Consider the following 46,084-nt stretch of genomic DNA (forward strand, 5'->3'; position numbering starts at 1 on the left):
CCCGCCAGGAACGGCGGGGGCCCTCGGAGCGACCGGAACCGGTCGGGGTGTGTGCGCGGGTCAGCGCTTGCTGACGCCCACCAGGTCGCAGACGAAGATCAGCGTCTCGCCCGGGGCGATCTTGCCGCCGGCGCCGCGGTCGCCGTAGGCGAGGTGCGCGGGGATGACCAGCTGGCGGCGACCGCCGACCTTCATGCCCTGGACGCCCTGGTCCCAGCCCTGGATGACCTGACCGGCACCGAGGTGGAAGTCGAGCGGGGCGCCGCGGTTCCAGGAGGCGTCGAACTCCTCGCCGGAGTCGAAGGACACACCGACGTAGTGGACCTTCACGAAGTCACCGGCTTCGGCGAGGTCGCCATCGCCCTCCCAGATGTCCTTGATCTCCAGGTCCTTCGGCGGCTCGCCACCCGGGAAGTCGATCTCGGGCTTCTCGATGCTCACTGAACTGCTCCTCATGCTGATGAACTGCGTGATCGGGACAGTCTTACATCTTCGCCAGGATGTCCACGGCGAACACCAGCGTGGAGTTCTTCGGGATGCCCTGCTGCTCCTTGTCGCCGAACGCCTCGGACGGCGGGGCGACGATGAGGACGCGGCTGCCGACCGTCTTGCCGACGAGACCGTCCTTGAGGCCCTTCAGCGTGAGCTGCGACAGCGGGAAGTTCGCGGGCTTGCCCGAGGTGTACGTCGAGTCGAAGACCTTGCCGTCCTTCCACAGGGCGGCGACGTAGTTCACGACGACCGTGTCGGTGGCCGTCACGGCGTCGCCCTTGGCCTCGAGCACGTAGTTCGAGACGAGCTTCGTCGGCGGGTCGACCTTGGGGACCGTCAGCGTGGGGGCCTTGCCGTCGGTGTTCGTGCCGACCTTCGGCAGGTCCTTGTTGTCCTGGGCGACCGGGGTGCCGGTGGCGGACTTGGGGATCGTGATGGCCTTCAGGATGTCCACGACGAAGACGAGGGTGGCGTTCGGCTTGATGCTCGGCGGCGAACCCTTCTCGCCGTAGCCGAGCTCCGGCGGGATGCCGACCTCGATGCGACTGCCGACCTTCTGGCCTTCGAGGGCCTGCTCCCAGCCCTTGATGACCTGACCCTCGCCGAGCGTCACGCTGAAGGGCTCCCCGCGGTCGAAGCTGTTGTCGAAGGGGGTGGTGGAGTCCCAGGCCTGACCCAGGTAGTTCACCGAGAGGGCGTCGCCCTTCTTCGTCACCGCGCCCTTGCCCTCGCTGATGACGTTGACCTTGAGTTCCTTGGGCGGGTCGCCCTCGCCCTTGGCGAGGGTCGGCTTCTCGCCGAACTTGGCCCCCGCGGTGATGGCGGGCAGCCCGTTCGTCATCGAAGCGGAATCGGAGCCCTTGTCGTCGCTACCGCACGCCGCTGTGGAGAGCAGCAGCAGCGGGACGACGAGAAGGCCGGCAAGTCGGCGCACGTGTTCCTCAGATCTCAGACGGCACAGTAGTTGTCCCGACACTCTAGGGGACCCTCCTGTCACGTCGAGGGCCCCGCACGCCAAACGTGCGGGGCCCACATCACCGGTGCGACCGGCCTACATTCCGGCGATCAGCTTTTCGACGCGGTCGTCGACGGAGCGGAACGGGTCCTTGCACAACACCGTGCGCTGCGCCTGGTCGTTCAGCTTGAGGTGGACCCAGTCGACGGTGAAGTCCCGTCGCTGCTCCTGGGCGCGGCGGATGAAGTCGCCGCGGAGCCGGGCCCTGGTGGTCTGCGGGGGCACCGACTTGCCCTCGAAGATCTTCATGTCGTTGCAGATCCGGGCCGCCTGACCGTTCTTCTGCAGGAGGTAGTACAGCCCACGACGGCGGTGGATGTCGTGGTAGGCGAGGTCTATCTGCGCGACCCTCGGGTTCGACATGGTCATGTTGTGCTTGGCCCGGTAGCGCTCGATGAGCCGGTGCTTCATGACCCAGTCGATCTCGGTCTCGATCCTGTCGAGCCGCTCGCTCTCGATCGCGTCGAGCGTGCGGCCCCACAGCTCCAGGACCTGGGCGACGGTGCCGTTCCTGATCCCGCGGCGGTCGACGAAGTCGACGGCCTTCTCGTAGTACTCGCGCTGGACCTCCAGGGCGGAGGCCTCGCGGCCGCTGGCGAGCCGGACCTTGCGCTGCCCGGTGATGTCGTGGCTGACCTCGCGGATGGCCCGGATCGGGTTCTCCAGGGTCAGGTCGCGCATCACGGTGCCGGCCTCGATCATGCGGAGCACCAGGTCGGTGGCGCCGACCTTGAGCAGCATGGTCGTCTCGGACATGTTCGAGTCGCCGACGATGACGTGCAGCCGGCGGTAGCGCTCGGCGTCCGCGTGCGGCTCGTCACGCGTGTTGATGATGGGGCGGGAGCGGGTGGTCGCGGAGCTGACGCCCTCCCAGATGTGCTCGGCGCGCTGGGAGACGCAGAACACGGCTCCGCGGGGGGTCTGGAGGACCTTTCCCGCGCCGCAGATGAGCTGCCGGGTGACCAGGAACGGAATGAGGATGTCCGCGAGCCGGGAGAACTCTCCGTGGCGGGCGACGAGATAGTTCTCGTGGCAGCCGTAGGAGTTTCCGGCCGAGTCGGTGTTGTTCTTGAAGAGGTAGACGTCGCCCGCGATTCCCTCCTCGTGCAGGCGGCGTTCGGCGTCGACGAGCAGGCCCTCGAGAATGCGCTCACCGGCCTTGTCGTGGGTGACCAGTTCGGTCACGTTGTCGCATTCCGGTGTGGCGTATTCCGGATGCGATCCCACGTCGAGGTACAGGCGGGCGCCGTTCCGCAGGAAGACATTGCTGCTGCGGCCCCATGACACGACACGGCGGAAGAGGTAGCGCGCCACTTCGTCAGGAGACAGTCGGCGCTGTCCCCTGAACGTGCACGTGACGCCGTACTCGTTCTCCAGCCCGAAAATGCGGCGGTCCATGTCTGAACATTACGCCTGACGGCCTGTGCTGAAACCGGGTTGGACGTTCCCGTTTCGATCATTTTCCGATCAGTGCGTGTTCTTTTCCGTGTGTACGGAGGTGGGGGCGCCCGCACCGACGGCGTGTCGCGGCTCGGCCCCGGGGGTTTCGGGGGCCACGGGCACGTGGAGGACACGGCCGGTGGCGAGCAGGACCAGGAGGGCGGCCAGGCCGCCGGCCCCCGCGACGGCGAATCCGGCGACCGTCCCGGCGAGTTCGACGGCGGGGCCCGCCGCGGCCGAGCCGAGGGCCGAACCGACGCCGAAGGTGGTGACGAGCCAGGAGAAGGCCTCGGTGACCGTGCCGCGCGGCGCGTGCCGGTCCACGACGATGAACGCGCAGGCGAGGACGGGCGCCAGGAAGACGCCGGCGAGGGCCGCGAGGGCGGCCATGGCGACGGGACCGGGGGTGAGCACCAGCGGCAGGTAGCAGACGGCGAGGAGCAGCACGAGGACGCGGAGTCGCCGTTCGGGGGCTCCGGACCACTGCCGGGCGCCGTAGGTGACGCCGCCGACGAGCGCGCCGAGGCCGAGGGCGGCCATCAGCCAGCCGTAGACGGACGGGGTTCCCCGGTCGTCGGCGTACGCGACGGCGGCGACGGTGATGGAGCCGAGCGCGAGGCCGACGAAGAAGAACGACCCGAGGAGGGCGAGGAGGCCCGGGGAGCGCAGGGCGCCCAGCCAGTGGGCCTCCCGGGGCGCGGAGCGCCAGGTGCGGGAGGGCTCGGAGAGGACGACGGCGAGGGCGCCGAGGACGCCGAGGAGGTTGATGACCAGGAGGGCGGCGGCGGGCGACCAGAGGGAGACCAGGAGGGTCAGCAGCAGCGGGCCGACGGTGAACATGACCTCCTGCGCGACCGCGTCCATGGCGTAGGCGCGGTGGACCCGGTCCTCGCGGCCGAGGACGCTCGGCCACAGGGCCCGCAGTCCGCCCTCCAGCGGCGGCGTGAAGAGTCCGGCGACGACGACGGCCACGTAGGCGAGGCCGAGGTGGCCGATGCCGGTGAGGGCGAGCAGGGCCATGCCGAGGGCGGAGAGGACCGCGGCGGGGAGTTGGACCCGGGGCTGGCCCTTGAGGTCGACGGCGCGGCCGAGGAGGGGCTGGCCGACGGCGGTGGCGACGCCGTAGGCGGCGATGAGGCCGCCGGCCAGCGTGTAGCTGCCGCCCTGGTCGCGGACGAAGAGGGTGAGGGCGATGGGGCCGACGCCGTTGGGCAGGCGCCCCACGAGGGTGCCGGCGAGGAGCCGGGCCGCGTGCGGCGCCCGGAGTATGTCGAGATAGCCGCCTCGTGCCGGGGCCTCGGTGGCCATGTGGTCTCCCCTCGCCTCGGACCCCGCCGAGGTTTTACGTATAACTTCCGTGGTCATACGTACCATGTCGCCAGTGCGCGGGTCCACCCCGCGCCCAGTGACCGGTCCGTCGACCGCCCGACGCGGAGGCTTGTGTGCAGACCCCGGAGCCGCTCGGCGGCACCCGCCCCACCAGCCGGGACGTCGCGCGGATCGCGGGCGTCTCCCAGGCCACCGTCTCCCTCGTGCTCGGCGACAAGTGGCGCGGCCGTGTGTCGGAACGCACCGCCGAGGCGGTGCGCGGGGCCGCCCGGGAACTCGGCTACCGGCCCAACCTGGCCGCCCGCAACCTGCGTCTCGGCCGCACCCGCACCGCCATGCTCGTCGTCCCGGCCCTCACCAACGAGTTCTTCGCGCACGTCTACACGGGGGCGGCCGCCGCGGCGGCCCGGCACGGCTTCGGCGTGGTCCTCTACCCCTCCCCCGACGGCCTGGGTCCCGCGCGCGACCCCTTCGCCTCGGCGCAGGCCGCCCTCGACGGGGTGATCGCCTCCTCGATGGCGACCGGCGCCCTGGAGGCCTTCCGGGGCACCGACCTGCCGCTCGTCATGCTCGACAGCGACCCTGCCGACCCCGGGGCCGCCGCCCATGTGAACCTCGACGTCGCCGACGGCATGCGCCGGGTGACCGGCCATCTGCTCGCTCTCGGCCACCGCCGCTTCCTGCACCTGGCCTCCGCGGCCCCGTCCTGGACCTTCGACGTGCGGGCCGCCACCCTCGCCCACGCCCTGCGCGGCACGGAGGTGCGTACCGTGCGGTCACCGCTGAACGTCGCGGACGCGTGGGAGGTCGCGGGCCGGGCACTCGCCGCCCCCGGGCCCCGGCCCACGGCGGTGATCTGCGACGACGACATCCTCGCGGTCGGCGTCTGCAAGGCCGCGCGCCGGCTCGGGCTGCGGGTCCCCGAGGACCTGTCGGTGACCGGCTTCGACGACATGGCCCTGGCGACGGTGGTCGATCCTGAGCTCACCACCGTGCGGCTGCCCGCCGAGGAGTTCGGCCGGCGGGGCATGGAGGCCCTCCTGGCCGTCCTCGCGGGCGAACGGCCCCGGCCGGACACCCTTCCCGTCTCCCTGGTCCCCCGTGGCTCCTCGGGGCCCGCACCGGCCGTCTGAGGGCGGACGCGCCGGAGGGGCCCCGACCGCGCACCCGCGGACCGGGGCCCCTCCGGGCCGTGCCGACTACTCTTCGGGAGCCTCGTCCGAGGGCTCGTCCGTCTTCGCCACCGCCGCGTTGTCCGCCTCCAGGAGACGGGACAGCTGACGGCCGACGATCCGCTTGAACTTGCGCTGCTGCGGCCGCGTACGGTCCAGGACCGCCACCTCGAGGCGCTCCGCGGGGATCTCCCGCTCGCTGCCGTTGGTGTCCCGCGAGAGCGCCTGTACGGCCAGCCTCAGGGCCTCGGCCAGGGACATGCCGTCCCGGTGCCGCTGGTCCAGGAAGGAGCCGATCTGCTCGGCGTTCCCGCCGACCGCGACCGAGCCGTGCTCGTCCACGATCGAGCCGTCGTGCGGCAGCCGGTAGATCTGGTCGCCGGACGGCTCGGTGCCGACCTCGGCGACGACCAGCTCCACCTCGTACGGCTTCTCCCCCGCGCTGGAGAAGATCGTGCCGAGGGTCTGGGCGTAGACGTTGGCCAGGCCGCGCGCGGTGACGTCGTCCCGGTCGTAGGTGTAGCCCCGCAGGTCGGCGTAGCGGACGCCGCCGATGCGGAGGTTCTCGTACTCGTTGTACTTGCCGGCGGCCGCGAAGCCGATCCGGTCGTAGATCTCGCTGAACTTGTGCAGCGCGCGGGACGGGTTCTCACCGACGAAGACGATCCCGTCGGTGTACTGGAGGACGACAAGGCTGCGGCCTCGGGCGATGCCCTTGCGGGCGTACTCCGCCCGGTCGGCCATGGCCTGCTGGGGTGAGACGTAGAACGGAGTGGACACCGGCGGTCCGTCCCTTTCTTCTGGGCTTCAGTCGGGCGACGAGTGGTCAGAGCAGGGCGGCGCGGGGCCCGTCGGGCTCCTCGAGACGCCGCTCGGTGACCGACCGGGCCAGTGCGGAGGACTCGTCCTCCGTGAGCCTGCGGTAGCCCTCGTCCGTGATGACCGTGACGATCGGGAAGATCCGGCGTGCCATGTCCGGGCCCCCGGTCGCCGAGTCGTCGTCCGCCGCGTCGTAGAGCGCCTGCACGACCAGCGTGGTGGCCTGCTGCTCGGTCAGGTCGGCGCGGTAGAGCTTCTTCATCGAGCCGCGCGCGAAGATCGAGCCGGAGCCGGTGGCGGCGTACCCGTGCTCCTCGGAGCGGCCGCCGGTCACGTCGTAGGAGAAGATCCGGCCCTTCTCCTTGCCCTCGTCCCAGCCCGCGAAGAGCGGCACGACGGCGAGCCCCTGCATGGCCATGCCCAGGTTGCCCCGGATCATGGTGGAGAGGCGGTTCGCCTTGCCCTCCAGGGAGAGCGTGACGCCCTCCACCTTCTCGAAGTGCTCCAGCTCCAGCTGGAACAGCTTGACCATCTCCACGGCGAGGCCGGCGGTGCCGGCGATGCCCACGGCGGAGTACTCGTCGGCAGGGAAGACCTTCTCGATGTCCCGCTGCGCGATCATGTTGCCCATGGTGGCCCGCCGGTCACCGGCGAGCACGACCCCGCCGGGGAACGTGGCCGCCACGATGGTCGTCCCGTGCGGGGCCTCGACGACCCCCTCGGGGAGCCTCCGCCCGCCCGGCAGCATCTCCGGCGAGTGGTCCGCCAGGAAGTCGAGGAACGAGGACGAGCCCGGCGTCAGGAAGGCCGCCGGCAGACGCCCGGTGCTACGAGGGTTGGCTTCCACGCGATTCCTTCCGGGTGGGAGAGTCGGCCCGCCGTGGGAAGCGCCGGCCGATCTTGCTTGCTGTGCACGGACCTTACCCGTGCCACCGCTTGTCATCCGTCCCCGGGCCCGCGGCTTTCGCCGGGGCTCCGGGGACGGGGACGACAGACGCGCCGAGCGGCTACTCGCCGCCCTTCTGCACAAAGGACCGAACGAAGTCCTCGGCATTCTCCTCGAGGACGTCGTCGATCTCGTCCAGGACGGAGTCCACGTCGTCGCTCAGCTTCTCCTGGCGCTCCTGGAGGTCGGAGCTCGCCTCCGTGGTGGTCTCCTCGACCTCCTCCGTGGAACGCGTCGCCTTCTGCTGTCCGCCGCCGGTGTCCTTGGTCGCCATATCCCTCACCCCGCTCGAATCGGCCCGCTCGGTTGGGTCCGTACAAGATCAGACCCTATAGGGCGGGTCCGACTTCGGCCCCGCAGTTTCGACAACGCCCGGGCACTGTTTCCATGATTCCCAGTGCCGGGGCATTTCAGGCCCCCGCGGGGCCTCGGATCAGCCGCCGGACAGGACCCGCACCAGTTCCTCGGCGGTCCTGCAGCGGTCGAGGAGGGACTTCACGTGGGCCTTGGTGCCGCGCAGCGGCTCCAGGGTGGGGACGCGCTGGAGGGAGTCGCGGCCGGGCAGGTCGAAGATCACCGAGTCCCAGGAGGCCGCCGCGACGTCGTCGGCGTACTGCTCGAGGCACCGGCCCCGGAAGTAGGCCCGGGTGTCCTCCGGAGGCGCCGTCTCGGCCCGCTCCACCTCGGTCTCGTCCAGGAGCCGCTTCATCCGCCCGCGGGCCGCCAGACGGTTGTAGAGGCCCTTCTCCGGGCGTACGTCCGCGTACTGGAGGTCGACCAGGTGCAGCCGGGCGGCGTCCCAGTCCAGGCCGTCCCGGCGCCGGTAGCCCTCCATGAGCTCCCGCTTGGCGATCCAGTCGAGCTCGCCGGCCAGGCTCATGGGGTCGTTCTCGAGCCGGTTGAGCGTGTCCTCCCAGCGGATCAGGACGTCCTTGGTCTGCTCGTCGGCGTCCGCGCCGTACCGCTCCTCCACGTACTTCCTGGCCAGCTCGAAGTACTCCATCTGGAGCTGCACCGCGGTGAGTGTCCGGCCGCTGCGCAGCGTGACCAGGTACTGGAGGGTCGGGTCGTGCGAGACCTGGTGGAGGGTCCGTACCGGCTGGTCGACGGCGAGGTCCACGGTGATGAACCCGTCCTCGATCATCGAGAGGACCAGGGCGGTGGTGCCCAGCTTGAGGTAGGTCGAGATCTCCGAGAGGTTCGCGTCGCCGATGATCACGTGCAGACGGCGGTACCTCTCGGCGTCGGCGTGCGGCTCGTCCCGGGTGTTGATGATGGGCCGCTTGAGGGTGGTCTCCAGGCCGACCTCGACCTCGAAGTAGTCGGCGCGCTGGCTGATCTGGAAGCCGTTCTTCCGGCCGTCCTGGCCGATGCCGACCCGCCCCGCTCCGGTCACGACCTGGCGGGAGACGAAGAAGGGCGTCAGATGGCGCACGATGTCCGAGAAGGGGGTCTCCCGCTTCATCAGGTAGTTCTCGTGCGTGCCGTAGGAGGCGCCCTTGTTGTCGGTGTTGTTCTTGTAGAGGTGAATCGGCTGGGCCCCGGGAAGCTGCGCGGCCCGCTCGGCGGCCTCCGCCATGATCCGCTCGCCGGCCTTGTCCCAGCGGACGGCGTCGAGCGGGTTGGTGACCTCGGGCGAGCTGTACTCGGGGTGGGCGTGGTCCACGTAGAGGCGGGCCCCGTTGGTGAGGATCACGTTGGCCAGGCCGATGTCCTCGTCGGTGAGCTGGCTGGAGTCGGCGGCCTCGCGGGCGAGGTCGAAGCCGCGGGCGTCCCGCAGCGGGTTCTCCTCCTCGAAGTCCCAGCGGGCGCGGCGCGCCCGGTGCATCGCCGCCGCGTAGGCGTTGACGATCTGGGACGAGGTGAGCATGGCATTGGCGTTCGGGTGTCCCGGGACGGAGATCCCGTACTCCGTCTCGATGCCCATTACTCGCCGTACGGTCATGCGGCCCTCCTTGCCCGGCGGCGCTCACTGTGCGCGACTCGGCGGTACCGATGAGCCTAGAGCGGCTCCGCGCTGGTGGGGAGATGAGTTGCGTATTTCCCTGTGATGCCGGGGGAAATGCTGGATGGAATGCGTCGGCTGCGGATGCCCGGTTTCCGGACATCCGCAGCCGGAGGCGTTTTACAGGTACTGACCGGTATTGGCCACCGTGTCGATGGAGCGCCCGGTGTCCGCGCCCTGCTTTCCGGTGACGAGGGTGCGGATGAACACGATCCGCTCGCCCTTCTTTCCGGAGATCCGGGCCCAGTCGTCGGGGTTGGTGGTGTTGGGCAGGTCCTCGTTCTCCTTGAACTCGTCCACGCACGCCTGGAGGAGGTGGGAGACCCGGATGCCCTTCTGGTTGTGGTCGAGGAAGGCCTTGATGGCCATCTTCTTGGCCCGGTCGACGATGTTCTGGATCATCGCGCCGGAGTTGAAGTCCTTGAAGTAGAGGACTTCCTTGTCTCCGTTGGCGTACGTGACTTCGAGGAAGCGGTTCTCCTCGGATTCGGCGTACATCTGCTCGACGACGGACTGGATCATTCCGTGGGCCGCCGCCGCCTTGGATCCGCTGTGCTCGGAGATGTCGTCCGAGTGGAGCGGCAGGGTGGCGGTGAGGTACTTGGCGAAGATGTCCTTCGCGGCCTCGGCGTCCGGACGCTCGATCTTGATCTTGACGTCGAGCCGGCCGGGTCGCAGGATCGCGGGGTCGATCATGTCCTCGCGGTTGGAGGCGCCGATGACGATGACGTTCTCCAGGCCCTCCACACCGTCGATCTCGGCGAGCAGCTGGGGGACGATGGTGTTCTCCACGTCCGAGCTGACACCGGATCCGCGGGTGCGGAAGAGGGATTCCATCTCGTCGAAGAAGACGATGACGGGGGTGCCCTCGCTCGCCTTCTCCCGGGCACGCTGGAAGACGAGGCGGATGTGCCGCTCGGTCTCACCGACGTACTTGTTGAGGAGCTCGGGGCCCTTGATGTTGAGGAAGTAGGACTTCCCCGCGGGCTGGCCGGTCACCTCGGCCACCTTCTTGGCCAGGGAGTTGGCCACGGCCTTCGCGATCAGCGTCTTGCCGCAGCCGGGCGGGCCGTAGAGCAGGATGCCCTTGGGCGGCCGCAGTTCGTGCTCCTTGAAGAGGTCCGGGTAGAGGTAGGGGAGCTCGACCGCGTCCCTGATCAGCTCGATCTGGTTGCCCAGGCCGCCGATCTTGGTGTAGTCGACGTCCGGGACCTCTTCGAGAACGAGCTCTTCGACCTCGCTCTTGGGGACCACTTCGTACACGTAGCCGGACCTGGAGTCGAGCAGCAGGGCGTCGCCGGGGCGGATGGTGACGTCCAGCAGAGGCTCGGCGAGCCTCACCACCCGTTCCTCGTCGGTGTGCCCGACCACCAGGGCGCGCTCGCCGTCCTCGAGGATCTCCTTGAGGGTGACGATGTCCCCGGCGCGCTCGAACTCCATGGCCTCGACCACGTTGAGCGCTTCGTTGAGCATGACTTCCTGGCCGCGCTTGAGCTCTTCGAGCTCGATGCTCGGGCTGACGTTCACCCGGAGCTTGCGGCCCCCGGTGAAGATGTCGCACGTGCCGTCCTCGTTGGCCTGCAGGAAGACACCGAAGCCGGCCGGCGGCTGCGCGAGCCGGTCGACTTCCTCCTTGAGGGCCACGATCTGGTCGCGGGCCTCACGGAGCGTGCTCGCCAGTCGTTCGTTCTGCGCGGACACGCCGGCCAGGCTGGTCTGCAGCTCGACGATCCGCTCTTCGAGAATCCTCGTGTGTCGCGGAGAGTCGGCGAGCTTGCGGCGCAGGACGGCGATTTCCTGCTCGAGATAGGCAACCTGACCGGCGGGGTCTTCAGACCCCCGCCCCGGCCGGATGCCGCGGTTGATGTCGTCGTCGTGGGCTGCCACGGTCCTCACCTCCTCCAAGGGGAGCTGGACGCTTCCTGACCCTACCTGCGTGGGTGGTGATTGAAACCCCTAGATCAAAAAGACTCCGAGGTGTGTCCGATCTTCACCCTTGCGCTTCCCCTGTCGACAGGGGAATACCCACCCTTCGCAGGTTGAAAGCGGGCGGTTGTATCGTCGTCATGGGTCAACACCCGTCAGAGGCGGCCCGACTTACCCGCGAGAAGCGACACGAGAAGCAGAAACGGCAGGAGATATGACCGTGCAGCACGAGGTTCCGTCCACGGGCGCAGCAGAGGCGCTGGAGGTCTGGATCGACCAGGACCTGTGCACCGGGGACGGGATCTGCGCGCAGTACGCTCCCGAGGTCTTCGAGCTGGACATCGACGGGCTCGCTTATGTGAAGAGCGCCGACGACGAGCTCCTCCAGGACACCGGTGCGACGACGCCGGTTCCGCTGACGCTGCTCCAGGACGTGGTGGACTCGGCGAAGGAGTGCCCGGGCGACTGCATCCATGTGCGCCGGGTCGCGGACAAGGTCGAGGTGTACGGCCCCGACGCGGAGTGACGGGTCAGGCGCTGCGCGCTTCGGCCTGTCCGGTGCGCACGAAGGCGCCGCCCTTCCAGTGCCAGCTGACCTGCTCCTTCTCGTCGGGGCAGCAGCTGGGGACGTCGGGGGACGAGTAGCCGAGCAGGGTGGCGTGCACCGCTCCGTCGCGTACGGAGAAGTCGGTGACGCTCTTGAGGAGCTCGGGTGCGACGAGGGTGGCCACCACGCGCGCGGGTGCGCCGGCCTCCTTGCCGCGGGTGAGGACGTAGACGCCGCTGGGCGGCGTGCCGGAGCCCGCTTCGCAGTGCACGACCGCAACGGTCTCGGGGTTCCCGTCTCCGTCGAGGTCTCCGGAGGCGCGCTTGGCGACCTTGTGGGGTGCTCCCGCGCAGTCGAGGGGGTAGGCGGCGCCGGCGGCCTCGGGGGCCGGTGCGGGGCTCGGTGCCGTGGCGGGGGTCGCGGTGGCTCCGGCGGGGCCGGGCTGGAGCAGGCCCGCGAGGGCGACGACCGCGGCGGTCGCGGTGGCGGTGGCGAGCCAGTGGGCCGGCCGGGCGTGGGTGTGTGCGAGGTCCGCGAGGTCCGGGGCGGCGGAGGGCTGCACGCGAGACGTCTCCTGTGGGGGTGGTGCGGGAGTTTCCGGCATCGTGCCACACGTCACAGGGGTACGGAACCGTCGGGGTCGGTCTCGTGGGAGGCCGGGTGCCGGCCGAACATGAGGACGCCGCCGTCGAGTTCCCCGCGGTCGGCGGGAACTCGGCGGCGGCGCGCCGTGGGTGTCGGGACGTCAGCCCTTGTTGGGGCCTTCGTAGTCCTCGCCGTAGGCGCCCTTGGCGGGGCGGCGGCGGCGCATCGGGGGCTCGACGCCGTCCGCGAGGCGGCGGGCGGTGACGAGGAAGCCGGTGTGGCCGATCATGCGGTGATCGGGGCGGACGGCGAGGCCCTCGACGTGCCAGTTGCGGATCATGGATTCCCAGGGCTGCGGCTCGGCGTAGCAGCCGAACTCGCGGATGGACTCCACGGTGCGGGCGAGCTGGGTGGTGGTCGCCACGTAGCAGCAGAGGATGCCGCCGGGGACGAGTGCCTTGGAGACGGCCTCCAGGCACTCCCAGGGGGCGAGCATGTCCAGGATGACGCGGTCGACGTCGGTGTCGGACAGGTTGTCCTGGAGGTCGCCGACGGTCAGCTGCCACGCGGGGTGGGGGCCGCCGAAGTAGCGTTCGACGTTGCCCTTCGCGATCTCGGCGAAGTCCTCGCGGCGCTCGTAGGAGTGCAGCATGCCGCTGTCTCCGATGGCGCGCAGGAGGAAGCTGCTCAGCGAGCCCGAGCCCACTCCCGCTTCCACGACGCGGGCGCCGGGGAAGATGTCGGCGAAGGCCAGGATCTGCCCCGCGTCCTTGGGGTAGACCACGGCGGCGCCGCGGGGCATGGACAGGACGTAGTCGGGGAGCAGGGGGCGCAGCGCGAGGTAGGCGACGTTTCCGGTGGTGCGGACAACGCTGCCCTCGGGGGCGCCGATCAGTTCGTCGTGCGGGAAAGAACCCTTGTGGGTGTGGAAGTTCTTTCCCTCTTCGAGCGTGAACGTGTAGTGACGGCCCTTGGGGTCGGTCAGCTGAACCTGGTCCCCGACCTTGAAGGGCCCGCGTCGGCGGGCGGCACCGGTCGGTTCGGACATGTGACCAGAGTACAAGGACTACGAGGAGGGTCGTGCCATGGCCTGGACGAAGGCGCGCTCGACGTCGGTGGTGGCGAGGACCCCGTAGATCGCGCCGGTGTCCTCGACGACGAGGTACTCGGTGGCCGGGCTGGCGCGGAGGTGGTCGAGGAGGGGCTGGCCGGTGAGTTCGGCGGGGACGCGCATGCCGTCGGTGAGGTCCTGGGCGAGGGTGCTGACGGCGACCCAGGGGCGGCGGTGTTCGGGGACGGCGGCGATGGCGGCCTCGCGGACGATGCCGGTGGGGTCTCCGTGGCCGTCGACGACGACGAGGGCGCGGGCGCCGGCCTCGTTGGCGCGGCGGAGGGCCTCGGAGAGGGGGGTGACGGGCTCGACGGGGATGGCGCGGCGGGTGAGGCTGCGGGCCCGGAGCTCGGGGAGGTGTTCGCGGAGGCGGGCCATGCGGAGGCTGTTGCCCGCGCCGGTCCAGATGATGGCGGCGAGGATCGCGGCGAGCAGGGCGTCGGTGACGGTGTTGAGGCCGCTGATGTCGTCGGTGGAGTTGCCGAGGACGCCGGTGCGGGTGAGCAGGGGCAGTCCGACGAGGACGAGGACGGCCAGGGCGCGGCCGACCCAGGCGGCGGCGATGGTGCCGCTCATGGGCTTGCCGGTGATCTTCCAGACGACGGCGCGGAGCATCCGGCCGCCGTCGAGGGGGAGCCCGGGGAGCAGGTTGAAGATCGCGACGATGAGGTTGGAGATCATCAGGCCGGCGAGGAGGACGCCGGGGACGGTGCCGGGCTCGACGGCGTACATCGAGAGATAGAACACGCCGGCGAGGACGAGGGAGAGGAGGGGGCCGACGAAGGCGAGGACGAACTCGCGGCCGGGGGTCTCGGTCTCCTTCTCGATCTCGGAGACGCCGCCGAAGAACTGGAGCTGGATGCGGCGCACCGGGAGCTTGAAGCGGAGCGCGGCGATGGTGTGGGCCAGTTCGTGGACGAGGACGGAGGCGTAGAAGGCGACGGCGAAGAAGAGGGAGACGAGGTAGCGGGCGGCGCCGAGTTCGGGCAGGACGCGCTCGATCTGGTCGCCGAAGACCCAGGTGATGAGGGCGGCGACGAGGAACCAGCTGGGGGCGACGTAGACGGGCACGCCGAAGGGGCGGCCCATGAGGATGCCGCCGCCGGGCTCCTCGGTCCGCTGCGGCTTGGGCTCGTCCTGGTTCACGGGTTCCTTTCGTCGCGGAGGGTGACCCACGTCGGTGTGTCACGGTTCGATCATGCAGTGCGACGGGGTCCCAGGTCGATGGTATTCCGCTCGCTGTCGGTGGCGGGTCGTAGGGTCTTCGTCATGAGTACGAGCGAGCAGGTGCCGGCGGAGCCCCGGGCGCCCATGTCGTTGTCGCCGTCGCGGGCGAGCGATTTCATGCAGTGTCCGCTGCTGTACCGGTTCCGGGTGATCGACCGGCTGCCGGAGAAGCCGAGCGAGGCGGCGACGCGGGGGACGCTGGTGCACGCGGTGCTCGAGCGGCTCTTCGACGATCCGGCGGTGGAGCGGACGGCTCCGCGGGCGCGGTCGATGGTTCCGGGGCAGTGGGACCGGCTCCTCGAGTCGAAGCCGGAGCTGGGGCAGCTGTTCGCGGAGGATCCGGAGGGCGAGCGGCTCGCGGGCTGGCTGGGTGAGGCGGAGCGGCTGGTCGAGCGGTGGTTCACGCTGGAGGATCCGACGCGTCTTGAGCCCGCCGAGCGGGAGCTGTTCGTGGAGACGGAGCTGGACTCGGGGCTGCGGTTGCGCGGGGTGATCGACCGGATCGATGTGGCGCCGTCGGGTGACGTGCGGATCGTCGACTACAAGACGGGCAAGGCGCCGCGGCCGGAGTACCGGGACGGCGCGCTGTTCCAGATGACGTTCTACGCGCTGGTGGTGTGGCGGCTGAGGCAGGTGATCCCGCGGCGGCTGCAGCTGGTGTATCTGGGCAGCGGGGAGGTGCTGACGTACGACCCGGTGGAGGCGGATCTGCTGCGGGTGGAGCGGAAGCTGCTGGCGCTGTGGGAGGCGATCCGGCTGGCGACGGAGACGGGCGACTGGCGGCCGCGGCCGACGAAGCTGTGCGGCTGGTGCGATCACCAGGCGGTGTGTCCGGAGTTCGGGGGGACTCCCCCGGTCTATCCGCTGAAGATCGTTCCCGCGCGCCCGCCGGAGTCGGGCGATTCGGGGCAGGGCAGAATGGACCTGGCCCCGCCGGCGCCGTAGTGCCGGTGTACCTCGTGAGCTCAGCCCCGTGAAGGAGCCCTTGTGACGATCCGCGTCCTCTTGGTCGACGATCAGCCGCTGCTGCGCACCGGCTTCCGGATGATTCTGGAGGCGGAGCAGGACATCGCGGTGGTGGGTGAGGCCGGGGACGGTCTCCAGGCGCAGGACCAGGTGCGGGCGCTGCAGCCGGACGTGGTGCTGATGGACATCCGGATGCCGCGGATGGACGGGGTGGAGGCGACCCGGCAGATCACGGGTCCGGGCCGGGACGGTCCGGCGAAGGTGCTGGTGCTGACGACCTTCGACCTCGACGAGTACGTGGTGGAGGCGCTGCGGGCGGGGGCGAGCGGTTTCCTCCTGAAGGACGCCCCGGCGAACGAGCTGGTGCAGGCGATCCGGGTGGTGGCGGCCGGTGAGGCGATGCTGGCGCCGTCGATCACGCGCCGGCTGCTCGACAAGTACTCGGCGCATCTGCCGACGGGCGAGGAGCAGGTGCCGGACACGCTGAACACCTTGACGGACCGTGAGGTCGAGGTGCTGAAGCTGGTGGCCCGTGGCCTGTCGAACGCGGAGATCGCGGCGGACCTGTTCGTCAGCGAGACGACGGTGAAGACGCATGTGGGCCATGTGCTGACGAAGCTGGGCCTGCGGGACCGGGTGCAGGCCGCGGTGTACGCGTACGAGAGCGGTCTGGTGCGGCCGGGGGCCAACGGGCAGTAGCCCCGGCGGGTACGTCGGGAGCGGATACGGCGGGAGGGGCCCGGTGCGCGTGCTGCGTGCACCGGGCCCCTCCTGTCGTGTCGGGACGGACCTCGTCCCCGGGGCTTCGTCTCCGAGGACGGGCCTCGTGTCCGGGCCTCGTGTCCGGGGACGGGCCTCGTGTCCGGGGACGGGCCTCGTGTCCGGGGACGGGCCTCGTGTCCGGGGGCGGGTCAGCCCTTGCGGATCTCCCAGAAGCGGAAGACCGTCGAGGCGTCGAGGGTCCATTCGAGGCCCGTGACGTCCTGGCGGGCGACGGCGTACTGCTTGCCCTGCCAGAGCGGCAGGAGGGGCAGCTGCTCGGCGACGAGGTCCTGGAGCTTCCCGTACTCGTCGGCGGTGGCGGCGCGGTCCGGGGCGGCGGCGGTCTTGGGGAGGAGGCTGCCGGTGATGGTGGCGTTCTCGTAGTGGTTGCCGAGGACGTTGCCCTCGCCGAAGAACGGGGTGGTGAAGTTGTCGGCGTCGGGGTAGTCGGGGACCCAGCCCTTGACGTAGACGCCGTACTTGCCGGCCGCGATGTCCTTCTCGTACTGGTCGTAGGCGACGGACTTGACGTCGGCGTCGAAGAGACCGCTGGCGTTGAGCTGCTCGGCGATGGCCTTGAGCTCCTGGTCGGTGGACGGGCCGTAGCGGCTGGGCGTGGACCAGAGGGTGAGCTTCACCTTGGCGGTGATGCCGGCGGCGCGCAGGGCCTTCTTCGCCTTGGCCTTGTCGGGGGCGCCGTAGGTGTCGTAGAAGGCGGTGTTGTGTCCGGCGATGCCGGCCGGGACGATCGAGTACAGCGGCGTGGCCGTGGACTTGTAGACGCCTTCGACGAGGGCCTCGCGGTCGACGAGGTGGGCGATGGCCTGGCGGACGCCGAGCTTGCCGGCGACCGGGTCCTTCATGTTGAAGACGAGGTGCTGGACCTCGGCGCTGCTGCCCTGGACGACCTCGATGCCCTTGTCGTCCGTGGTGTCGGAGGTCTCGAGGGTCGCGATGTCCTCGGCGGAGAGGCCTCGGTAGGCGACGTCGACGTCTCCGTCGGTGAGTCCCTTGGCGAGGGCGGAGCGGTCGCCGCCGTAGAGCTTGAGGGTGACGGCGTCGTTCTTGCGCTGGGCGGTGCCCTTGTAGCCGGGGTTGGCGGAGAAGGTGGCCTCGGTGGCGCTGAAGGAGTCCAGCTTGTAGGGGCCGGAACCGGTGGCCTTGCCGTCGGTGCGCAGGGCGTCGGCGGGGTACTCGCGGTGGTCGACGATGGAGCCGGCACCGGAGGCGATCTTGCTGGGGAAGGTGGCGTCGGGGACCTTGAGGTGGAAGACGACGGTCTTCTCGTCCGGGGTCTCGATGCTCTTGATGGTGGCAAGCAGCGGCGCGGGGCCCGAGGGGTCGGCGATCTTGAGGGCGCGCTCGAAGGAGAACTTGACGTCCTCCGAGGTGAGCTTGTTGCCGTTGGAGAAGGTGAGGCCGTCGCGCAGGGTGCAGCTGTACACGGTGCTGCCGGTGGTGAAGCCGCACTTGTCGGCGGCCTCGGGCTCGGGCTCGGAGCCGCCCTTGGGGAAGGCCAGCAGGGACTGGAAGACGTTGTTGAACAGCAGCCACGAGCCGGGGTCGTAGCCGGCCGCCGGGTCGGTGGCGACGATCTCGTCGGACATGCCGACGCGTATGCCGTTGCCGGAGCCGCCCGAGCCGCCCTGCTCGGTGCCACAGCCGCTGAGGAGGGCGGCGGACAGACCGGCGGCGAGGGGGGCCGTCAGCCACTTGTTGTGCGTCTTCACAGAACGTGCCTCGTGATCTCTTGTCAGGCCGGCCGCGCGCGGGTGCGCGGCCGGTGTAACCGATCCAGTCGACGGGGTTATGCGGTACCGCGGCCCAGTTCCCAGAGCAGGAGGTCGGAGGACGTGTTGAGTGCGTACTCGACTCCGTTGAGGTCGTCGCGCGCGGCGACGTACTGCTTGCCCTGCCACAGCGGCAGGACGGGTACGTCCTCGGCGACGATCTTCTGGATCTGGTTGAAGACGGGGCTCGCGGCGGTGCGGTCGGCCTGGCGGCGCGAGCGCGGGATGAGCTGGTCGCGGACGACCTTGTTCACGTACGGGGTGTTGAGGAAGTTGTCGCTGTCCAGGAACGGCGCGATGTAGTTGTCCGGGTCCGGGTAGTCGGGGAACCAGCCGAGTCCGTAGACGGCGTAGTCGCCGCGCTTCTGGGCGGTGCGGAACGTCGACCACTCGGCGCCCTGGACGGTGACGTCGAAGAGCTCGCTGGAGACGAGCTGCTTCTTGAGCGCCTCGAACTCCTCGGCGGTCTCGGCGCCGTAGTGGTCGGTGGTGTAGTTCAGCGTCAGCTTGACCGGGGTCTTGACGCCGGCGTCCTTGAGGAGCTTGGCGGCACGGGCCTGGTCGGGCTCGCCGTACGTGTCGAAGAAGGGGGTGGCGTGGCCGGTGATGCTGGAGGGGATCAGCGAGTACAGCGGCTCGGCGGTGGTGCCGTAGACCCGGTTGACGAGGGCGCCGCGGTCGACGACGGCGGCCATGGCCTGGCGGACGGCCTTCTCCTGGACGGCGGGGGCCTTGGTGTTGAAGCCGAGGTAGCGGATCTCGAGGCCGGGGACCTCGATGACCTCGATGCCGTCCTTGGGGGTCTCGGTGAGGTCCTTGACCTGCTTCCGGGACAGGGAGCGGGCCATCATGTCGATGTCGTCGCTCTCCAGGGCCCGGCCCATGGTGTTCGCGTCGGCGTAGGGGCGCAGCTCGACCTTCTCGTTGCGCAGGGTGATGTCGCCCTTGTAGGCCGGGTTCTTGGTGAAGACGAAGCGGGTGGCCTTGTCGCCCTCGCGCTCGACCTTCATGGTGTACGGGCCCGAGCCGTCGACGTCGAAGCCCTCGCGGAGCTTTCCGGCCTCGTACTTGTCCTTGCTGAGGATGCCGGCGACCGGGGTGGAGAGCTTGTACGGGAAGGTGGCGTCGGGGGTCTTGAGGTGGAAGACGACCTCGTCGGTGCCCTTGGTCTCGATGGTGTCGATGTTCGAGAGGAGGGCGGCGGTGCCGTTGTCCGACTTGATCTTCAGCACGCGCTCGATGGAGAACTTGACGTCCTCGGCGGTGATCGGGCTGCCGTCGGCGAAGGTGAGTCCGGAGCGCAGCTTGCAGCGGTAGCTCTCGCTGGCCTTGTCGGAGAATCCGCAGCTCTGGGCGGCCTCGGGGACGGGCTCGCCGCTGTCGCGGGGCACGTGCATCAGGGTCTGCACGGTCTGCCGCAGGATGTTCCAGGCGCCGGTGTCGTAGGCGAAGGCCGGGTCGAGCGGCGCGGGGGCGTCCGCGGTGGCGATGAACTGGTCCGTGGTGCCGACGACGATCGCTCCGCCTTCCTCCGCACCGCCGCAGGCGGCGAGCAGGGGGGCGAGCAGTCCGGCCACGGCCGGCAGCACCAGGGTCTTGCGGTTCATCAGGGACGATCTCCTCATCCGGCACTGGGATACAGCGGTCAGTGGAACTCCGCCGCCGGCCGCCCGGTCTGGGCGGGAGCGATCGGGCCGGGTGTTGCGATCGGTCCTGTGTTCACGGCGACTTGGGTGTGCGCCGGTGCACGCGGGTTATGCGGCGAAGTACTCGCGAAAGATTAGTGGGCGGCGTCGCTATTGCCTGACCACGGGCGGCCGTGGGGGTAATCGCACAGTGATCATGAATACGGGGGTCTCGATAGTCATGCGCCGGATGATGCGGACGGTGCCGATCTAATCGGGACACAGGGGGCGCCGAAACACGCCCCAATCGGACAGGGGACGCACGAAGGCCACCCGCCGTTCGGCACTCTGCGTGACCAAGGTCACGCAGGGGCCTTTTCGGCGAATGGCCTGATCGTTTTCCCCGGGCGTTCCCCGGGGGCACCGCGGGTGCCCCCCGGTGCCCCCCGGGGTATCTCCGCGGTTTCTCCGGGCCGAAATCGCATTCCGCCCGGGGGAAGCTCAGATAAAGCTCAGATTCCGGTGATCAATGTACGGAGGAAGGGCACGTCGACCTCTTCGAGGGAGCGCACGACGACCCGGCCCGGGGAGGGCGCGATCGGGGCGACCGAGGGCACCGCGACGACCCGGCAGCCGGCCGCCTCGGCGGCCGCCACACCGGTGGCGGTGTCCTCGATGACGGCACAGAGCACGGGGTCGGCCCCGACCCCCTGGGCGGCCGCCAGGTAGGGCTCCGGGTGCGGCTTGGTCCGGACGACCTCGTCGCCCGCGACGGTGAGCGAGAAGCGGTCGCGTCCGAGCGAGTGGAGGACCTTGTCGATGATCCGCCGGTGCGAGGCGGAGACCAGTGCGGTCGGGATGGAGTGCCGGGCCAGCTCGGCGAGGAGCCGCTCGGCGCCGGGCATGAGGGGCACACCGCGCTCGATGCGCCGCTCGAACTTCTCGTTGAGCAGGACGGTCAGCTCGGCGAGGGTGATGTCGGCGCCGGTGGACTCGATGAGGTAGCCGGCGCTGCGCGTCATCGGGCCGCCGACGACGATGTCCCGCCAGGCCTCGTCCAGCCGGTGTCCGAGGTCGGCGAAGACCTCGACCTCCGCGTCCCACCAGAAGCCCTCCGTGTCGACGAGGGTCCCGTCCATGTCGAGGAAGACCGCCTGCAGGGCGGAGCTTCCGTTGGTACGGATCAGGGACGCGGGGACCGTACTGGTCATCCGGCACACCTCCATGGAGGGACGAGAAGGCCGGCCCCCCTCCCCGGTACGGGGAGGAAGACCGGCCTGCACTGGACCGACAAGTGTACGTCCGGATCACCGAAAGGGCGTGGATTTACCCCGTGGGGTCCCCCGGACACCGTCCGGGGGGTGTACCGCCGGACGGATCCCCGGGGTGTACCGCCGGGCGGATCCCGGGGGGCCGCCGGACGGAGCCCGGGGCCCGCCCGGTCACCGAGCGTTGAAGTACTTCGCCTCGGGGTGATGGATCACGATGGCGTCCGTGGACTGCTCGGGGTGGAGCTGGAACTCCTCGGAGAGGTGGACGCCGATCCGCTCCGGACGCAGCAGTTCGGCGATCTTCGCGCGGTCCTCCAGGTCGGGGCAGGCCCCGTAGCCGAGCGAGAAGCGCGCGCCGCGGTACTTGAGGTCGAACATGTCCTCGACCGCGTCCGGGTCCTCGCCGCCGAAGCCGAGCTCGGCGCGGACGCGGGCGTGCCAGTACTCGGCCATGGCCTCGGCGAGCTGGACGGAGAGGCCGTGCAGCTCCAGGTACTCGCGGTAGGAGTCGGACTCGAACAGCTTGGCGGTGGCCTCGCCGATCTTCGAGCCGACGGTGACGACCTGGAGGCCGACCACGTCGGTCTCGCCGGACTCCTCCGGGCGGAAGAAGTCCGCGAGGCAGAGGCGGCGGCCGCGGCGCTGGCGCGGGAAGGTGAAGCGGGTCCGCTCGTTGCCGGCCTCGTCGAGGATGATCAGGTCCTCGCCCTTGGAGACGCAGGGGAAGTAGCCGTAGACGACGGCCGCCTCGAGGAGGTTCTCGGTGTGCAGCTTGTCGAGCAGGCCGCGCAGCCGCGGCCGGCCCTCGCTCTCGACGAGCTCCTCGTACGTGGCGCCGCCGACGCGGGCCTGCTTGAGGCCCCACTGGCCCTTGAAGAGGGCGCCCTCGTCGAGCCAGGAGGCGTAGTCCTTGAGCGGGATGCCCTTGACGACCCGGGTGCCCCAGAACGGCGGGGTGGGGACGGGGTTGTCGACGGCGACGTCGGAACGGCCGCCCGGCTCGTCCGGCTCCTCCACCTGGAGGGCCGGCCCCCCCGGTGTCGCGGTCCGCTTGGGGACGCGGCGCTGCTTGAGCTCGGGGAGCTTGGCGCCGGGGACGCCGCGCTTGACGGCGACGAGGGCGTCCATGAGGCGGAGGCCCTCGAAGGCGTCGCGGGCGTAGCGGACCTCGCCCTGGTAGATCTCGTGGAGGTCCTGTTCGACGTAGGCCCTGGTGAGGGCGGCGCCGCCGAGGATCACGGGGTACTTGGCGGCCAGCTCGCGCTGGTTCAGCTCCTCCAGGTTCTCCTTCATGATCACGGTGGACTTCACGAGGAGGCCGGACATGCCGATCACGTCGGCGCTGTGCTCCTCCGCGGCCTCCAGGATCGCGGAGACGGGCTGCTTGATGCCGATGTTGACGACGTTGTAGCCGTTGTTGGAGAGGATGATGTCGACGAGGTTCTTGCCGATGTCGTGGACGTCGCCGCGGACGGTGGCGAGGACGATGGTGCCCTTGCCGTCGGCGTCCGTCTTCTCCATGTGCGGTTCCAGGTAGGCCACCGCGGTCTTCATGACCTCGGCGGACTGGAGCACGAACGGCAGCTGCATCTGGCCGGAGCCGAACAGCTCGCCGACCGTCTTCATGCCGTCGAGCAGGATCTCGTTGACGATCTCCAGGGCGGGGCGGATCGTCAGGGCCTCGTCGAGGTCGGCCTCAAGGCCGTTCTTCTCGCCGTCGATGATCCGCCGCTTCAGCCGCTCGTCCAGCGGCAGGGCGAGGAGCTCCTCCGTCTTGCCGGCCTTCATCGACTTGGTGTTGACGCCCTCGAAGAGGGCCATCAGCTTCTGCAGCGGGTCGTAGGCCGGTTCGTCCCCCTGCTGGGGGCGTCGCCGGTCGTAGATCAGGTCGAGCGCGGTGGTGACCTGCTCGTCGTCGAAGCGGGCGATCGGCAGGATCTTCGAGGCGTGGACGATCGCCGAGTCGAGGCCGGCCTTGACGCACTCGTCGAGGAAGACCGAGTTGAGCAGGATGCGCGCGGCCGGGTTCAGGCCGAAGGAGATGTTGGAGAGGCCCAGGGTGGTCTGGACGTCCGGGTGGCGGCGCTTCAGCTCGCGGATCGCCTCGATGGTGGCGATGCCGTCCTTGCGGGACTCCTCCTGACCGGTACAGATGGTGAAGGTCAGGGTGTCGATGAGGATGTCGGACTCGTGGATGCCCCAGTTGCCGGTGAGGTCGTCGATGAGCCGTTCGGCGATGGCGACCTTGTGCTCGGGGGTACGGGCCTGGCCCTCCTCGTCGATGGTGAGGGCGATGAGCGCGGCGCCGTGCTCCTGGGCCAGCCGGGTGACCTTGGCGAAGCGGGACTCGGGGCCGTCGCCGTCCTCGTAGTTGACGGAGTTGATGACGGCCCGGCCGCCGAGCTTCTCCAGACCTGCCTGCAGGACGTCCACCTCGGTGGAGTCGAGGACGATCGGCAGCGTGGAGGCGGTGGCGAAGCGGCCGGCGAGCTCCTGCATGTCGGCGACGCCGTCGCGGCCCACGTAGTCGACGCAGAGGTCGAGCATGTGCGCGCCCTCGCGGATCTGGTCGCGGGCCATCTCGACGCAGTCGTCCCAGCGGGCCTCCAGCATGGCCTCGCGGAACTTCTTCGAGCCGTTGGCGTTGGTGCGCTCGCCGATCGCCATGTACGCGGTGTCCTGGCGGAACGGCACGGTCTGGTAGAGCGAGGCGGCGCCGGGCTCGGGGTGCGGCTGGCGCACGCCGGGGGTGAGGTCCCGGACGCGCTCGACGACCTGGCGCAGGTGCTCGGGGGTCGTACCGCAGCAGCCGCCGATCAGGGAGAGGCCGTACTCGCGGACGAAGGTCTCCTGGGCGTCGGCGAGCTCGGCGGGGCTGAGCGGGTAGTGCGCGCCGTCGGAGGTGAGGACGGGCAGGCCGGCGTTGGGCATGCAGGAGAGCGGGATGCGCGAGTGGCGGGCGAGGTAGCGGAGGTGCTCGCTCATCTCGGCGGGGCCGGTGGCGCAGTTCAGGCCGATCATGTCGATGCCGAGCGGCTCCAGGGCCGTCAGGGCGGCGCCGATCTCGGAGCCGAGGAGCATGGTGCCGGTGGTCTCGACGGTGACGGAGACGATGAGCGGCACGTCGGCGCCGAGGGCGTCGAGGGCGCGGCGGGCGCCGATGACGGAGGCCTTGGTCTGGAGCAGGTCCTGGGTGGTCTCGACGAGCAGGGCGTCGGCGCCGCCGGCGAGGAGGCCCTCGGCGTTCTGCTGGTAGGCGTCGCGCAGCAGGGTGTACGGGGCGTGGCCGAGGGTCGGCAGCTTGGTGCCGGGGCCGATGGAGCCGAGGACCCAGCGCTGGTGTCCGGTGGAGGCGGTGAACTCGTCGGCGACCTCGCGGGCGATGCGGGCACCGGCCTCGGAGAGTTCGTGGACGCGCTCGGGGATGTCGTACTCGCCCAGGGCGGCGTGGTTGGCGCCGAAGGTGTTGGTCTCGACGCAGTCGACGCCGGCGGCGAAGTACTCCTCGTGGACCGAACGGACGATGTCGGGCCTGGTGATGTTCAGGATCTCGTTGCAGCCTTCGAGGTTCTGGAAGTCCTCGAGGGTGGGGTCCTGTGCCTGGAGCATGGTGCCCATGGCGCCGTCGGCGACGACGACTCGGCTGGCGAGTGCCTCGCGGAGGGCAGCGGCGCGGTTCCGGCTGTCTGCGGAAGGGGTCGGCAACGAGGCCATGGATGAGCTCCCTGGGATGCGACGGCTGTCGGCTTTGCACCTTCGGAGGAGGGTGCACGGGGCCAGCGTAACCGCGCTCCGGCGAGGGTGGACACGGCGTCTCGCGGGGCGGACGGCATCCTGTGTGCGGGGACTCCCGGTTCTGCCCGTTCTTGGCTGACACTGTCATGTGTAACGCAAGGTCGGCATCGACCGATAGTGTTCAGCATTGTCGAACAGCGTGAGAGGGAGAAGGGGTCGGGCGATGGCGAAGAACATCCAGTCGCTTGAACGGGCGGCGGCCATGCTGCGACTGCTCGCGGGCGGCGAGCGCCGGCTGGGCCTGTCCGACATCGCGTCCTCGCTGGGACTCGCCAAGGGCACCGCCCACGGCATCCTGCGCACGCTCCAGGCGGAGGGCTTCGTGGAGCAGGAGGCGGCCTCGGGCCGCTATCAGCTCGGTGCGGAGCTGCTGCGGCTCGGCAACAGCTATCTCGACGTGCACGAGCTGCGCGCGCGGGCGCTGGTCTGGACGGACGACCTGGCGCGGTCCAGCGGCGAGAGCGTGCACCTGGGGGTGCTGCACCAGCAGGGGGTCCTGATCGTGCACCACGTCTTCCGGCCGGACGACAGCCGCCAGGTCCTGGAGGTCGGGGCCATGCAGCCGCTGCACTCCACGGCGCTCGGCAAGGTCCTCTCGGCGTACGACCCGGTGGCGCACAGCGAGGTCCTGGAGGTCGAGCGGGAGCCGTTCACGCCCCGTACGACCACGGAGCTCGGGGAGTTCGAGTCGCTGCTCGACATGACGCGGGCCAAGGGCTGGGCGGCGGACGTGGAGGAGACCTGGGAGGGGGTCGCCTCGGTGGCGGCGCCGATCCACGACCGGCGGCGGATGCCGGTGGGCGCGGTGGCGGTGACGGGCGCCGTGGAGCGGCTGTGCCCGGCCGGGGAGCTGCGTCCCGAACTCGTCGCGGCGGTGCGGGACTGCGCCCGGGCGGTCTCCCGGGATCTGGGAGCCGGTCGGTTCTGACCCTGCGCCACCGCGCCCCCCGAGCTGAGTGAACCCGCCGGTAACGATCGCGTTATCGGCGGGTCTTTCGCTTCCCGGGGCCTTGACGTGCTGTTAACCCGGGGGCAAAACTTCCGTTCATCGGTCGGCAATGCCGAACACCTAACGGCAATACACGCTAAGGTGTGGCAGTGCCAAGGGCCGGAAACAGCCCTCACACGAGGGTGCGGACCTCCGGAGGGACCCGGAGTCCGCCGTTCCCCTGGACGAAGGACAAAGGAGTCGCGGGTGTCCAGCTCCGACATCTTCCTCGGCGAGACCATCGGTACCGCCGTTCTGATTCTGCTCGGCGGCGGCGTGTGCGCCGCTGTCACGCTCAAGGGCTCCAAGGCCCGCAACGCGGGCTGGCTCGCGATCACCTTCGGGTGGGGCTTCGCCGTCATGACGGCCGTCTACATGACGGCTTCCCTCTCGGGCGCCCATCTGAACCCCGCCGTCACGGTCGGAATCGCGATCAAGGACGGCGAGTGGGGCAACGTTCCCGTCTACATCGCCGGCCAGATGCTCGGCGCCATGATCGGCGCGGCGCTGGTCTGGGTGGCCTACTACGGCCAGTTCCAGGCGCACCTCGACGACCCCGAGGCCTCGGGCCAGAAGCCGATCGAGGGCCCCGGCCCGGTGCTCGGCATCTTCTCCACCGGCCCCGAGATCCGGAACACCTGGCAGAACCTGGCCACCGAGATCATCGGCACCGTCGTGCTCGTCCTGGCCGTGCTCACGCAGGGCCTCAACGACAGCGGCAAGGGCCTCGGCGTCATAGGCGCCCTGATCACCGCGTTCGTCGTGGTCTCCATCGGCCTCTCGCTCGGCGGCCCGACCGGCTACGCGATCAACCCGGCCCGTGACCTCGGCCCGCGCATCGTGCACGCCCTGCTCCCGCTGAAGCACAAGGGCGGCTCCGACTGGAGCTACGCCTGGATCCCGGTCGCCGGTCCGCTGATCGGTGGAGCCATCGCCGCGGGTATCTACAACATCGCGTTCGCCTGAGCCGTCCTTCTTCCAGACCTCCCTTGGAGCCAACCGTGACCGACGCACACACCTCCGGCCCGTTCATCGCGGCCATCGACCAGGGCACCACCTCCTCGCGCTGCATCGTCTTCGACAAGGACGGCCGGATCGTCTCGGTCGACCAGAAGGAGCACGAGCAGATCTTCCCGAAGCCGGGCTGGGTCGAGCACGACGCCGCCGAGATCTGGACCAACGTCCAGGAGGTCGTCGCCGGCGCCCTGACGAAGGGCGGCATCGCCGCCGCCGACGTCAAGGCCATCGGCATCACCAACCAGCGCGAGACCACGCTGCTCTGGGACAAGAACACCGGTGAGCCCGTCCACAACGCCCTCGTCTGGCAGGACACCCGCACCGACGCCCTCTGCAAGGAGCTCGGCCGCAACGTCGGCCAGGACCGCTTCCGCCGTGAGACCGGCCTGCCGCTGGCGAGCTACTTCGCCGGCCCGAAGATCCGCTGGATGCTCGACAACGTCGAGGGGCTGCGCGAGCGCGCCGAGGCCGGCGACATCCTCTTCGGCACCATGGACTCGTGGGTCATCTGGAACCTCACGGGTGGTACCGACGGCGGCGTGCACGTCACCGACGTCACCAACGCCTCGCGCACCATGCTGATGAACCTGCACACCCTGGCCTGGGACGAGAAGATCGCGGAGTCGATGGGGGTCCCCCTCAACGTCCTCCCCGAGATCCGCTCCTCCGCCGAGGTCTACGGCCACGTCAAGGACGGCGCCCTCGCCGGTGTCCCGGTCGCCTCGGCGCTCGGTGACCAGCAGGCCGCCCTGTTCGGCCAGACCTGTTTCGCCGAGGGCGAGGCCAAGTCCACGTACGGCACCGGCACCTTCATGCTGATGAACACCGGTGACAAGATCATCAACTCCTACAGCGGCCTGCTGACCACGGTCGGCTACCAGATCGGCGACCAGAAGCCGGTCTACGCCCTGGAGGGCTCGATCGCCGTCACCGGTTCGCTGGTGCAGTGGATGCGCGACCAGATGGGCCTCATCAAGTCCGCCGCCGAGATCGAGACCCTCGCGTCCTCGGTCGAGGACAACGGCGGCGCCTACTTCGTGCCGGCCTTCTCCGGCCTGTTCGCCCCGTACTGGCGCTCCGACGCCCGCGGCGTGATCGCCGGCCTCACCCGGTACGTCACCAAGGCCCACATCGCCCGCGCCGTCCTTGAGGCCACCGCCTGGCAGACCCGCGAGATCACCGACGCCATGACGAAGGACTCCGGCGTCGAGCTGACCGCGCTCAAGGTCGACGGCGGCATGACCTCCAACAACCTGCTGATGCAGACCCTCTCGGACTTCCTGGACGCGCCGGTCGTGCGTCCGATGGTCGCCGAGACCACCTGCCTCGGCGCCGCCTACGCCGCCGGCCTGGCCGTCGGCTTCTGGCCGGACACCGACGCGCTGCGCGCCAACTGGCGCCGGGCGGCGGAATGGACCCCTCGCATGGACGCCGACAGGCGTGACAGCGAGTACAAGAGCTGGCTCAAGGCCGTCGAGCGGACCATGGGCTGGATCGAGGACGAGGAGTAATTCGACATGACCACCCTGCAGAGCGTCCCTGCCCTTGGGACGCACCCGGCGTCCGGCTCCCTCCCGAGCCGCGCCGAGACCCGGGACCAGCTTTCCAAGGCGACGTACGACCTCCTGGTGATCGGCGGCGGAATCCTGGGCATCTCCACCGCCTGGCACGCCGCGCAGTCGGGCCTGCGGGTGGCCCTGGTGGACGCCGGCGACTTCGCCGGCGCCACCTCCTCCGCCTCCTCGAAGCTGCTCCACGGCGGTCTGCGCTACCTGCAGACCGGCGCGGTGAAGCTGGTCGCGGAGAACCACTTCGAGCGGCGTGCGGTCTCCCGTCAGGTGGCACCGCACCTCGCCAACCCCCTCACCTTCTACCTGCCCGTCTACAAGGGCGGCCCGCACGGCGCGGCCAAGCTCGGCGCCGGTGTCTTCGCGTACAGCGCCCTCTCGGCGTTCGGCGACGGCGTCGGACACCTGCTCTCCCCCGCCAAGGCCGCGCAGGACGTGCCGGAGCTGCGCACCGACAACCTCAAGGCCGTGGCCGTCTACGGCGACGACCAGATGAACGACGCCCGCATGGCGCTGATGACGGTCCGCGCCGCCGTCGACGCCGGCGCCACCGTCCTCAACCACGCCGAGGTCACCGGGCTGCGCTTCACCAAGGGCCGGGTCACCGGCGCCGAGCTCAAGGACCGCACCAGCGGCGACGAGTTCGGTGTCACCGCCCGCCTCGTGCTCAACGCCACCGGCCCGTGGGTCGACCACCTGCGCAGGATGGAGGACCCCAACGCGGCCCCCTCCATCCGCCTCTCCAAGGGCGCGCACCTGGTCCTCAAGCGGACCTCGCCGTGGAAGGCCGCCCTGGCCACCCCGATCGACAAGTACCGCATCACCTTCGCCCTCCCCTGGGAGGACATGCTGCTCCTCGGCACCACCGACGAGGAGTACGAGGGCGACCCCGGCCAGGTCGAGGTCACCGAGAAGGACACCGCCCAGATCCTGGACGAGGCCGCCTTCTCCATCCGCGACCAGCAGCTGTCGCGCGATCTGATCACCTACGCCTTCGCCGGTCTGCGGGTGCTCCCCGGCGGTCCCGGCGACACCTCGAAGGCCAAGCGCGAGACGGTCGTCACCGAGGGCCGCGGCGGCATGCTGTCGGTGGCCGGCGGCAAGTGGACCACCTTCCGCCACATCGGCCGTACGGTGATGAAGAAGCTGGAGCAGCTCCCCGGGCACCCGCTGGGCGAGGACTACGAGTCGGTGTCGACGCTGCCGAAGCGGCTGCCGCTGCCCGGCATCGCCAACCCGAACGCCGTCGCGCACCGGCTGCTCGTCGACGGTCCGGCGCCCGGCCCGCGGATGGCCGCCGACACCGCCAAGCACCTGGCGACCCACTACGGCTCGCTCTCCTTCGACATCGCCCGCATGGCGAACGAGAACCCGGAGCTGGCGCGCCGCATACACCCGGACGCGCCGGAGATCTGGGCGCAGGTCGCCTACGCCCGCGACCACGAGTGGGCCGAGACGGCGGACGACGTGCTGCGCCGCCGCACGACCCTGACCATCCGCGGTCTCGCGACGGACGAGATCCGCGCGGACGTCGAGAAGATGCTGAACAAGTAGCACCGGGAGTCGACTCCCGTACGCACAGGGGCGGTTCCTCTCCGGAGGGCCGCCCCTGAGGCGTGCCACACGCCGTCCACACCGCCGCAACACTCGGCGCGCAGAGTGGAGCGCATGAAATTCCAGGTGCTCTCGATCGTCCACCACTCCCCGCACCCGCTCACCGGCGAACTCCTGTCCGCCGCCGACCGGTTGGAGCAGGTCGTCACGCTCGGCGAGACGGCCGAGCGGCTCGGCTTCGACGCGTACGCCGTCGGCGAGCGGCACGCCGGCCCCTTCCTCTCCTCCGCCCCCACCGTGCTGCTCGCCGCGCTCGCCGCCCGCACCACCCGGATCAGGCTGCTCACCGGTGTCACCGTCGTCGCGATCCTCGACCCGGTCCGGGTCGCTGAGGACTACGCCACCCTCGACCAGCTCTCCCGCGGCCGGATCGAACTCGTCGTCGGCAAGGGCGCGGAGGCCGGCCACTTCGACCTCTTCGGCCTGGACGAGGAGCGGCAGTGGGACCTCCAGAAGGAGAAGTACGAGCTGCTCCGGCGGCTCTGGACGGAGGAGGGCGTGGACTGGGAGGGCGAGTTCCGGCCCGCGCTGAAGAACGTCACCACGGTCCCGCGTCCGTACGCGGGACCGCCCCGCATCTGGCACGGCTCGGCCACCAGCCTCAACTCCCCCGAGCTCGCGGCGAAGCACGGCGATCCGCTCTTCACCGCCAACGCGATCCAGCCCCGCGAGGCGTACGCGCGCCTCATCGCCCACTACCGGGAGAAGTTCGAGGAGTACGGGCACGACCCGGCGCACGCGCGCGTGGCGGCCGGTTCCGGCGGCCTGCTCATCGCCGACACCACCAAGGAGGCGATCGCCCGCTACAAGGACCTGTACGAGGCGAAGGTGCGGCAGAGCTTCAAGCCGCATCTGGAGGGCAAGGCCGGCTACAACACCCCGTTCCGCACGATCGAGGACGCCGTCGCGGACGGCCCCCAGCTGATCGGCTCCCCGCAGCGGATCATCGACAAGATCCTCGGCTACCACGCCCACTACGGGCACGACCTGCAGTCCGTCACGGTCGACACCTTCGGCCAGTCGACGGCCGAGCAGATCGAGACGCTCCAGCGCTTCGCCGAGGAGATCGCGCCGGTGGTCCGGAGGGAGGCGCCGAGCACCCTCTGGGAGGAGTGAGACCGCCGTGTGCGGAGGCGAGTTCCTGGGTAGTCGATCAAGGCCGCACGGGTTTTCGGGGATGTCCGGGGGCTGCGGACGGACCTGGAGAAAGCCGTAAGGTTGGTCCGTACGACAGGAACTTCGAAAAGGAGGCGCTGGGTGATCGAGCTCGAGGGGGTACCCGAGCTGATCGACCCGGTCATGGTGGCCGCGTTCGAAGGCTGGAACGACGCCGGCGACGCCGCCTCCACCGCGGTCGCCCATCTGGACCGGGAATGGAAGGGCGAGGTCTTCGCGGCACTCGACGCCGAGGACTACTACGACTTCCAGGTCAACCGGCCCACGGTCTTCCTGGACAACGGCGTCCGGAAGATCACCTGGCCGACGACCCGGCTCTCCGTGGTCCGGGTCGGCGGCGAGAAACCCCGTGACCTGGTGCTGGTGCGCGGGATCGAGCCCTCGATGCGCTGGCGCTCCTTCTGCAACGAGATCCTCGCCTTCGCCCACGAGCTGGGCGTGGAGATGGTCGTGATCCTGGGCGCGCTGCTCGGGGACACCCCGCACACCCGGCCGGTCCCGGTCAGCGGTGTGACCTCCGACCCGGACCTGGCGCGCACGATGGACCTGGAGGAGACCCGGTACGAGGGCCCGACGGGCATCGTGGGCATCCTCCAGGAGGCGTGCACCCACGCGGGCGTGCCGGCGGTGAGCCTGTGGGCCGCGGTGCCGCACTACGTGTCGCAGCCGCCGAACCCGAAGGCGACCCTGGCGCTGCTCAACCGGCTCGAGGACCTGATCGGGCTGCGCATCCCGCTGGGCGAGCTGCCCGAGGACGCGCGGGCCTGGCAGGTGGGCGTGGACCAGCTGGCCGCCGAGGACAGCGAGGTCGCCGAGTACGTGCAGACCCTCGAGGAGGCCCGGGACACGGCGGAGCTGCCGGAGGCCTCGGGCGAGGCGATCGCCCGCGAGTTCGAGCGGTATCTGCGGCGGCGCGAGCCGGGCACGGGTCCTGGTGGGCCCGGGGTGGCGATGGAGGGCGGCGACACGCCGTTCCTCCGGGACACCGGCAGCGGCCGTACGCGTCCTCCGAAGCCGGAGCAGCCGGGACCGGAGGCGGTCCCGGGCGCGGAGGCCGCCGGGGAGCCCGAAGGACCCGAGGGCACGGAGGGGTCCACCGGGGGATCCGCCGAGGGATCCGTCGAGAGCCCCGCGGACGGGTCGCCGGACGTCGGCGGGCCTTCGGACGCGGACGGATCGCCTGGCGCCGGCGGTTCGCCCGACGTGGACGGTTCGCCTGAAGCCGACGGTTCGCCTGACCTGGACGGTTCGCCTGACGTGGACGGCGAGTCCGAGAAGTAGCGGTTCCGCGGAGCGGAAGGAACGGGAGGGGTGCCCGAGGGCGCCCCTCCCGTTCGTGTGTCAGGTGCTCACGCGTCAGGCGCAGCCGAACCGGGCCGCCGCCCAGTCCCCGTGGTCGCCGCTCTTGGACCCGTTGGTGTCCGTGATCCGCAGCCGGACGTGCCGCGCCCCGGTCACGTCGACGTTCACGGGCAGGGTCGCGGAGGCGCCGGTGAGCCGGGGCGAGTGCCACAGGACCTTGCCGTCGGCCTCGACGGAGAAGGCCACGTCGCCGTAGCCGTTGATCTCGTCGTCGATGCCGACGTCGGCGGTGAAGGTGGTGCAGCGGCCGCCGAGGTAGACCTCGATGTCGGAGTCGGCGTGGGCGCCGATGCCCTTCTCGTAGGTCGTGCCGGCCAGGGTGAGGGTCCGGCCGTCGGCGGCGCCGGACTCGCCGTTGGAGCGGTCGCGTTCGGGCGGGCCCCAGCCGTTGGTGGAGCGCAGCCAGACGAGGTCGCTCGCCCAGGCGTCGCCGGTGGGCGGCGGGGGCATCACGCCGACCGCGAACCGCTGGGTGGCGGTGCGGTCGGTGCCCGCGGCGCGGTGCCGGGCGGTGGCGGTGAGGGTGGCCTCGCCGGGCTCGGCGTCCGGGGCGGGGGTGACGGTGACCTCGACCCGGCGGGTGGTTCCGGCCGGGACACGGTCGATCGGCGCGGCCGGGGTGACCTGCCAGCCGGCCGGGGCGGCCAGGGAGACCCGTACGTCGGTGGCGTCCCGGACGCCGGCGGTGACGTCCACGGCGACGGTGCCGGGCGCTCCGGCGCCGAGCTCCTGCGCCGTGGGGACGGCGAGGGTGGCGGAGGCGCCCGGTACGGCGCCGCCGACCGCGCTGGTGTCGCTCAGTCGCAGCTCGAAGTCGCGGGCGGTGGAGAGGGCGGCGGTCTTGACGCGGACCACTCCCCCGCGCTCGTCGCGGTCGTACCACCAGCCCTGGGAGGCCGCGTCGAAGGCGGCGCGGGAGGTGAGGGCGGGCAGCCTGCGTCCGTCGAGCCGGACGTCGCCGGGGGCGTCGCCGGTGTGGACCGTGAAGGCGTACGGCCGGGCGGCCGCCTTGCCGGTGTACGTGCCCTTGCTCGCTCCGATGCGGACGGTGACGTCGCCGGCGCCGCGCTGCGGGGCACGGACCTCGACGCGCTGGGTGGCGTACCGGCCGGTGCGGTGTTCGCGGGTGACGCCGTCGTCCTCGTACAGCTCGAAGGAAGAGCTGCCCTTGGGGTAGACGTCCCAGGCGATCGGGTCGCCGGGGGCGCGGTCCGTGTACGAGCGGATGTCGCCGGGCCACATCGGGACGGTCGCCCCGGCCCGTACGAAGAGGGGCAGGGTGTCGAGCGGGGCGCTGTAGTCGTCGACGGTGACGGGGCCTTCGTAGGTGCGGCCGCTCCAGTAGTCGATCCAGGTGCCCTTGGGGAGGTAGATGCCGTCGCGTTCCACGGCGTCCTGGTAGACGGGGGCGACCAGGAAGTCCTCGCCGCTGAGGAACTCGTACTTGGCGGCGTCGGTGGCGGCCTTGGGGTCGTCCGGGTACTCCAGGGCGAGCGGCCGGGCGAGGCCGACACCGGTCTTCGTGGCCTGGTGGGCGTGGCTGTAGATGTACGGGAGCAGGGCCTCGTGGAGCTTCAGGGAGGCGCGGTTGATGCTGGTGTAGGGCTCGCCGTAGCGGAAGGGCTGCTTGTCGCTGGCGGCCCAGCCGTCCATGGTCATGGTGACCGGAAGGAAGGTCTTCCACTGCAGGTCGCGCGTGTAGGTCTTGGCGCTGCCGCCGAAGATGCCGTCGACGTCACCGGTGGTGTAGGCGAGTCCGGACATGGACGCGCCCGCGTAGGTCGGGATCTGCCAGCGGATGTACTCCCAGGTGCCGGACTGGTCGCCGGACCACTGGACGCCGCAGCGCTGGGCGCCGGACCAGCTCTCGGGGGCCCAGGTGAAGCCGCGGGCGTCGCTGTGGGCCTCGATGCCGGCGTGGGCGTCCTTGCAGCCGTCGAGGGCGAACTTGTAGCCCTCGCCGACCCAGGCGACGTCGAGCTTGGCGACCCGCTGGCCGGCCTTGACCTGCTCTTCGAGCTTGTCGATGCCGTCCTCGGTCCACAGGCCGAGCTTCATGCCGCGCTCGCCGAGTCCGGCGGAGGCCTCGGCGAGGTTCTCGTAGCCGCAGCCGTAGCCGTCGTTGACGAGCATCCAGCCGTTGGGCATGTCGTTCTCGACGTAGCCGTCGGCGACCTTCAGGGCGTCGAGGGTGCGGCGCTCGCCCCGGTTGGCGTTGTGGAGGTAGCAGTCGGCGTCGCCGATCTCCAGGCCGTACACGGGCGGCAGGAAGGGCTTGCCGGTGAGCCGGGTGTACTGGCCGATGACGTCCTTGGCGGCGTCGCCGCCGGTGCCGGCGAAGTAGTAGGCGTCGAAGCGCCGTTCCTTGGCGCTGGTGGTGACGGGCTCGGTGAAGGCGTAGGTGTTGCGGTAGACGCCGTATCCGGCGGAGGAGAGGTAGAACGGGACGGAGTTGGGGTGGCCGCCGTCGTTCCAGTTGTAGTCGACGCCGACCTCGACGGTCTTGTCGCGGTGGGAGGTGTTGCCGCGGCCGTTCTGCATGCCGGCGCCGTAGAACTGTTCGGTGGCGCCGCGGGCGAGGGTCTGGGTGGTGCGGTCCGCGGTCCAGCTGAGGCCGCGGGACTCGCTCCAGAGCGGGGTGCCGTCGGCGCGCAGGGCGGCGAAGCGGAGCGGTGACTTGTAGGCGCGCAGGGTCACCTTGGCGCTGCTCAGTTCGTAGCGGTCGCCCAGGTCGCGCCATCGGGTGGCAGGGGGCGGGCCCTGGGGCAGCGTGATGTCGCTGCCGGTGGGGTCGGCGAACGTGCCGTCGGGGGCGAGTTCGATGCGGAAGGTGTCGGCGGTGACGAAGCTGACCCGGGCCCGGGCCTGGCCGGCGGTCAGCCGGTAGACGGATCCGGAGGCGGCGAACCCGGTGAGGTCGCCGACCGTGGTGTCGGGTTCCTGTGCCGTGGTGTCGGCCTTGTCGGCGCGGTCCGTGGGGAGGGCCGACGCGGTGGTGCCGGGTCCCGCGAGGGCCGCGAGGAGCCCGAGGACGGCTCCGGCAAGTGCAACTTTCATGCGTGATGATGATTGCATGGAGGTTATTTAGCGCAGGAACGAGCATTCCCGCCAGGACAAAACGGAACCGCCCTCGGACTTCGGCGAGAAGTCCAAGGGCGGTTGCCTGAAAGAGAGTTGTGCGGTCCTGCTCGTTACAGGGCCACACCGAGCAGTGCGTCGACAGCTCGGGAGACGAGACCGGGTGCGGAATCGTCGGTGCCGCCCTCGGCCGCCTGGAGCTCGGCCCAGCGGTCGACCGCGGCGAGCGCGGTGGGTGTGTCGAGGTCGTCGGAGAGGGCCTCGCGGAGCTCCTCGACGAGCGCGTCGGCGGACGGGCCGTCGGGGCGCGACACGGCGGCGCGCCACCGGCCGAGGCGCTCCACGGCGTCCCTGAGGATCTGGTCGGTCCACTCCCAGTCGTCGCGGTAGCGGTGGGAGAGCAGCGCGAGCCGGATGGCGGCCGGGTCGACGCCGTCGCGGCGGAGCTTCGAGACGAAGACCAGGTTTCCCCGGGACTTGGACATCTTCTCGCCGTCGAGGGCGACCATGCCGGCGTGGACGTACGCCTTCGCCATGGGGAACTCGCCGGTGAGCGTCTGGGCGTGGGAGGCGCCCATCTCGTGGTGCGGGAAGATCAGGTCGGAGCCGCCGCCCTGCACGTCGAAGCCCATGCCCAGGTGGTCGAGGGCGATGGCGACACACTCGATGTGCCAGCCGGGGCGGCCGGCGCCGAGGCTCGCGCCGTCCCAGCTCGGCTCGCCCTCACGGGCGGCCATCCAGAGCATCGGGTCGAGCGGGTTCTTCTTGCCCGGACGGTCCGGGTCCCCGCCGCGCTCGGCGGAGAGGTGGCGCATCAGCTCGGTGGTGTAGTTCGAGACCTGCCCGAAGTGCGGGTCGGCGTCGACGGAGAAGTAGATGTCTCCTTCGAGCTCGTAGGCGGCTCCGGAGTCCCGGAGGCGCTCGACGAGCGGGACGATGCCGGGTATGGCTTCGACCGCGCCGATGTAGTGCTGCGGGGGCAGCATCCGCAGGGCGGTCATGTCCTCGCGGAAGAGGGCGGTCTCCCGCTCGGCGAGGCCGACCCAGTCGATGCCGTCGCGGATCGCGCGCTCCAGGAGCGGGTCGTCCACGTCCGTGACGTTCTGGACGTAGTGCACCTGCCGCTTGGTGTCGAGCCACACGCGCTGAACGAGGTCGAACGCGTTGTAGGTCGCCGCGTGACCCATGTGGGTCGCGTCGTACGGCGTGATGCCGCAGACGTAGATACGGGCGACGGGGCCGGGGGCGAGGGTCACTCGTCCGCCGGTCGCGGTGTCGTGGATCCGGAGGTCGCGGCCCTTGCCGGGAAGGGCGGGGACCTCAGAAGCGGGCCAGGCATGCATGACCCGAGCGTAACCGGACAGGTGTTCCGGATACGAACCGGATCCGGGATCTTGACCTATTAGGCGCTCTTGCGGGTCGGAGGCCTGCGTGCATACCCCCCAGGGGTGCACGGCCCCGAGAGGCCGTGCACAGGGGATGGCCGAAACCTTTCGGTCCCGTCAGACGGGCGGCCAGGGGATCGCCGGCCACTGGCCCGAGGGCTCCGGGTGCCGCCCCGTGGCCCGCATCGCCTCCACGCGGGCGCGTACGGCCGCCACCTCGGCATCCGTGAGCAGTTCCGCCAGACGGGCGGCGAGCGGCTCTCCGGGGGCCAGGGAGCGGCCGAGGGCGTCGAGCACCCCGGCCGCCTCCGCGGGCAGCTCCTCGCCCGCCCAGCCCCACAGGAGGGTGCGCAGCTTGTCGTCGACGTGGAAGGTGACCCCGTGGTCGATGCCGTAGAGCTGTCCGCCCGGGGCGGGCAGCAGGTGGCCTCCCTTGCGGTCGCCGTTGTTGATGACGGCGTCCAGGACGGCGAGCCGCCGCAGGTCGGGGGTGTCCGCGTGGACGAGGAGCGCGGTGCGGTCCTCGTCGACCTGGGCGGGACCGACGGCCTTCCAGCCCTCGCCCGCCTCGTCGTCATCGGTCAGGGCGAGCAGACGCGTCTCGGGATCGGCCTCGATCCACAGCTGGACCATGCCCTCCCCGTACGGACCGTCGCGGAGCACGGTCGGCGGGACCAGGCCCCAGCCGGTGGCCTCGGAGATCTCGTACGCGGCGACCTCCCGCTGGGCGAGCGTGCCGTCGGGGAAGTCCCACAGCGGCTGCTCCCCCGCGACCGGCTTGTAGACGCAGGCCGCTTCCCGTCCTTCGTACGCGACGGAGCAGTAGAGCACGGCGTTGGAGGCCTCGCGGACCCGGCCGCGCACGGTCAGCTCACCGTGGGCGAGCAGCTCGGCGTCGGGCGGCGTCGGGGGGCTGCTGCTCATGCTCCGCGGCGGTATCCGTTCTGGCGCGGGCAGACATGGCCCTCGGGGTCGAGCGGCAGGCTGCACAGCGGGCACGGCGGACGACCGGCGTTGACGACGTCCAGGGCCCGCTTCGCGAAGGCACGGGCCTGGGCGCCGCTGAGACGGACCCGGAGCATCGGCGGGCCGTTCTCCTCGTCCTGGAGCAGCCGCTCCTCGGCCTCGGCGAGGTCCTCCTCGGACTCCACGTCGAGTTCGACGAGCGCCTGCGCCTCGACGATCATGCGCTGCTCCTCGCCGTCCCAGGCGAGCGCCATGGTGCCGACCCGGAACTCCTCCTCGACGGGTACGTCGAGGGGGGCGGTGTCGGCGACCTCGGCGGGTGCGACGGCGGGCACCGGGGCGTTGCCCCCGGTGCGGCGGACGACCTCGTCGAGGAGTTCGTCCATGCGCTCGGCGAGCGCGGCGACCTGGGTCTTCTCCAGGGCGACGCTGGTGACCCGGCCGGCGGCGGACGCCTGGAGGAAGAACGTACGGCGGCCAGGCAGCCCGACCGTACCGGCCACGAAACGCTCCGGTGGGTCGTAGAGGAACACCTGACGGGACACGTTTCCCGGCTCCCTTGCGTCTCGACAGTCGTACTACGGCGGCGCGTCCACCCTACTGCGCGAGGGGATCACGGTGCGCCCGCACCACCCCCGACCTCAGCGGTCCCGCTGCTGTCGGGGTGCTCGCGGGGGGCGAAGCCGGCGAAGTCCCCGGTGTCGCCGAGGCGGACGAGGAAGGGACGCAGGCGCGTGTAGCGGATGACGGTGACCGAGCACGGGTCGACGTGGATGCGCTGGAAGAGGTCGAGGTGGAGGCCGAGCGCGTCCGCCACGACCGACTTGACGATGTCGCCGTGCGAGCACATGACGTAGGCGGCGTCCTCGCCGTGCTCGGCCTCGATCCGCGCGTTCCAGTCCTGCACGGCGTCGACGGCCCGGGCCTGCATCGCGCGCATGGACTCGCCGCCGGGGAAGGCCGCGGCGGAGGCGTGCGCCTGGACGACCTCCATCAGGGGTTCGTCGTTGAGCTCGGCCAGCTTCCGGCCGGACCAGTCGCCGTAGTCGCACTCGTTGATCCGGTCCTCGACGTGCAGCGGGAGGTCCGGGCGGGCGTCGAGGAGGGGTCGTACGGTCTCCCGGCAGCGCTGGAGCGGGCTGGAGACGACGGCGGCGAGCGGGACGTCCGCCAGGCGCCCGGGGAGCGCGGCCGCCTGCGCGGCGCCCCGCTCGTCGAGGGAGATCCCGGGGGTGCGCCCGGCGAGGACCCCGGAGGTGTTGGCGGTGGAGCGTCCGTGCCGGACGAGGATCAGCGTGGCCATGGCGGCCAGCCTAGGCGGTGCCCGCAGGTGTCCGGGGGGTCCGGCCTCCCGGGGCCGGTCCCGGGGCCCCGGGCGCATCCACGCGTGCGTCGCGAGGCCGTTCGATGGAGAATACGGCGCGTGATCGTGGACTCAGCCATCTACCGGGACGGGCGCCGTACGGACGGCCCCGCCGACCTCTCCGACGCGCTCGACGAGGCGCGGGCCACCGGGGGCGCCTTTCTCTGGGTGGGGCTCTACGAACCCACTGAAGCGGAATTCGACCATGTCGCCTCGGAGTTCGCGCTGCACCCGCTGGCCGTCGAGGACGCCCTGAAGGCTCACCAACGGCCCAAGCTGGAGGTCTACGACGACTCGCTGTTCGCGGTGCTCAAGCCGGTCGACTACGAGCCGGAGAGCGACCGGGTCTCCTCGGGCGAGCTCATGCTGTTCATCGGCGACTCCTTCGTGGTGACGGTCCGGCACGGCGAGGCCTCGCCGCTCGCACAGGTGCGCCGGCGGCTCGAAGCCGACCCGGAGGTCCTGAAGCACGGGCCGACGGCGGTGCTGTACGCCGTGAGCGACGCGATCGTGGACCACTACCTCGATGTGGCGGGCGAGCTCCAGGTGGACCTGGAGGAGCTGGAGGCGGACGTCTTCGCGCCGGCCGGCGGCAATCCCGCGAACACGGCGGCGCGGATCTACACGGCGAAGCGGCAGGTCCTGGAGTTCCGCCGGGCCAGCGGTCCGCTCGCCGGACCGATGGCCCGGCTGACGGGCGGTTCGGTGCCCTTCGTGAACGAGCGGTCGCAGCCCTTCTTCCGGGACGTCAACGACCATCTGCTGCGGGCCAACGAGCAGGTGGAGGGGCTGGACCGGCTCCTGTCCGACGTGCTGTCGGCCCATCTCGCGCAGATGGGGGTGCGGCAGAACGACGACATGCGGAAGATCTCGGCGTGGGCGGCCATGGCCGCCGTCCCCACGATGGTCGCGGGCATCTACGGCATGAACTTCGACCACATGCCGGAGCTGCGCTGGGTGGGGTCGTACCCGGTGGTGCTCGTCGCGATGGCCGGCATCGTCCTCACCCTGTACCGGATGTTCAAGCGGCGCGGCTGGATGTGAGCCCGCCGGCCCGCCCTCCGCGGCCCGGCGGTCGCCCCGGCGCGGGTCAGAAGGCCGGCGCGGGGGTCGCGGGCCCGCCGAGGGCGTCGAGTCGCTCGGGCATCTTCAGACCGACCATCCGGTGCCAGCCCGCGGCGCGCTCGTACGCGTACATCCCGCGGATACCGGCGGCGAGGACGGCTGCCTTGGGCCTGGGCCAGTGCAGGATCCGGCCCATGTGCCCCATCACGGCGAGGCTGACGTCGCGGTAGACCTGGATCTCGACGAGGGCGGACTCGCGCAGGGTCCGCTGGATGAGCCGGCCGTGTCCGGCGCGCGCGAGGCGCAGCAGTTCCTCGTGGCAGTAAGCGAGGTGGTTCGCCTCGTCGTTGTCGATCATGTGGATGGCCTTGCCGAGTTCGGGGTGGTTCCCGAAGTAGGTGACCAGCATGTCCATCTGGTCGGCGGCCCGCTGCTCGGTGACCCGGCTGTGGGCGAGGTAGACGATGATGTCCTGCTCGCTCAGCGGCTCGTCGCGGCGCAGCTTGTCGTGCGCGAGGCCGATGCCGCGCTGTTCGAGCAGCATCGTGTAGTCGGTGTCGGGCGGCACCGGGACGGGTTCGAGGCCGCGCTTCTTCATCAGCGCGTTGAAGATCCGGCCGTGCTTGTCCTCGTCGGCGCCGTGCCGGGTGATCTTGGGGGTGAGATCCCTCATGCCGGGGGCGACGAGCGCCGCGATCCGGGCGTTCTCCCAGCCGCCCTGTGACTCTCCGCTCGCCGCGATCGAGCAGAAGAGCGCGAAGGACTCGTCGTTGTCGATGATTTCCTGGAACAGGCCCTTGGCCGTGAGCATCGCCGCCACCTCCGTGCGCATGTCCGCACTCCGTCCGGCCCCCGGGACAACGAGTCAAGTGCGGTACGCGGCGAGGGGCAACAGGAGGGCCGGGGGGCTCGGCCGAAAGAGTGAGTCCCGAGGGCGTAACCGAGGGCCGCGTGAAGCCGTTGTGCAGCGTGACGGCCGTGGCGGGGAAGACCCCCGAGCCCCCACCACGGCCGCAGAACCTCTTCCGGGGCGGCGCCCCCTCGGGGTCACGCCAGTCCGGCGCGCTCCATCGCCTCGACGCCCGCCCGCAGCGCGGCCAGCCGCTCGTCCAGGGTGAAGCCGGCCGGGGCGAGGGTGAGGGTGGTGACGCCGGCCTCCGCGTAGGCCGTCATCCGCTCGGCGATCCGCTCGACGGAACCGAGCAGCGAGGTCTGGTCGATCAGGCTCTGCGGTACGGCCGCGGCGGCACCCGCCTTGTCACCGGCCAGGTACTTGTCCTGGATCTCGGCGGCCTCCTTCTCGTAGCCCATGCGCTGCGCGAGCTGGTTGTAGAAGTTCTGCTTGCGGCTGCCCATGCCGCCGACGTACAGCGCGGTGTACGGGCGGAACACGTCGGCGAGGGCGTCGACGTCGTCCCCCAGGGCGAGCGGCACGGTGGGACAGACGTCGAAGCCGTCCATCGTCAGACCGGCCTTCTCGCGGCCCGCGCGGATGTGCCGGAGCGCGGTCTCCTCCAGGTGGGCGGCGGAGGGGAAGATCAGCAGGGCCCCGTCGGCGATCTCGCCGGTCTGCTCCAGGTTCTTGGGGCCGATCGCGGCGATGTAGAGCGGGATGTGCTCGCGCTCCGGGTGCACGGTGAGCTTGATCGGCTTGCCGGGGCCGCCGGGGAGCGGCAGGGTCCAGTGCTCGCCGTCGTAGCTGAGGCGCTCCCGGGTCATCGCCTTGCGGACGATCTCGACGTACTCGCGGGTCCTGGCCAGCGGCTTGTCGAACTTCACGCCGTACCAGCCCTCGGAGACCTGCGGTCCCGAGACGCCGAGGCCGAGGCGGAACCGGCCGCCGGTGAGCGAGTCGAGGGTGGCGGCGGTCATGGCCGTCATCGCGGGCTGCCGGGCCGGGATCTGCATGATCGCGGAGCCGACGTCGATCCGCTCCGTCTTCGCCGCGACCCAGGCGAGCACGGTGGGCGCGTCGGAGCCGTAGGCCTCGGCGGCCCAGCAGACGTCGTAGCCGAGGCGGTCCGCCTCCTGGGCGACGGCGAGGTTGTCGCCGTCCATGCCCGCACCCCAGTAGCCGAGGTTGATGCCGAGCCGCATGTCCACGCACCCCTTACCCATCGGTAACGTTCTTGTGGGCGGGACTCTAGCGCGCGGTCGGGGCATCCGACAGGACGTGGTTGTCCACAGGCTCTCTCCGCGTGGTGCCCTGGCCAGTAATCTCGCGCCCATGGAGCAGAGGCATCTCGGACGTACGGGCCTGCGTGTGTCGCGCATCGGACTCGGCACCCTCACCTGGGGCCGGGACACCGACGAGCACGACGCCGCCGAGCAGTTGAAGTCGTTCTGGGACGCGGGCGGCACGCTCGTGGACACCGCCGACGTGTACGGCGGGGGCGAGGCGGAGTATCTGCTCGGCCGTCTCATGGAGCGGCTCGTGTCCCGGCAGGACCTGGTCCTGTCGACCAAGGCGGGCAGCGTGCCGGACCCCGACCGGCGTACGGACGGCTCGCGCGGGCATCTGCTCGCCGCGCTCGACGCCTCCCTCGCCCGGCTCGGCACGGACCACGTGGACCTGTGGCAGCTGCACGCCTTCGATCCGTACACGCCGCTGGAGGAGTCGCTCCAGGCGCTCGACATCGCGGTACGCAGCGGACGCGCGCGGTACGCGGGCGTGGCGAACTTCTGCGGCTGGCAGCTGGCCAAGGCCGGCACCTGGCAGCTCGGCGGGGACCGGACCCGGCTCGCGGGCGCGCAGCTGGAGTACTCGCTGCTCCAGCGGGGCGTGGAGCGCGAGGTCCTGCCGGCGGCGCAGGACCTCGGGATAGGCCTGCTGCCCTCCTCCCCGCTGGGACGCGGAGTCCTGACGGGCAAGTACCGCGGTGGGACCCCGTCCGACTCGCGCGGCGCCTCGGAGACGATGGCGCCGTTCGTCGAGCCCTACCTGGACGATGCCGCGAGCCGGATCGTGGACGCGGTCACGACGGCCGCCGACGGCCTCGCGACGACCCCGCTGCACGTGGCGCTCGCCTGGGTCCGCGACCGGCCCGGGGTGACCGCGCCGATCGTCGGCGCGCGCACGGCGCGCCAGCTCGCGGCCGCGTTGTCGGTGGAGACCCTTAGTCTTCCTGACGAGATCTGTCGGGCGCTGGACGATGTGTCGGCGCCCGTGCACCACTATCCGGATCACGACTGGAGCACCTTGTGACCGAGCCTTCCGGGGAGACCGCGCCCGAGGCACCCGAGGACGTGGCACCCACCGAGGACGTCCAGGAGGACGTTCGGCAGGGAGCCGCCGAGCCGGAGGAGCCGGGGGCGGCCGAGGAGTCGGCTTCGGCCGAGGGGCCCGCGACCGGCGAGGAGCCGTCGCCCGCCGAGGAGCCCACGACGGCTCAGGAGCCCGCCGCGTCCGGGGAGTCGGACGAGCCCGCCACGGACGACGCGCCGGAGGAGCCGGCAGGGCCCGATGCGGCCGACGCGTCTCGGGAGTCCGCCGACACCGAGCCCGCCGAGCCCGCGGCCGAGGCGGCCGGGACGTCCGGGACGTCCGGGACGTCCGGGACGTCCGAAGCCTCCGAGGAGCCCGGCGCGGACGGCGACGCCGTCGCCAAGGCCTCCGACACGCCCGAGTTGAGCGACGCGCAGGCCGAGCTCGCCGCGCAGCGGGAGCTGCGGGCGAAGATCGAGGCGCGCAAGGCCGAGAAGGAAGGGCCCCTGACGAGCGGCGTCAAGCTGAGCGGCACGGCCGCCGATCTGCTCGCGGCCGTCCGGGCCGTGGAGGGCGGCGCGGCCTCGGGCAGCGCGTTCTACGAGGCCCCCGAGCCCGCGCCCCGCCGCCCCACCCCCGAAGCCGCCCCCGCCATGACGGCGCGGCCCCCCGTCCCGGCGCAGGCGCCCGCCCCGGCCGCCGGCACCACCGCCGCCGTCCGGGAGGTCCTGGCCAAGGGCGGCGCCCCCGAGGCGCTGGCCGGGCAGGTCGCCGCCGCGCTCGGCGAGGGCGCGGCCCAGGCCCTGCTCGACGACCCCTGGCAGCTGCTCGCGGTCTCCGGGGTCCGCCCCGAGCAGGCCGACGGCTTCGCCAGGGCGCTGCTCGGTGCCGCCTGCGGCCCCGACGACCCGCGCCGGACGGTCGCCCTGACGGTGTGGCTCCTGGAGCGGGCCGCGCTCCAGGGACACACGGCGCTGGAGATCGACACCGTGCGCGCCGGCCTCGCCGGACACGCGGTGCCCGATCCCGGGTCGGCCGTCGAGGAGGCCGTGTCCACGGGCGCGGTCCTCGTCTTCCAGGAGGAGACGGCCGAGGAGGAGCCCGAAGAGGACGAGGAGGCGCCGGGGGCCGCGGAGGCCGCCGCCGACGAGCCCGCCTCGCCCGTGCTGCTCGGGCTCGACCGGTACGCGCTCGCCGAGGAGAGCCTCGCCGACGGCCTCGCCCGGCTGGTCAAGACGGCGACGGCCGACGCCTGGGAGGGCTCCGAGCTCGAACGGGCCGCCGGGGCGCACGGCCTCGTCCTGCACACGGGCGGCGAGGCCTCCCGCGCGGAGCCGGTCGCGCTCGCCGCGGCCGCCCGCGAGCGCGGGCTGCGCACCCTGGTCGCCGTCCACGCGGACGGCGGGCGGCGCGCGCTCGGCCCCGCGGCGGCGGACGCGGTGACGATCGCCGCGCTGCTCGCCGGAGCGGCCGGTCCCGGCCGTGACGAGGAGGGTGCCTTCGCCCTGGACCTCCTGGTGGTGCTCGACGCGCCGCAGCTGGACGTGGAGACCGCCGCGATGCTCGTGGAGTCGCTGCCCGACGGCTGCCGCCTGGTGCTGAGCGGCGACCCCGCCGTCCTCGGCGCGCCGGGTGCCGGTCAGGTCTTCGGCGACCTGCTCGCGGCCCGGGTGTGCCCGCGGGTCGCCTCGCGCGTGCCCGACCCGGGCCCGCTCGGCGAGCTGGTCTCGGGCATCGGGGCAGGCGAGCTGAACCAGGTCGAGGCCCCCGGCAAGGAGATCGTGATCGTCCCGGTGCGGGACGCCGGCGAGGCCGTGCACCGTACCGTCCAGCTGGTGGCCGACTCGGTGCCGCGGGCGATCGGGGTGCCGGCCGAGCAGACGCAGGTCGTCACGGTCGGCCACGGCGGCTCGGCCGGTACGCGCGCGTTGAACACCGCGCTCAAGCAGCGGCTGAACCCCGGTCCCGGCCGGTTCGGCGGCTACGACCCCGGTGACCGGGTGGCGTACGCGCCCGTGCCGGGGCGGACGGTGACGGGCACGGTCCTGTCGGCCGACTCCGAGGGGCTGCGGCTGCGGTGCGGCGACGAGGAACTCCTCGTACCGAAGGAGCGCGTGGAGTCGGCGCTGCGGCACGGCTGGGCGCTCACCGCGCACCAGGCGGCCGGGCTGCGCTGGCCCGCGGTGGTCGTGGTGCTGCCGGGCGACGCCGCCGGGGGTCTGAGCAGGCCGTGGGTGTACACGGCGTTCGGCCGGGCGGAGCGCCATCTGTCCGTCGTGCACGGCGTGGACCAGGCGCTGCCCCGCGCGGTGGCCGAGGGCGTGGCCCCGGAGCGCACGACGCGCCTGCGGCCGCTCCTGGAGGCGCTGCTCGCCGTGCCCGAGGAGTAGGGGCGGAGGGCGAAGGGGCCCGGGCAACAGGGGCCTTGACGCGGAACGGCGGAGGGCCGGGACACCACGATCGGTGTCCCGGCC

36 protein-coding genes are annotated in these 46,084 nt (G+C 71.1%); 13 read left to right on the top strand and 23 right to left on the bottom strand.

The genetic code is table 11. The annotated features are described in order from the left end of the window. Window positions 1-60: 60 nt before the first annotated feature. The 4 genes from ACFQ79_RS26370 to ACFQ79_RS26385 form a co-directional block, all read right to left on the bottom strand. Window positions 61-441 carry an FKBP-type peptidyl-prolyl cis-trans isomerase gene (locus ACFQ79_RS26370; protein ID WP_383587792.1) on the bottom strand — a complete coding sequence of 127 codons (381 nt, stop codon included), beginning with the start codon at window positions 439-441 and terminating at the stop codon, window positions 61-63. A gap of 43 nt (window positions 442-484) precedes the next feature. Beyond that, window positions 485-1,426, bottom strand: a complete 942-nt coding sequence (locus ACFQ79_RS26375; RefSeq protein ID WP_383587795.1) for an FKBP-type peptidyl-prolyl cis-trans isomerase — start codon at window positions 1,424-1,426, stop codon at window positions 485-487. Window positions 1,427-1,543: 117 nt separating this feature from the next. Then, window positions 1,544-2,905, bottom strand: a complete 1,362-nt coding sequence (gene pafA, locus ACFQ79_RS26380) for a Pup--protein ligase (RefSeq protein ID WP_055598404.1) — start codon at window positions 2,903-2,905, stop codon at window positions 1,544-1,546. Between the two features lie 69 nt (window positions 2,906-2,974). After that, entirely contained in the window at window positions 2,975-4,255 is a 1,281-nt protein-coding gene (locus tag ACFQ79_RS26385) for an MFS transporter (RefSeq protein ID WP_383587798.1), read from the bottom strand. 134 nt (window positions 4,256-4,389) lie between these two features. Here ACFQ79_RS26385 and ACFQ79_RS26390 point away from each other — a divergent pair, with 134 nt between their 5' ends. Then, a complete protein-coding gene (locus ACFQ79_RS26390) occupies window positions 4,390-5,409 on the top strand; it encodes a LacI family DNA-binding transcriptional regulator (RefSeq protein WP_383587801.1) in 1,020 nt (339 codons plus the stop codon). A 66-nt stretch (window positions 5,410-5,475) separates the two neighbouring features. On the opposite strand, the gene prcA is transcribed toward ACFQ79_RS26390, so the two are convergent. The 5 genes from prcA to arc form a co-directional block, all read right to left on the bottom strand. After that, window positions 5,476-6,228 carry a proteasome subunit alpha gene (gene prcA / locus ACFQ79_RS26395; protein WP_055598407.1) on the bottom strand — a complete coding sequence of 251 codons (753 nt, stop codon included), beginning with the start codon at window positions 6,226-6,228 and terminating at the stop codon, window positions 5,476-5,478. Between the two features lie 46 nt (window positions 6,229-6,274). After that, the gene (prcB, locus tag ACFQ79_RS26400; RefSeq protein ID WP_383587804.1) at window positions 6,275-7,114 is read right to left on the bottom strand and encodes a proteasome subunit beta; all 840 of its coding nucleotides are present in this window, start codon (window positions 7,112-7,114) and stop codon (window positions 6,275-6,277) included. 160 nt (window positions 7,115-7,274) lie between these two features. Continuing rightward, window positions 7,275-7,487, bottom strand: a complete 213-nt coding sequence (locus ACFQ79_RS26405; RefSeq protein ID WP_030315996.1) for a ubiquitin-like protein Pup — start codon at window positions 7,485-7,487, stop codon at window positions 7,275-7,277. A gap of 159 nt (window positions 7,488-7,646) precedes the next feature. Continuing rightward, complete coding sequence (gene dop / locus ACFQ79_RS26410) at window positions 7,647-9,158, bottom strand: depupylase/deamidase Dop (protein ID WP_383587807.1); 1,512 nt, start codon at window positions 9,156-9,158, stop codon at window positions 7,647-7,649. 180 nt (window positions 9,159-9,338) lie between these two features. After that, a complete protein-coding gene (gene arc, locus ACFQ79_RS26415) occupies window positions 9,339-11,105 on the bottom strand; it encodes a proteasome ATPase (RefSeq protein WP_383587810.1) in 1,767 nt (588 codons plus the stop codon). A gap of 253 nt (window positions 11,106-11,358) precedes the next feature. Between arc and ACFQ79_RS26420 the strand changes: the two genes are divergently transcribed. Then, window positions 11,359-11,670: a ferredoxin gene (locus tag ACFQ79_RS26420; protein WP_383587813.1), complete on the top strand. Its 312-nt coding sequence runs from the start codon at window positions 11,359-11,361 to the stop codon at window positions 11,668-11,670. Between the two features lie 4 nt (window positions 11,671-11,674). Here the strand turns inward: ACFQ79_RS26420 and ACFQ79_RS26425 are convergent, their stop codons facing one another. From ACFQ79_RS26425 to ACFQ79_RS26435, 3 genes are all read right to left on the bottom strand, one after another. Then, complete coding sequence (locus tag ACFQ79_RS26425) at window positions 11,675-12,295, bottom strand: hypothetical protein (RefSeq protein WP_383587816.1); 621 nt, start codon at window positions 12,293-12,295, stop codon at window positions 11,675-11,677. A gap of 141 nt (window positions 12,296-12,436) precedes the next feature. Further along, entirely contained in the window at window positions 12,437-13,324 is an 888-nt protein-coding gene (locus ACFQ79_RS26430) for a tRNA (adenine-N1)-methyltransferase (RefSeq protein ID WP_015032448.1), read from the bottom strand. An 18-nt stretch (window positions 13,325-13,342) separates the two neighbouring features. Continuing rightward, a complete protein-coding gene (locus tag ACFQ79_RS26435) occupies window positions 13,343-14,476 on the bottom strand; it encodes a site-2 protease family protein (RefSeq protein ID WP_383587865.1) in 1,134 nt (377 codons plus the stop codon). A gap of 180 nt (window positions 14,477-14,656) precedes the next feature. Between ACFQ79_RS26435 and ACFQ79_RS26440 the strand changes: the two genes are divergently transcribed. Both ACFQ79_RS26440 and ACFQ79_RS26445 read left to right on the top strand, forming a co-directional pair. Beyond that, entirely contained in the window at window positions 14,657-15,559 is a 903-nt protein-coding gene (locus tag ACFQ79_RS26440; protein ID WP_383587819.1) for a RecB family exonuclease, read from the top strand. 42 nt (window positions 15,560-15,601) lie between these two features. Continuing rightward, the gene (locus tag ACFQ79_RS26445) at window positions 15,602-16,279 is read left to right on the top strand and encodes a response regulator transcription factor (protein WP_073915076.1); all 678 of its coding nucleotides are present in this window, start codon (window positions 15,602-15,604) and stop codon (window positions 16,277-16,279) included. 212 nt (window positions 16,280-16,491) lie between these two features. On the opposite strand, the gene ACFQ79_RS26450 is transcribed toward ACFQ79_RS26445, so the two are convergent. The 4 genes from ACFQ79_RS26450 to metH form a co-directional block, all read right to left on the bottom strand. Beyond that, complete coding sequence (locus tag ACFQ79_RS26450; RefSeq protein WP_383587822.1) at window positions 16,492-18,072, bottom strand: ABC transporter substrate-binding protein; 1,581 nt, start codon at window positions 18,070-18,072, stop codon at window positions 16,492-16,494. A gap of 77 nt (window positions 18,073-18,149) precedes the next feature. Next, the gene (locus ACFQ79_RS26455; protein WP_383587825.1) at window positions 18,150-19,739 is read right to left on the bottom strand and encodes an ABC transporter substrate-binding protein; all 1,590 of its coding nucleotides are present in this window, start codon (window positions 19,737-19,739) and stop codon (window positions 18,150-18,152) included. Window positions 19,740-20,269: 530 nt separating this feature from the next. Further along, window positions 20,270-20,968 carry an HAD family hydrolase gene (locus ACFQ79_RS26460; protein WP_383587828.1) on the bottom strand — a complete coding sequence of 233 codons (699 nt, stop codon included), beginning with the start codon at window positions 20,966-20,968 and terminating at the stop codon, window positions 20,270-20,272. Window positions 20,969-21,199: 231 nt separating this feature from the next. Continuing rightward, on the bottom strand, window positions 21,200-24,742 hold the full coding sequence (gene metH / locus ACFQ79_RS26465) for a methionine synthase (protein WP_383587831.1): 3,543 nt from the start codon (window positions 24,740-24,742) through the stop codon (window positions 21,200-21,202). 244 nt (window positions 24,743-24,986) lie between these two features. Between metH and ACFQ79_RS26470 the strand changes: the two genes are divergently transcribed. From ACFQ79_RS26470 to ACFQ79_RS26495, 6 genes are all read left to right on the top strand, one after another. Further along, a complete protein-coding gene (locus tag ACFQ79_RS26470) occupies window positions 24,987-25,751 on the top strand; it encodes an IclR family transcriptional regulator (RefSeq protein WP_319318387.1) in 765 nt (254 codons plus the stop codon). Between the two features lie 267 nt (window positions 25,752-26,018). After that, on the top strand, window positions 26,019-26,777 hold the full coding sequence (locus ACFQ79_RS26475; RefSeq protein ID WP_383587835.1) for an MIP/aquaporin family protein: 759 nt from the start codon (window positions 26,019-26,021) through the stop codon (window positions 26,775-26,777). A gap of 35 nt (window positions 26,778-26,812) precedes the next feature. Further along, window positions 26,813-28,339 carry a glycerol kinase GlpK gene (gene glpK / locus ACFQ79_RS26480; protein WP_073915098.1) on the top strand — a complete coding sequence of 509 codons (1,527 nt, stop codon included), beginning with the start codon at window positions 26,813-26,815 and terminating at the stop codon, window positions 28,337-28,339. 6 nt (window positions 28,340-28,345) lie between these two features. Then, window positions 28,346-29,950: a glycerol-3-phosphate dehydrogenase/oxidase gene (locus ACFQ79_RS26485; RefSeq protein WP_209493957.1), complete on the top strand. Its 1,605-nt coding sequence runs from the start codon at window positions 28,346-28,348 to the stop codon at window positions 29,948-29,950. 114 nt (window positions 29,951-30,064) lie between these two features. Next, window positions 30,065-31,126, top strand: coding sequence for an LLM class flavin-dependent oxidoreductase (locus ACFQ79_RS26490; protein WP_383587838.1), 1,062 nt, complete (start codon window positions 30,065-30,067; stop codon window positions 31,124-31,126). Window positions 31,127-31,267: 141 nt separating this feature from the next. Beyond that, window positions 31,268-32,467, top strand: a complete 1,200-nt coding sequence (locus ACFQ79_RS26495; RefSeq protein ID WP_383587841.1) for a PAC2 family protein — start codon at window positions 31,268-31,270, stop codon at window positions 32,465-32,467. Window positions 32,468-32,542: 75 nt separating this feature from the next. On the opposite strand, the gene ACFQ79_RS26500 is transcribed toward ACFQ79_RS26495, so the two are convergent. The 5 genes from ACFQ79_RS26500 to ACFQ79_RS26520 all read right to left on the bottom strand — a co-directional run bounded on the left by ACFQ79_RS26500 (window position 32,543) and on the right by ACFQ79_RS26520 (window position 39,280). Beyond that, window positions 32,543-35,623 carry an NPCBM/NEW2 domain-containing protein gene (locus ACFQ79_RS26500; RefSeq protein WP_383587845.1) on the bottom strand — a complete coding sequence of 1,027 codons (3,081 nt, stop codon included), beginning with the start codon at window positions 35,621-35,623 and terminating at the stop codon, window positions 32,543-32,545. A gap of 116 nt (window positions 35,624-35,739) precedes the next feature. Beyond that, a complete protein-coding gene (gene mshC, locus ACFQ79_RS26505; protein WP_383587848.1) occupies window positions 35,740-36,969 on the bottom strand; it encodes a cysteine--1-D-myo-inosityl 2-amino-2-deoxy-alpha-D-glucopyranoside ligase in 1,230 nt (409 codons plus the stop codon). 159 nt (window positions 36,970-37,128) lie between these two features. Further along, window positions 37,129-37,968, bottom strand: coding sequence for an SCO1664 family protein (locus ACFQ79_RS26510; protein ID WP_383587868.1), 840 nt, complete (start codon window positions 37,966-37,968; stop codon window positions 37,129-37,131). Then, window positions 37,932-38,522: a DUF3090 domain-containing protein gene (locus ACFQ79_RS26515; RefSeq protein ID WP_030315944.1), complete on the bottom strand. Its 591-nt coding sequence runs from the start codon at window positions 38,520-38,522 to the stop codon at window positions 37,932-37,934. Before ACFQ79_RS26515 ends, ACFQ79_RS26510 begins: the two co-directional genes overlap by 37 nt. Window positions 38,523-38,590: 68 nt before the next feature. Further along, complete coding sequence (locus ACFQ79_RS26520) at window positions 38,591-39,280, bottom strand: histidine phosphatase family protein (protein ID WP_383587852.1); 690 nt, start codon at window positions 39,278-39,280, stop codon at window positions 38,591-38,593. A 111-nt stretch (window positions 39,281-39,391) separates the two neighbouring features. Here ACFQ79_RS26520 and ACFQ79_RS26525 point away from each other — a divergent pair, with 111 nt between their 5' ends. Continuing rightward, window positions 39,392-40,384, top strand: coding sequence for a magnesium and cobalt transport protein CorA (locus ACFQ79_RS26525; RefSeq protein WP_383587871.1), 993 nt, complete (start codon window positions 39,392-39,394; stop codon window positions 40,382-40,384). 46 nt (window positions 40,385-40,430) lie between these two features. Here ACFQ79_RS26525 and ACFQ79_RS26530 read toward each other — a convergent pair whose 3' ends face one another. Together ACFQ79_RS26530 and ACFQ79_RS26535 are read right to left on the bottom strand one after the other, a co-directional pair. Then, entirely contained in the window at window positions 40,431-41,216 is a 786-nt protein-coding gene (locus tag ACFQ79_RS26530; protein WP_383587874.1) for a ferritin-like domain-containing protein, read from the bottom strand. Window positions 41,217-41,452: 236 nt separating this feature from the next. After that, window positions 41,453-42,502, bottom strand: a complete 1,050-nt coding sequence (locus ACFQ79_RS26535; protein WP_383587856.1) for an LLM class F420-dependent oxidoreductase — start codon at window positions 42,500-42,502, stop codon at window positions 41,453-41,455. Window positions 42,503-42,632: 130 nt separating this feature from the next. On the opposite strand from ACFQ79_RS26535, the gene ACFQ79_RS26540 reads away from it, so the two are divergent. Both ACFQ79_RS26540 and ACFQ79_RS26545 read left to right on the top strand, forming a co-directional pair. Then, window positions 42,633-43,610, top strand: a complete 978-nt coding sequence (locus ACFQ79_RS26540) for an aldo/keto reductase (RefSeq protein ID WP_383587859.1) — start codon at window positions 42,633-42,635, stop codon at window positions 43,608-43,610. Then, window positions 43,607-46,000: a helix-hairpin-helix domain-containing protein gene (locus ACFQ79_RS26545; RefSeq protein ID WP_383587862.1), complete on the top strand. Its 2,394-nt coding sequence runs from the start codon at window positions 43,607-43,609 to the stop codon at window positions 45,998-46,000. Before ACFQ79_RS26540 ends, ACFQ79_RS26545 begins: the two co-directional genes overlap by 4 nt. Window positions 46,001-46,084 lie beyond the last annotated feature (84 nt).

Source organism: Streptomyces sp. NPDC056480 (genome assembly GCF_042795405.1).
In the GTDB taxonomy this organism is placed as follows: domain Bacteria; phylum Actinomycetota; class Actinomycetes; order Streptomycetales; family Streptomycetaceae; genus Streptomyces.

Coding starts and splice junctions, on each gene's coding strand:
- pafA (WP_055598404.1), bottom strand. CDS start 2,905: ATGGACCGCCGCATTTTCGGGCTGGAGAACGAGTACGGCGTCACGTGC.
- ACFQ79_RS26385 (WP_383587798.1), bottom strand. CDS start 4,255: ATGGCCACCGAGGCCCCGGCACGAGGCGGCTATCTCGACATACTCCGG.
- ACFQ79_RS26405 (WP_030315996.1), bottom strand. CDS start 7,487: ATGGCGACCAAGGACACCGGCGGCGGACAGCAGAAGGCGACGCGTTCC.
- dop (WP_383587807.1), bottom strand. CDS start 9,158: ATGACCGTACGGCGAGTAATGGGCATCGAGACGGAGTACGGGATCTCC.
- ACFQ79_RS26420 (WP_383587813.1), top strand. CDS start 11,359: ATGACCGTGCAGCACGAGGTTCCGTCCACGGGCGCAGCAGAGGCGCTG.
- ACFQ79_RS26425 (WP_383587816.1), bottom strand. CDS start 12,295: ATGCCGGAAACTCCCGCACCACCCCCACAGGAGACGTCTCGCGTGCAG.
- ACFQ79_RS26430 (WP_015032448.1), bottom strand. CDS start 13,324: ATGTCCGAACCGACCGGTGCCGCCCGCCGACGCGGGCCCTTCAAGGTC.
- ACFQ79_RS26435 (WP_383587865.1), bottom strand. CDS start 14,476: ATGGGCCGCCCCTTCGGCGTGCCCGTCTACGTCGCCCCCAGCTGGTTC.
- ACFQ79_RS26440 (WP_383587819.1), top strand. CDS start 14,657: ATGAGTACGAGCGAGCAGGTGCCGGCGGAGCCCCGGGCGCCCATGTCG.
- ACFQ79_RS26455 (WP_383587825.1), bottom strand. CDS start 19,739: ATGAACCGCAAGACCCTGGTGCTGCCGGCCGTGGCCGGACTGCTCGCC.
- ACFQ79_RS26460 (WP_383587828.1), bottom strand. CDS start 20,968: ATGACCAGTACGGTCCCCGCGTCCCTGATCCGTACCAACGGAAGCTCC.
- metH (WP_383587831.1), bottom strand. CDS start 24,742: ATGGCCTCGTTGCCGACCCCTTCCGCAGACAGCCGGAACCGCGCCGCT.
- ACFQ79_RS26470 (WP_319318387.1), top strand. CDS start 24,987: ATGGCGAAGAACATCCAGTCGCTTGAACGGGCGGCGGCCATGCTGCGA.
- ACFQ79_RS26485 (WP_209493957.1), top strand. CDS start 28,346: ATGACCACCCTGCAGAGCGTCCCTGCCCTTGGGACGCACCCGGCGTCC.
- ACFQ79_RS26490 (WP_383587838.1), top strand. CDS start 30,065: ATGAAATTCCAGGTGCTCTCGATCGTCCACCACTCCCCGCACCCGCTC.
- ACFQ79_RS26500 (WP_383587845.1), bottom strand. CDS start 35,623: ATGCAATCATCATCACGCATGAAAGTTGCACTTGCCGGAGCCGTCCTC.
- mshC (WP_383587848.1), bottom strand. CDS start 36,969: ATGCATGCCTGGCCCGCTTCTGAGGTCCCCGCCCTTCCCGGCAAGGGC.
- ACFQ79_RS26520 (WP_383587852.1), bottom strand. CDS start 39,280: ATGGCCACGCTGATCCTCGTCCGGCACGGACGCTCCACCGCCAACACC.
- ACFQ79_RS26530 (WP_383587874.1), bottom strand. CDS start 41,216: ATGCTCACGGCCAAGGGCCTGTTCCAGGAAATCATCGACAACGACGAG.
- ACFQ79_RS26535 (WP_383587856.1), bottom strand. CDS start 42,502: ATGCGGCTCGGCATCAACCTCGGCTACTGGGGTGCGGGCATGGACGGC.
- ACFQ79_RS26540 (WP_383587859.1), top strand. CDS start 42,633: ATGGAGCAGAGGCATCTCGGACGTACGGGCCTGCGTGTGTCGCGCATC.